The organism is Spirulina sp. LEGE 11439, assembly GCF_059821285.1.
Genome location: NZ_JCAMRX010000054.1, coordinates 1 through 42018, shown reverse-complemented (window position 1 = coordinate 42018; position 42018 = coordinate 1). Strand labels below are relative to the sequence as shown.

47 protein-coding genes are annotated in these 42018 nt (G+C 42.5%); 17 read left to right on the top strand and 30 right to left on the bottom strand.

Annotation, left to right across the window (positions count from 1 at the left end; translation table 11 throughout):
• Positions 1 to 61: 61 nt before the first annotated feature.
• From AC6RV6_RS24955 to rplC, 25 genes are all read right to left on the bottom strand, one after another.
• A complete protein-coding gene (locus AC6RV6_RS24955; RefSeq protein ID WP_500243593.1) occupies positions 62 to 1003 on the bottom strand; it encodes a DNA-directed RNA polymerase subunit alpha in 942 nt (313 codons plus the stop codon).
• A gap of 120 nt (positions 1004 to 1123) precedes the next feature.
• On the bottom strand, positions 1124 to 1516 hold the full coding sequence (gene rpsK / locus AC6RV6_RS24950; RefSeq protein WP_500243592.1) for a 30S ribosomal protein S11: 393 nt from the start codon (positions 1514 to 1516) through the stop codon (positions 1124 to 1126).
• A gap of 46 nt (positions 1517 to 1562) precedes the next feature.
• Positions 1563 to 1946, bottom strand: a complete 384-nt coding sequence (rpsM, locus tag AC6RV6_RS24945) for a 30S ribosomal protein S13 (protein WP_500243591.1) — start codon at positions 1944 to 1946, stop codon at positions 1563 to 1565.
• A 103-nt stretch (positions 1947 to 2049) separates the two neighbouring features.
• Positions 2050 to 2163, bottom strand: a complete 114-nt coding sequence (gene rpmJ, locus AC6RV6_RS24940; protein WP_006618079.1) for a 50S ribosomal protein L36 — start codon at positions 2161 to 2163, stop codon at positions 2050 to 2052.
• Between the two features lie 198 nt (positions 2164 to 2361).
• Positions 2362 to 2586, bottom strand: coding sequence for a translation initiation factor IF-1 (gene infA / locus AC6RV6_RS24935; RefSeq protein WP_008191178.1), 225 nt, complete (start codon positions 2584 to 2586; stop codon positions 2362 to 2364).
• Positions 2587 to 2650: 64 nt separating this feature from the next.
• A complete protein-coding gene (locus tag AC6RV6_RS24930; RefSeq protein WP_500243590.1) occupies positions 2651 to 3211 on the bottom strand; it encodes an adenylate kinase in 561 nt (186 codons plus the stop codon).
• Positions 3212 to 3292: 81 nt separating this feature from the next.
• A complete protein-coding gene (secY, locus tag AC6RV6_RS24925; RefSeq protein WP_500243589.1) occupies positions 3293 to 4627 on the bottom strand; it encodes a preprotein translocase subunit SecY in 1335 nt (444 codons plus the stop codon).
• 147 nt (positions 4628 to 4774) lie between these two features.
• Complete coding sequence (gene rplO, locus AC6RV6_RS24920) at positions 4775 to 5218, bottom strand: 50S ribosomal protein L15 (protein WP_500243588.1); 444 nt, start codon at positions 5216 to 5218, stop codon at positions 4775 to 4777.
• Positions 5219 to 5319: 101 nt separating this feature from the next.
• Positions 5320 to 5847 (bottom strand): 30S ribosomal protein S5, encoded by a 528-nt coding sequence (gene rpsE / locus AC6RV6_RS24915; RefSeq protein ID WP_500243587.1) that lies wholly within the window; start codon positions 5845 to 5847, stop codon positions 5320 to 5322.
• Between the two features lie 44 nt (positions 5848 to 5891).
• Positions 5892 to 6254, bottom strand: a complete 363-nt coding sequence (rplR, locus tag AC6RV6_RS24910) for a 50S ribosomal protein L18 (protein ID WP_500243586.1) — start codon at positions 6252 to 6254, stop codon at positions 5892 to 5894.
• 3 nt (positions 6255 to 6257) lie between these two features.
• The gene (gene rplF, locus AC6RV6_RS24905; protein ID WP_500243585.1) at positions 6258 to 6800 is read right to left on the bottom strand and encodes a 50S ribosomal protein L6; all 543 of its coding nucleotides are present in this window, start codon (positions 6798 to 6800) and stop codon (positions 6258 to 6260) included.
• Positions 6801 to 6879: 79 nt separating this feature from the next.
• On the bottom strand, positions 6880 to 7281 hold the full coding sequence (gene rpsH, locus AC6RV6_RS24900) for a 30S ribosomal protein S8 (protein ID WP_500243584.1): 402 nt from the start codon (positions 7279 to 7281) through the stop codon (positions 6880 to 6882).
• Positions 7282 to 7341: 60 nt separating this feature from the next.
• Positions 7342 to 7887, bottom strand: coding sequence for a 50S ribosomal protein L5 (rplE, locus tag AC6RV6_RS24895; RefSeq protein WP_500243583.1), 546 nt, complete (start codon positions 7885 to 7887; stop codon positions 7342 to 7344).
• A gap of 74 nt (positions 7888 to 7961) precedes the next feature.
• Positions 7962 to 8318: a 50S ribosomal protein L24 gene (gene rplX, locus AC6RV6_RS24890; RefSeq protein ID WP_500243582.1), complete on the bottom strand. Its 357-nt coding sequence runs from the start codon at positions 8316 to 8318 to the stop codon at positions 7962 to 7964.
• The gene (gene rplN / locus AC6RV6_RS24885; protein WP_500243581.1) at positions 8319 to 8687 is read right to left on the bottom strand and encodes a 50S ribosomal protein L14; all 369 of its coding nucleotides are present in this window, start codon (positions 8685 to 8687) and stop codon (positions 8319 to 8321) included.
• A gap of 43 nt (positions 8688 to 8730) precedes the next feature.
• Positions 8731 to 8979 (bottom strand): 30S ribosomal protein S17, encoded by a 249-nt coding sequence (rpsQ, locus tag AC6RV6_RS24880; RefSeq protein ID WP_500243580.1) that lies wholly within the window; start codon positions 8977 to 8979, stop codon positions 8731 to 8733.
• 7 nt (positions 8980 to 8986) lie between these two features.
• Positions 8987 to 9262, bottom strand: coding sequence for a 50S ribosomal protein L29 (rpmC, locus tag AC6RV6_RS24875; RefSeq protein WP_500243579.1), 276 nt, complete (start codon positions 9260 to 9262; stop codon positions 8987 to 8989).
• 44 nt (positions 9263 to 9306) lie between these two features.
• Positions 9307 to 9726: a 50S ribosomal protein L16 gene (gene rplP, locus AC6RV6_RS24870; RefSeq protein ID WP_500243578.1), complete on the bottom strand. Its 420-nt coding sequence runs from the start codon at positions 9724 to 9726 to the stop codon at positions 9307 to 9309.
• An 84-nt stretch (positions 9727 to 9810) separates the two neighbouring features.
• Positions 9811 to 10530 carry a 30S ribosomal protein S3 gene (rpsC, locus tag AC6RV6_RS24865; protein ID WP_500243577.1) on the bottom strand — a complete coding sequence of 240 codons (720 nt, stop codon included), beginning with the start codon at positions 10528 to 10530 and terminating at the stop codon, positions 9811 to 9813.
• Positions 10531 to 10542: 12 nt separating this feature from the next.
• Entirely contained in the window at positions 10543 to 10902 is a 360-nt protein-coding gene (gene rplV / locus AC6RV6_RS24860) for a 50S ribosomal protein L22 (RefSeq protein ID WP_500243576.1), read from the bottom strand.
• Between the two features lie 37 nt (positions 10903 to 10939).
• Positions 10940 to 11218 (bottom strand): 30S ribosomal protein S19, encoded by a 279-nt coding sequence (gene rpsS, locus AC6RV6_RS24855; protein ID WP_500243575.1) that lies wholly within the window; start codon positions 11216 to 11218, stop codon positions 10940 to 10942.
• A gap of 20 nt (positions 11219 to 11238) precedes the next feature.
• Positions 11239 to 12072, bottom strand: a complete 834-nt coding sequence (gene rplB / locus AC6RV6_RS24850; protein WP_500243574.1) for a 50S ribosomal protein L2 — start codon at positions 12070 to 12072, stop codon at positions 11239 to 11241.
• A 56-nt stretch (positions 12073 to 12128) separates the two neighbouring features.
• On the bottom strand, positions 12129 to 12452 hold the full coding sequence (locus AC6RV6_RS24845) for a 50S ribosomal protein L23 (RefSeq protein ID WP_500243573.1): 324 nt from the start codon (positions 12450 to 12452) through the stop codon (positions 12129 to 12131).
• Positions 12442 to 13077, bottom strand: coding sequence for a 50S ribosomal protein L4 (rplD, locus tag AC6RV6_RS24840; RefSeq protein WP_500243572.1), 636 nt, complete (start codon positions 13075 to 13077; stop codon positions 12442 to 12444). The genes AC6RV6_RS24845 and rplD overlap by 11 nt, the downstream gene beginning before the upstream one ends.
• An 89-nt stretch (positions 13078 to 13166) precedes the next feature.
• Complete coding sequence (rplC, locus tag AC6RV6_RS24835; protein ID WP_500243571.1) at positions 13167 to 13811, bottom strand: 50S ribosomal protein L3; 645 nt, start codon at positions 13809 to 13811, stop codon at positions 13167 to 13169.
• 584 nt (positions 13812 to 14395) lie between these two features.
• Between rplC and AC6RV6_RS24830 the strand changes: the two genes are divergently transcribed.
• Positions 14396 to 14917 carry a photosystem I assembly protein Ycf3 gene (locus AC6RV6_RS24830; RefSeq protein WP_500243570.1) on the top strand — a complete coding sequence of 174 codons (522 nt, stop codon included), beginning with the start codon at positions 14396 to 14398 and terminating at the stop codon, positions 14915 to 14917.
• A gap of 63 nt (positions 14918 to 14980) precedes the next feature.
• Entirely contained in the window at positions 14981 to 15268 is a 288-nt protein-coding gene (gene gatC, locus AC6RV6_RS24825) for an Asp-tRNA(Asn)/Glu-tRNA(Gln) amidotransferase subunit GatC (RefSeq protein ID WP_500243569.1), read from the top strand.
• Between the two features lie 72 nt (positions 15269 to 15340).
• Here gatC and AC6RV6_RS24820 read toward each other — a convergent pair whose 3' ends face one another.
• The 3 genes from AC6RV6_RS24820 to AC6RV6_RS24810 form a co-directional block, all read right to left on the bottom strand.
• Positions 15341 to 15670 carry a DUF4926 domain-containing protein gene (locus AC6RV6_RS24820; RefSeq protein WP_500243568.1) on the bottom strand — a complete coding sequence of 110 codons (330 nt, stop codon included), beginning with the start codon at positions 15668 to 15670 and terminating at the stop codon, positions 15341 to 15343.
• Positions 15667 to 16011, bottom strand: a complete 345-nt coding sequence (locus tag AC6RV6_RS24815) for a DUF6883 domain-containing protein (RefSeq protein WP_500243567.1) — start codon at positions 16009 to 16011, stop codon at positions 15667 to 15669. The genes AC6RV6_RS24820 and AC6RV6_RS24815 overlap by 4 nt, the downstream gene beginning before the upstream one ends.
• A gap of 397 nt (positions 16012 to 16408) precedes the next feature.
• The gene (locus AC6RV6_RS24810; RefSeq protein ID WP_500243566.1) at positions 16409 to 17272 is read right to left on the bottom strand and encodes an Rpn family recombination-promoting nuclease/putative transposase; all 864 of its coding nucleotides are present in this window, start codon (positions 17270 to 17272) and stop codon (positions 16409 to 16411) included.
• 71 nt (positions 17273 to 17343) lie between these two features.
• Here AC6RV6_RS24810 and AC6RV6_RS24805 point away from each other — a divergent pair, with 71 nt between their 5' ends.
• Positions 17344 to 18753: a DNA methyltransferase gene (locus AC6RV6_RS24805; RefSeq protein ID WP_500243565.1), complete on the top strand. Its 1410-nt coding sequence runs from the start codon at positions 17344 to 17346 to the stop codon at positions 18751 to 18753.
• Positions 18754 to 18931: 178 nt separating this feature from the next.
• Here AC6RV6_RS24805 and alr read toward each other — a convergent pair whose 3' ends face one another.
• A complete protein-coding gene (gene alr / locus AC6RV6_RS24800) occupies positions 18932 to 20119 on the bottom strand; it encodes an alanine racemase (protein WP_500243564.1) in 1188 nt (395 codons plus the stop codon).
• Between the two features lie 980 nt (positions 20120 to 21099).
• On the opposite strand from alr, the gene AC6RV6_RS24795 reads away from it, so the two are divergent.
• The 10 genes from AC6RV6_RS24795 (at position 21100) to guaD (ending at position 35245) form a co-directional block, all read left to right on the top strand.
• Positions 21100 to 24567, top strand: coding sequence for a hypothetical protein (locus tag AC6RV6_RS24795; protein ID WP_500243563.1), 3468 nt, complete (start codon positions 21100 to 21102; stop codon positions 24565 to 24567).
• Between the two features lie 255 nt (positions 24568 to 24822).
• Entirely contained in the window at positions 24823 to 25542 is a 720-nt protein-coding gene (locus tag AC6RV6_RS24790) for a PEP-CTERM sorting domain-containing protein (protein ID WP_500243562.1), read from the top strand.
• A gap of 130 nt (positions 25543 to 25672) precedes the next feature.
• The gene (gene gatA / locus AC6RV6_RS24785) at positions 25673 to 27166 is read left to right on the top strand and encodes an Asp-tRNA(Asn)/Glu-tRNA(Gln) amidotransferase subunit GatA (RefSeq protein ID WP_500243561.1); all 1494 of its coding nucleotides are present in this window, start codon (positions 25673 to 25675) and stop codon (positions 27164 to 27166) included.
• A gap of 110 nt (positions 27167 to 27276) precedes the next feature.
• Positions 27277 to 28191: a hypothetical protein gene (locus AC6RV6_RS24780; RefSeq protein WP_500243560.1), complete on the top strand. Its 915-nt coding sequence runs from the start codon at positions 27277 to 27279 to the stop codon at positions 28189 to 28191.
• A gap of 13 nt (positions 28192 to 28204) precedes the next feature.
• Positions 28205 to 28378 (top strand): hypothetical protein, encoded by a 174-nt coding sequence (locus tag AC6RV6_RS24775; protein WP_500243559.1) that lies wholly within the window; start codon positions 28205 to 28207, stop codon positions 28376 to 28378.
• A gap of 25 nt (positions 28379 to 28403) precedes the next feature.
• Positions 28404 to 29258, top strand: a complete 855-nt coding sequence (locus AC6RV6_RS24770) for a DNA adenine methylase (protein WP_500243595.1) — start codon at positions 28404 to 28406, stop codon at positions 29256 to 29258.
• 43 nt (positions 29259 to 29301) lie between these two features.
• Complete coding sequence (locus AC6RV6_RS24765) at positions 29302 to 30252, top strand: alpha/beta hydrolase (protein ID WP_500243558.1); 951 nt, start codon at positions 29302 to 29304, stop codon at positions 30250 to 30252.
• Between the two features lie 10 nt (positions 30253 to 30262).
• Complete coding sequence (locus AC6RV6_RS24760) at positions 30263 to 32923, top strand: DNA polymerase III subunit alpha (protein ID WP_500243594.1); 2661 nt, start codon at positions 30263 to 30265, stop codon at positions 32921 to 32923.
• A gap of 70 nt (positions 32924 to 32993) precedes the next feature.
• On the top strand, positions 32994 to 33866 hold the full coding sequence (locus tag AC6RV6_RS24755) for a Tab2/Atab2 family RNA-binding protein (protein WP_500243557.1): 873 nt from the start codon (positions 32994 to 32996) through the stop codon (positions 33864 to 33866).
• 44 nt (positions 33867 to 33910) lie between these two features.
• Entirely contained in the window at positions 33911 to 35245 is a 1335-nt protein-coding gene (guaD, locus tag AC6RV6_RS24750) for a guanine deaminase (protein WP_500243556.1), read from the top strand.
• A gap of 118 nt (positions 35246 to 35363) precedes the next feature.
• On the opposite strand, the gene AC6RV6_RS24745 is transcribed toward guaD, so the two are convergent.
• Positions 35364 to 38465: an ATP-binding response regulator gene (locus AC6RV6_RS24745; RefSeq protein WP_500243555.1), complete on the bottom strand. Its 3102-nt coding sequence runs from the start codon at positions 38463 to 38465 to the stop codon at positions 35364 to 35366.
• Positions 38466 to 38512: 47 nt separating this feature from the next.
• Between AC6RV6_RS24745 and AC6RV6_RS24740 the strand changes: the two genes are divergently transcribed.
• The 4 genes from AC6RV6_RS24740 (at position 38513) to kaiC (ending at position 41960) form a co-directional block, all read left to right on the top strand.
• On the top strand, positions 38513 to 38638 hold the full coding sequence (locus tag AC6RV6_RS24740) for a hypothetical protein (protein ID WP_500243554.1): 126 nt from the start codon (positions 38513 to 38515) through the stop codon (positions 38636 to 38638).
• Between the two features lie 324 nt (positions 38639 to 38962).
• Positions 38963 to 39931, top strand: coding sequence for a circadian clock protein KaiA (locus AC6RV6_RS24735; RefSeq protein ID WP_500243553.1), 969 nt, complete (start codon positions 38963 to 38965; stop codon positions 39929 to 39931).
• A gap of 66 nt (positions 39932 to 39997) precedes the next feature.
• Positions 39998 to 40300 (top strand): circadian clock protein KaiB, encoded by a 303-nt coding sequence (gene kaiB, locus AC6RV6_RS24730; protein ID WP_204103544.1) that lies wholly within the window; start codon positions 39998 to 40000, stop codon positions 40298 to 40300.
• Positions 40301 to 40394: 94 nt separating this feature from the next.
• Positions 40395 to 41960: a circadian clock protein KaiC gene (gene kaiC, locus AC6RV6_RS24725; RefSeq protein WP_500243552.1), complete on the top strand. Its 1566-nt coding sequence runs from the start codon at positions 40395 to 40397 to the stop codon at positions 41958 to 41960.
• Positions 41961 to 42018: the final 58 nt, after the last annotated feature.

Genomic DNA, 42018 nt, shown 5'->3' with positions numbered 1-42018 from the left:
ATTTTTATCAAACCCTCTTCCCATGCCTTTTTGCAAGTTTTGTCCTGTACTGAGCTCATCGCTAACTCTTGGCTTTTTCTGCGGGCAGGGTAATTCCCAATCGCTGTTGCAGTGCCTCAATGACTTCTTCGGCAGACTTTTGACCGAAATTTTTGATTTCCAAAAGGTCTTCTTGAGAGTAATCAAGGAGATCGGCAACAGAGTTAATTTGCGCCCGTTTGAGGCAGTTGTATGCCCGTACTGAGAGGTGTAACTCTTCAATAGGAATTTGGCTGGTGGGATCTTCGCTGTCTTGATCGTCTTCCTGGATCTGCTCGAGGGTTAAATCCTTGAGGGGATTAAACAGTTCCACTACAATCCCCGCCGCTTGAGAAAGAGCTTCTTCGGGTTTGATACTGCCATTCGTCCAAATGTCGAGAGTTAATCGATCTTTGGGAATTGCACCATCGATAATGGTATCTTCTACCGCATAATTCACTTTGCTGACAGGCATGAAAATCGCATCGATTTGTAGGAAATCCAGAGAAGAAACTTCATCCTTCGTGCGATCGACTGCTCGATAGCCTTTTCCTCGTTCAATGCGAAACTCCATTTCCAATCGCGCCCCTTCGGCCAACGTCGCGATATATTGATTGCGATCGACGATTTGAACTTCTGAGGGTAAATCGAAATGTGCTGCTGTCACCGTCCCCGAATCATTGGCCACCAATCTCCCGATTTGAGGAGTTGTGGCAAAACTTTGAAAGACGATTTCCTTCATATTGAGAAGGATTTCTAAGACATCTTCACGAACTCCCGGAATAGTATCGAATTCATGATTAGCCCCAGCAATGCGAACGGCAGTTGCGGCGGCTCCTTCTAAGTTAGCCAGCAAGACTCGCCGCAAGGCATTACCAACGGTTGTTCCTTGTCCTCTTTCTAAGGGTTCGAGGACAAATTTGCCATATTGGCTTTGATTTTTTTGCGTCTTGGACTCAACGCATTCAATTTGAAATTGCGCCACGGCCTGTTACCTCTCCTGTTTGTCGTTGTCCCTGGGACTCTACATTGAGATCGATGAATGGCAGGGTGTTTGTGCCTTATCCTTTCGACCTTTCAGTAATTGTCAATGCGATCGCGGACTCTAAACTCGACGACGTTTAGGGGGACGACAACCATTATGAGGAATGGGAGTCACATCGCGAATGAGGGTAATTTCCAACCCGGAAGCTTGTAAGGCACGAATGGCTGTTTCCCGTCCGGCCCCAGGACCGCTCACCATGACTTCGAGTTGGCGCATTCCTTGCTCCATCGCCCGCCGCGCAGCACTATCGGCGGCAGTTTGTGCGGCGAAAGGCGTTCCTTTTTTCGCGCCTTTAAAACCGCTCGATCCCGAAGAAGCCCAAGAAATTACATCGCCTTTGGTATCGGAAATCGTTACGATTGTATTGTTGAACGTAGAGGTAATGTGAGCGATTCCATTGGGAACATTCCGTTTTGTTTTTTTCGCTCCGCCTTTCTTTGTCGGTCTTGCCATGTTATTGGGGTATCGGTAATGGGTAATGGGGGTGGATTATAGGGAATTATTTTTTGGCGCTGGCCTTTTTCTTTCCAGCGATCGCCGTGCGCCTGCCGCGTCTGGTGCGAGCATTGGTACGAGTTCGCTGACCGCGCACGGGCAAGCCCTGGCGATGGCGGCGACCGCGATAGGTGCCGATATCGATCAGGCGCTTGATGTTCATGTTTTCCAGCCGTCTCAAATCCCCTTCGATTTGATAATTGGCCTCAATACACGACCGTAAGGCGGTCACATCTTCGTCGCCGAGATCTTTAACTCGAGTATCGGGGTTGACTCCTGTTTTCTTTAAGATTTCTTGAGAGCGCGACAAACCGATTCCATAGATATAGGTAAGTCCAATTTCGACGCGCTTGTTTCGAGGAAGATCTATTCCTGCTATCCGTGCCACGGTTTTTTCTATTACTCCGTAAAATGAGAATATTGAAGATGCCTACAAAAGTTAGGACGATAAATTGAGAGAATGAGTAATTCTAATGAGTAATTCTTAGGTTCTATCCCTGTCTTTGCTTGTGCTTGGGGTTAGAACAAATCACCATCACTCGACCGCGCCTACGAATGACGCGACATTTTTCACAAATTTTTTTGACTGATGCTCGAACTTTCATGCCTTTTTTTTTGCCACACTGCAAGCTCTTAATTATATCAATAATTGCTAACTTTAGCAAGTCTAAAAGCCAAGATTGGTAAATTGCGTCTCGATGGATTTGAGTTGGTTATTTTGGGCTGTAGGCAAAGGTTAGCCATTCGAGACATACCAGAAATACCAACGTCATCAGACTGAAGCTGCATTTGCATGAAATGCGCTATTTTTTTCGGAGGCGATAGGTAATGCGTCCTTTGGTTAAGTCGTAAGGGGTCAGTTCAACTTTGACGCGATCGCCGGGGAGAATTTTGATGTAGTTCCGACGGATTTTTCCGGAGATATGAGCTAAAACATTAAACCCATTATCCAAATCAACGCGGAACATGGCATTGGGAAGTGATTCCGTAACAGTTCCCTCCATTTCAATTAAATCTTGTTTAGCCAATTGACTTCGATCCTCAATGATGTTTTTCTTTAATTAATCTTAGCAAAAATTCACGAAAATCCCATTAAACACCGACGATCGCAATCAAGGATTGGCGAACTTCTTCGAGAGAGCGATCGCCATTTACAGAATGCAAATTCCCTTGTTTTTGATAGTAATCAATCAAAGGTGCGGTTTTTTGTTGATACACTTCCAAGCGATTGCGAATCGTTTCGGGATTGTCATCTTGAGAGCGACCTCGTGCCACCAAGCGATCGACCAAAATTTGTTCGGGGACTTCCAAATTGAGAACTTGCAAGGAATTGCCCTCGAGTTGGGACAGTAACTCGCCTAAAAACGAGGCTTGCTCGACCGTGCGGGGAAAGCCATCTAGAATCCAACCTTTCTTGGCATCGGATTCTTGTAAGCGTTCTCGTACCATATTGGCAACCAGAGTATCGGGAACGAGGTCTCCTTTATCCATGTAGGATTTGGCCTGCTGACCTAAAGGTGTATTGTTGGCGATCGCGGCACGTAAAATATCTCCTGTCGAAATATGGGGAATTTTTACCGTTTCCGCCAGCATTTTTGCTTGGGTTCCCTTTCCAGCCCCGGGAGGTCCTAAAAAAACTAATTGATAGTGCATTTTGTTATTAGGTAATGGGTAATGGGTAATAGGTAATAGGTAATTGATTATGAAGAAAATCGGTAATCAATTACCGAGCCATTACTGTTTCACCATGCCTTCATAGCGTTGAGAAATCACGTAGGTTTGAATTTGTTTTGCGGTATCGATCGCCACCCCCACAAGAATCAGTAAGGAAGTTGCCCCCAAACCTCTTAAAGTTTGAATGCCTAGCGCACTTTCTACTGCTGTCGGCACCGTCGCAACAATCCCCAAAAACATTGCCCCTAAGAAAGTTAAGCGATTGATCGTCCGTTCCAAATATTCGCTAGTGGCTTTACCCGGACGAATTCCCGGAATGCTAGATCCCATTTTTTTCAAGTTTTGGGACATATCCACGGGATTCACGATTAAGGAAGCGTAGAAATAGCTGAAAAAGACAATTAATGTAAAGAACACCAGCACGTAAGCCCAAGGTGTCGGACCATTAATACTGATGTAATTGGAGAATTGGTTGAGAACTTGATGCAAATCCCCAACAAACCCTTCCTTGCCTTGGGTAAATTGCGCCAAAGAAGCAGGTAAGAACAACATCGCCGATGCAAAAATAATCGGCATGACACCGCCTTGATTGAGGCGCAAGGGCAAATAATTTGAGCGTTCGCGATACAATCTACGTCCCACTTGCCGACGGGCGGAAATAATGGGAATGCGTCGGGTTCCTTCTTGAACGAAGACAATTCCCACAATCATCATTAAGAAGGCCAGCAACAGAATAATGACTTTGGCAATATCTTCTCGCCCGCCTTGTTGGGCAACATCAATGGTGTTACCCAAAATTGTTGGCAGAACGGCGACAATATTGACGAAGATGAGCAAAGAAGCACCATTGCCGATACCGCGTTCGGTAATGAGTTCCGAAACCCACATGACGAACATCGAACCCGCCGTAAATGCCAGAACGGTTTCTACAAAAAATGCCGGTCCCGGTTCGAGGGCAAAGGATTGAATCCAAGTTGCCAGCATGATACTTTGCAAGGTAGCCCAGCCCACTGCTACATAACGGGTGATTTGGGAAATTTTGCGCCGTCCCGCTTCCCCTTCATTTTTTTGTAAATTTTCTAGGGAGGGCAGGGCAGCTGTTAAAAGCTGCATGATAATCGAGGCATTGATAAAGGGTAAAATCCCTAATGCAAAAATCCCCAAGGCCGAGAGACCGCCTCCCGAGAACACATCTAAAAAGCCAATTAAGGGACTGTTGCCGATATCATTCAAAAAGCGTTCGCGATCGATGCCCGGAATGGGAATATAAACCCCCAAACGAACTAAAACCAACAGACCTAGAGTGACGAGTAATCGTCCTCTCAGGCCTGCTGCTTGTGCCATTTGAGCAAAAGTTTCTTGAGCCGTCGGTGTTTTATCTCGACTGACAACCATAAAGGTTTACCTCATTGAATTTGCAAATACAAATCATTAAATTGTTGTTCTGATGACATATATTTTTATCTTACCGGACGCGATCGCGACGGAGTTTCGCACTTCGTCGCGGAGTCCTCAACGTCAAAATATGGGCGGGCGATCGTCTCAAACAATTTCCCAAGTTCCCCCAGCCCCTTCTATTTTTTCCTTAGCACTCCCAGTCAAAGCAGCCGCTTTTACCGTGAGGGCAACCTTGAGTTCGCCATCCCCCAGAATTTTTAACGGCCCGTCATTTTGAGTCACGATGCCGACTTCCATGAGAGATTCGAGGGTGACTTCAGTATTGGCAGGAAGCGAGGCCAAGCTGCGAACATTGATAATCGTGTAATAGCGGCGATTGATAACCGTGAAGTGTTTTAATTTTGGCACTCGCCGATACAAGGGCATTTGACCCCCTTCAAAGCCCGGTTTCGTTCCCGTTCCCGATCGCGATTTTTGTCCGCGCATCCCAAACCCACAACTTGCACCCTGTCCGGCAGCAATTCCTCGTCCCACTCGACGAGGGCGTGTTTTGGAACCTTTTTTGGGTTTTATCTCGTGTAGTCTCATTGTTTTGGTTATTGGTTATTGGTTTATTGGTTATTAGTGATGGGTAATAGAGTTAACGTCTGAAAAAGCTAGAACTGTATTGCCAAACAACAAATAACAAATTATGCAAATAGTTGTTCGATAGAAATTTCGCGCTCCCGAGCCACTTCTTTAAAGGTTCGCAAGGTTTCTAAGGCATCGACAGCCGCCCGAGCGTTGTTGAGCGGGTTATTAGAACCGAGTTGCTTCGCCAGAATATTTTGGATGCCTGCTAATTCGAGGACAGTTCGCACGGCTCCCCCAGCAATTACCCCAGTACCGGGAGCCGCCGGACGGATCATGACTTTTGCACCGCCCGCAGAGCCTCGAGTGGGATGAACGATAGAATTAGCTTTGGTGAGAGAAACATCAATCAGTTTCTTTTTCCCATCGGCAACGCCCTTGCGAACTGCGCCAATGACATCAGCAGCTTTACCCACGCCGACACCGACTTTGCCTTTTTCATTCCCAACGACGACGATCGCTCGGAAACTGAGTTTTTTACCGCCTTTGACAACTTTAGAAACCCGACGGATTTGAATAACCCGTTCTTGGAAGGCTTCTTCTTTTTTCGTGCGGTTATTTTTCTTCTTTTTATTGGTCTTAGCCATACTTCATATAACGGGTAACGGGTGATTAATGGGTGAGTGACTGGTTAAAATTCTAGTCCGGCTTCTCTTGCTGCATCGGCAAGGGCTTTGACGCGACCGTGATAGAGGTTGCCGCCGCGATCGAAAACAACGGTTTTAATGCCTTTCGCTTGCAGGCGATCGGCGACTAATTTTCCCACGACTTCCGAGGCTTTACAGGTCGCTTGCGACTCGAGTTGCCCTTTTAGCTCTTTATCGAGAGTAGAAGCCGAGGCAATGGTATGTTGAGCCACATCATCGATCGCTTGGACGTAAATGTGACCATTAGAGCGAAAAACAGCTAAGCGAGGACAGTCTCCAGTACCGCTTAATTTTTTCCGCAACCGACGATGGCGGCGACGAACGGATTCTTTGCGAGTTTTTTTCATGGTTTATTTTTTCCCTGCTTTACCTGCTTTGCGTCTGATGTATTCGCCTTTGTAACGAATGCCTTTGCCTTTATAAACTTCAGGAGGGCGCACGGCTCGAATTTTAGCGGCAACGTTGCCAACAATTTCTTTATTGATACCGCTTATGATGACTTCGAGACCTTTTTCGACAACCTCGAATTTAATCCCGTCTGGGGCATCAATCTCAACGGGTTTGCTGTACCCTACGTTGAGAATCAGCTTGGTTCCCTGCACTTGCGATCGATAACCGACACCGATAATACTCAAGCGTTTTTCATAACCTTTTGAGACTCCTTCGACCATATTCGCTACTAAAGTTCGCGATAAACCGTGACACTGGCGGGCGACTCGCGAGTCATCTTGGCGGTTGACATTGATGATGCCGTTGTTTTGTTCGGCGATCGCAGTTTCGGGGAGGGTGCGTTCGAGCTGCCCTTTGGGACCTTTGACGCTAACGTGCCGCCCTTCAATGGTTACAGTTACGCCTTTAGGAAGTTCTATGGGGCGTCTGCCAATGCGAGACATAATTAATTACTCCTTTTTTGTTGTTTGTTATTTGTTATTTGTTGTTTGTGAAATAACCAATAACGAACTGACAGCATCTTTACCAGACGTAGCAAAGAATTTCACCGCCTAATCCTTGTTTTCGTGCTTCGCGATCGGTCATAATGCCGCGATCGGTGGAAATAATCGCAATGCCGATGCCACCTAAAACGCGAGGGAGTTCTTTGCGATTTTTATAAACTCGCAAACCGGGTTTGCTGATGCGTTTGAGCTTGGTAATGATAGGTTTGCGGTTCTTCCCTGTATATTTTAGGGATAAAACTAATTCTTTTTTGATTCCTTCCCCGACCTCTTCAATATCCCCAATAAATCCTTCTTGTTTCAGGACTCGGGCAATGCTGCGGGTCATTTTAGTGGCGGGAACGTGAGTGCTTGGATGCCGAACCGCACCGGAATTGCGGATGCGAGTGAGCATATCGGAAATCGTGTCGTTTGTTGCCATGCGTGGGTTTTTCCTCCTTGCTATTGAGCCTAGGGATATGCCCCTAGGTTGGGGGTGTCCCTATTGGGCGCGGAAGGGCATCCCCATTTCTTTAAGTAGGGCGCGTCCTTCTTCGTCTGTATTAGCCGTGGTAATGATGGCAATATCCATGCCCCGAATTTGATCGATACTGTCGTACTCGATTTCCGGGAAAATTAATTGTTCTCGCACGCCGATACTGTAATTTCCTCGACCGTCAAAACTTTTGGGACTCACGCCGCGAAAGTCGCGAATGCGAGGTAATGCCAAGCTGATAAGGCGATCGAGAAAAGCATACATTCGCTCTTGGCGCAAGGTCACCATGACCCCGACGGGCATTCCTTGGCGAATTTTAAAGCCAGCGATCGCTTTTTTGGCCCGGGTGACAACGGGTTTTTGTCCGGTAATCGTTGACAGTTCGCTCAGGGACGATTCGAGGGCTTTTGCATTTTGCGATGCCTCCCCTAAGCCTCGGTTAACGGTAACTTTGATGACTTTGGGGACTTGATGGATATTTCCGTAACTAAACTGTTCCATTAATTTAGGAACAATTTGTTCTTGGTAGACAGTTTTTAAGCGTTGAACCATGAGTTTGTTGTTTGTTGCTTGTTGTTTGTTGTTTGTTGTTTGGAACCCAATAACAAACAACGAATAACCAATAACTAATCAATAATTTCGCCTGTTTTTTTGAGCATTCTCACTTTACGTCCTTCTTCGGTAAAGGTATAAGAAATGCGACTGGCGACTTTTTCTTTCGTGGAATAGAGCATCACATTAGAACTGTGAATAGGTGCTTCAAAGGTTTCGATTCGACCTGATTCACCTTCTTGACGAGGTTTGACGTGTTTGGTTCTCACATTAACCCCTTGCACGACAATTTTGCTCGACTTGGGAATGGTTTTAGTGATTTCGCCAATTTTTCCTTTGTCGCGCCCGGAAATGACCTGTACGGTATCGCCAGTTTTGACGTGCATTTTGTAACGCTTGGGAGTTTTGGATTTGGCGCTTGTGACTGCCATTTAGAGAACCTCCGGTGCAAGAGAGACGATTTTGGTATAGTTTTTATCCCGTAGTTCTCGCGCGACGGGTCCGAAGACGCGGGTTCCTTTAGGATTGCCGTCGGCGTTGATAATCACGGCAGCATTATCGTCAAAGCGAATGGTCATGCCACTGGCTCGCCGGACGGCGTGACGGGTTCTCACAATGACGGCGGTGACGATATCGGATTTTTTCACCCCTTGGTTGGGAATGGCATCTTTGACGACGGCGACGATGCGATCGCCAATGCCGCCCGTGTCGCGATTTCCCGCCCCCAAGACTCGCAAGCACATGAGTTTGCGAGCGCCGCTATTATCGGCAACATTGAGATAGGTTTGTTGTTGAATCATGGCCTTTTTTCAATGAGCAGTCTCATTGCTCGTGAATAATCGATTATTTTTGAGTGCTTTCGAGAATTTCAGCAACTGTCCAACGCTTGGTGCGACTGAGAGGACGGGTTTCGCGAATGCGGACGCGATCGCCTTCTTGACATTTATTTTCCTCGTCGTGAACCTTATATCTTTTGGTTTTGGCGAGAATTTTGCCGTATTTGCGATGGGGGGAACGGCTTTCAATGGAAACCACGACGGTTTTTTCCATTTTGTTACTCACCACGACACCCACTCGTTCTTTTGTTGCCACGATTTGTTTACTCCTCTTCAGTTATGGATGTTGTAGAAGCCTCGACCGGAGATGATGTGTCTTCAGATCCAGAGCTTTCATCTTCTTCGAGTTCTCGTTCCCGTTCGACCGTAAGCAATTGGGCGATCCAACGTCGCGTATGTTTGAATTCGTGAGTTTTTTCTAACCGCCCGGTTGCTCTTTCCAAACGGAGTTGAAAGAGTTTTCGTTTGGCAGTAAGAATTTCTTCGGCCAGTGCTTCATCACTGAGATTTCTGGCATCTTCAACTTTAGATAAAGCCATTATTGAGAAGGATGAATTGAAATAAAAGAATCAGTTAACGCTTATCATTCGTCAATTTTGGGACGAACGAGAAATTTGGTTTTAATGGGTAGTTTTTGGGCAGCGAGGCGCATGGCTTCTCTGGCGATTTCTTCGCTCACGCCAGACATTTCAAACATGATCCGTCCGGGTTTAACGACAGCAACCCAATATTCGGGAGAACCTTTCCCCGAACCCATCCGAGTTTCGGCCGGGCGCATGGTTACGGGTTTATCTGGGAAAACGCGAATCCAAATTTTTCCACCCCGACGAATGTAACGGGTCATGGCACGCCGTGCGGCTTCAATCTGACGAGAGGTAATCCAACAAGGTTCGGTGGCTTGTAGGGCAAAATCGCCAAAGTTAAACGTCGTACCGCCTTTGGCTAATCCTCTCATTCGCCCGCGTTGTTGTTTGCGGAATTTTGTTCTTTTGGGACTGAGCATGATTTGTAATGGTTAATGGGTAATGGGTAACGGGTAATGGGTAACGGGTAATGAGCCGATTACCAATGACCGATTACCAATGACCTACTCGGAGCGATCTTCAAATTGTTGGCGGCGGCGCTGACGGCGAGAGGGAGTGACTTGGGGTTCTTGAGCAATGTCCTCTTGACCGGGGATAATTTCACCTTTGAAAACCCAAACTTTAATCCCTAAAATACCGTAGATCGTTTTAGCCGTGCGGTAAGCATAATCGACATCCGCTCTCAAGGTGTGTAGGGGAACTCGTCCTTCCCGCGTCCATTCTGTTCTGGCGATTTCTGCACCGTTGAGACGACCGCTCACTTGAATTTTGATGCCTTGAACTTCTGCTCGTTGCGCCCGTTGAATGGCTTGGCGCACGATGCGACGGAAGGAAACCCGCCGTTCGAGCTGTTGGGCAATGTATTCGCCAATGAGGACGGCATCTGCATCAACGCGAGACACTTCAATGACGTTGACGCGAATTTGACGATTGCCTCCGAGGAAGTTTTGCAGCCCTGTCCGCAAGGATTCGATGCCACTGCCGCCACGACCGACGACGACCCCCGGACGGGCGGTATGAATGGCTAAATCAATTTGATCGGCTTTGCGTTCGATTCTCACGTCAGAAATTCCCGCATTGCTGAGGTTATCCTGAACGTAGGTGCGAATTTTACGATCCTCTTGCAGGAGTTCCGGATATCGTTTCTCGTCGGCGTACCAGCGAGAGCGATGTTCTTTGGTAATCCCTAAGCGAAAACCGGTTGGATGAATCTTCTGTCCCACAAATTGTTCCTCTTATTCTTCTAGTTTCGATGCAACGGCAATGGTGATATGGCAGGTCGGCTTTTGGATTTGATAGGCGCGACCTTGCGCTCTCGGACGATACCGTTTGAGTTTGGGACCCATATCGGCGAAGGCGGTACTCACGACTAAACTCGTGCGATCGAAACCGTTATTGTGTTCGGCGTTAGCGGCGGCCGATCGCAGGGTTTTTAAAATCGGTTCGCAAGCGCGATAAGGCATGAATTCGAGAATAATTAAGGCTTCTCGATAGGAGCGCCCGCGAATTTGATCCAAGACGCGTCGCACTTTGCGAGGGGACATCCGGATATAGCGGGCGGTTGCTTTGATTTCTTCTGATAGATCGACTGCCATTGTTCTCTCTGTATCTTGTTGTTCCTATCGTTTTTGCCTATCGTCTGGCTTTTTTGTCGCTTTTGGCGTGACCTCGAAAGGTACGGGTGGGGGCAAATTCCCCGAGTTTGTGTCCGACCATTTGCTCGTTAATGAAAACGGGAACGTGCTGCCTGCCGTTATGAACGGCGATGGTATGACCGACCATCTGGGGTAAGACGGTAGAAGCGCGAGACCAAGTTTTAATCACTCGCTTTTCGCCTTTGGCATTCATTTTCTCGATTTTCGAGAGCAGGCTATCGGCTATGAATGGACCTTTTTTTAATGAACGACTCATAGTTTGCTATTGGCTATTTGTTATTTTTGGCTGCGTCGCCGGACAATTAAGCGATCGCTAGGTTTATTGCGTTTGCGAGTTTTACGACCCAAGGTGGGTTTTCCCCAAGGGGTGACCGGACCGCTACGACCGATGGGAGCGCGTCCTTCTCCACCGCCATGAGGGTGATCCACGGGGTTCATGGCACTGCCTCGCACTTGCGGGCGACGACCTCGGTGGCGCGATCGCCCAGCTTTTCCTAGGCTCAGATTTCGATCTTCGGCATTGCCCACGCGACCCATTGTGGCATAGCATTCTTTGCGAACCATCCGCACTTCTTTGGAAGGAAGGCGTAAGGTAACATAGTTCCCTTCTTTGGCAACTAATTGAGCGCCAGTTCCCGCAGATCGCACGATTTGACCGCCTCGACCAGGATAGAGTTCGATATTATGCAGGTCGCTTCCTAAAGGGATTTTGCTTAAAGGTAAAGCATTGCCAATTTCAAAAGGTGCATCTGGACCGGCGGTGATGGTCGTCCCTACGCTTAATTTGTCGGGGCATAAGATATAGCGCTTTTCTCCATCTTCGTATTGAACGAGGGCAATACGAGCGTTGCGGTTAGGATCGTATTCGATCGCAATGACTTCCGCGTTCATATTACGCTTGTCTCGACGAAAATCGATGACGCGATAAAGGCGCTTGTGACCACCTCCTCGACGGCGAGAGGTAATCACCCCGCGATTATTGCGTCCTTTTTTGCGGTGCTTGTATTTAGTTAGAGATTTCTCCGGTTTGCTCTTGGTAATCTCGGAAAAGTCAGACACGCTGGCTTGTCGAGTCCCGGGAGTCATCGGTCGAAAGATACGAATACCCATTTCAGTTATCAGTGAACAGTTATCAGTTATCGGTAGGGACGTTGCATTCAGCGTCTCTACACTTCAGGGAAGAGAACGATCTCATCGCCTTCAGCAAGGGTGACGATCGCGCGTTTGTAAAGGGCTTTATACCCAATAAATTTGCCAACTCTCTTTTTCTTGCGAGTGGGATTATGAGTATTTACTTTGACAACTTTGACATCAAAGAGACTTTCGATCGCGGCTCTGATTTCTGGTTTGGTGGCCTTGGGTTTGACATCAAAAACATATTTATTCTGTTCGAGTAACAGTGTTGCTTTTTCAGTCACGATCGGCTTGAGAATCAAATCTGCGAGATCTCTGGGATCGTATTGTCTGGTTTTATAAACTCTAGTCTTCACCGTACACCTCCTTGATTTTTGCGATCGCCGAACTTGTCGCTACGATTCTGTCAGCATTGAGTAGGTCGTAAACGTTTAAGTTGGTCGCCAAAATCATGCGTAATTTTTCGATATTGCGACCGGATAAATAAACATTGTCATTTTTTTCACCGACAATGAGCAGAACTTTTTCGTTTTCTGCAATTCCCCAACGTTGGAGAGCCGAGGTTAATTCTTTGGTTTTGGGGCGAGAAATTTGCTCGGCAAAATCTTCAACGATAATTAAATCTTCTGCACGGCTGGTTAAAGCCGTTCTTAGGGCCAATCTCCGCTCTTTACGGTTCATTTTTTGGCTGTAATCTCTCGGTTTGGGTCCGAAGATTACGCCGCCTCCTCGCCATAAGGGAGAACGAATGGAGCCAGCACGGGCGCGTCCCGTTCCTTTTTGCCGCCACGGTTTGCGACCGCCCCCTCTCACTTCGGCACGGGTTTTCGTCGAGGCCGTTCCTTGACGAGCGTTGGCCAATTGACGCACGACGGCACGATGAAGGATATGAGAAGCATTTTCTTCTTTAGCAACTTTGAGTTCTAAGGTCGCTTCTCCAACCTCTTCTCCTTGCCAATTTTTAACTGCGCGAGTAACCATTTTCGTTTGTTGTTCGTTGTTTGTTGTTTGTTATTTGGCGATCGCTAACTGGTTTGCCAATAACCGATAACCAATAACTAATAACCTATTTACTTTTTCTGTCCGACAATATTGGCAGGAGAAATATTGAGGAGATTTCCCGTTTTTCCGGGGATAGCGCCTTTAATGAGCAGTAAGTTTCTTTCTGCATCCACTTGGACGACTTCCAGTTTGCGGACGGTGATTTTTTTACCACCATAACGTCCTGCCATTTTCTTACCGGGATAAATCCGACCCGGTGTGGTACCGGCTCCGGTAGAACCGGGTAAACGGTGATTTTTAGACCCGTGAGACATGGGTCCTCGTCGGAAATTGTGACGCTTTTGATAGCCGGCAAATCCTCTGCCGATGGTCTTTCCAGAAACATCAACGAGTTGCCCTGCCGCAAAAATATCGGCTTTAAGGGTTTGTCCTAATTCGTAGGCGGAGGTATCTTCAAGGCGATACTCTTTCAAGTGACGCAGGGGAGATGCTCCGGATTTAGTTAAATGACCCAATTCCGGCTTGTTGATGGTTTTGGGTTTAACGTCGTCGTAACCGAGTTGAACAGCAATGTAGCCGTCCGTCTCTTTTGTTTTAATTTGAGTTATCGTACAAGGACCTGCTTGGATAACCGTCACGGGGATGGAAATTCCCGTTTCTTGGTTAAAAATTTGGGTCATGCCGAGTTTGGTACCAAGAATCCCCACAGACACGGGCTTACCTCTCTCTTGTTCTAAACAACGCTGAATTTAATGCACCTTGTGTGATACAAGAGCAATTTTGCTTTTGAGGTCTGTCCGATCGCGGTGTTAATCTCTAACACCTCTAAATCTCGCCAAACGAGTTTAGATGGTCGTGTTGTCCTCCCAAGACCATAAATTTCCCAATCCTTAAATCTGGTTTGGGAAACCGATGTGATTAAAACTTTTTTTAGTTGTTTCTTAGGTTAATAACATTAATTTGGGCGATCGCTTAACTTCATCTAAGACTTAGGAACTGGTAGCCCCAGTATCTCGCAATGAAACGATATCTTTGCCGTGGTGTTAAAAGTGTCTTTCGACTTGTTGCGAAATACACAGTTTTAACGTTTTAATGTCACAATCATTCACTATATCGAGTTAGTGCGATCGTGTCAAGCCTGCGAGGGAAATTTTATTTTTGGGGTCCAAGTCTTGGGTTTTGCAGGGGAAAGCCGCGATCGCGACCCCAAAATTCTAGAGATTCTCAAGGGGTGAGTAGCGGATGCAACCGATCGCCCTACAATAGGAAAGCAAAGATCGCCCATCATTGAAAAACGATGCCTCGGACACAGCGTAACGATAATTTTATCGATAAAAGTTTCACGGTTATGGCAGACCTCATTCTCAAGTTACTGCCGACCAACCAAAACGCCAAGAAGGCCTTTGCTTATTACCGCGATGGTATGGCTGCACAAGCGGATGGAGAATATGCCGAAGCCTTAGATAATTATAATGAAGCTTTAACTTTAGAAGACGATCCCAACGATCGCAGTTACATTCTCTACAATATTGGCTTAATTCATGCCAGCAACGGCGAACACGATCGAGCCTTAGAGTTTTATCACGAGGCGATCGATCTCAATCCTAAAATGCCCCAAGCCCTAAATAATGTTGCTGTAATTTACCATTATCAAGGGGAACACGCGAAAGATGATGGCAGGGAAGAGGAAGCCGAAGCGCTCTTCGATCGCGCCGCAGAATACTGGAAACAAGCCGTCCGCATTGCCCCCAATAATTACATTGAAGCGCAAAACTGGCTCAAAACCACCGGACGCTCTGAAATCGATGTTTTCTTCTAATTTCCCCACCGATAACTGATAACTGATAACTGATAACTGATAACTGATAACTGATAACTGAAAATGCTCGATCGCGAACAAGTCCAAAAAGTAGCCCATCTCGCTCGCTTGGAACTCACGGAAACTGAGGAAGAAGCGTTTACTCGTCAACTGAGTAGCATTCTCGAATCTTTCGAGCAACTCAGCGAACTCGATACGGATGAGATTAAGCCGACGACGAGGGCAATTGAAACCAGTAATATTACTCGTCCCGATCGCTTAGATCCATCTTTAGAACAAGACGAAATGTTGAATGCAGCCCCCGATCGCAGCGATCGCTTTTTCCAAGTTCCTCAGATATTAAGCGATTGATGGGAGGATGCGATCGAGTAGACGATTTTACCGAAAAACATTGGTTTTTACCTTGCAATCGCACAAATTTAATTATAGAGGAGAATGCTCTTTGTTGGCTGAAGTAACATTGGCAATCTCTTGGGTTTCTCGTGCAGATGCGATCGACTCCAATTGATGAGGATAAACTGTTTCTATTCCTAATGTTTCCATAAATGCCCCTGTTTCGTCTTGAGATGCAGAAATCCAGTTTCCGCGATCGTCGTATTTTACCCAGTTTCCAAAGAGTTCAACCATATACGCTTCACCATTTTTAAAGACTTCAACAATTGCACCTACTGTTCCTTTTTGTGCAATTTTTCCGTCGATTAAATGAATATCTTCAGTGAGTTTTACTTCGTCAAACAATTGAAATACAATCATGTTAAATCTCCTGTGCGATCGGGGACTGCGGTAACAAATCTAGCGACGTTTTCATCAAATAGAACGATCCAAACTGTTCTAATTCGCCTTGTGATTCCAGAAGCTCCAGAAAGTTCGATATATGCACGATATAATTGTCCAAAGTCGTTCTGATTTTGAGATTGCAACATATCGAGAGAAACAGTCGCTAAAATTGCCTCTCGAATTGCTTCGGGTGATTCAAAACCCATGATTTCTTGCCAAAATTTACGTTTGTCACCTCCTTGACCGGATTTACCGATATAGTTGAAAAGATATTGAGCTTTGGCTAAAGGAAACTCGAAGCGATCGGGTAATGTCATCGATTTATCTCCCAAAATCAGTCATTAGATATTTTGTCTTGGTTCTCCTGAATCCACAAATCAAAATTATTTTGCTGTACTTCCCATAACATAGAACTAAATTTTGGTTTGTCCGAAAAATATAGAATATGCCGAATTATTGTATATGGATTAAGTGGAAAAGGTGCATCTATCCTATATTTTTCGACCAATATTAAATAATTTTCTATAGCCTCTTTCAAGGCATCTTTTAAAAGATCTTTGTTCTGCTCATAATATTCTTCGAAACGTTTTTTTTCTTGAAAATCGAGAGAACTTATTCTGAAACTTCAAATAATTAAAATAAATCCAAGATATTTTTCTGATTATAACACCAATCACTCAAAAATACCAAAAGAGAATACAACATGAATTGCTCTCATTCCTCTTCTCGTTTCAATTGCCGCACTTCTTCAAGACTCAATCCCGTTTTCTGGCTAATCGTTTCCTCGTCCAACACATCCAATAATTCCTTAGCAATTTCAAGTGCTTTTTGTTGTTCTCCTTGCTGTATTCCTTGTTTCATTCCTTGATTTAAGGCTTTTTTAATAGCATTTCTTTGATCGTGAATAAATATTTCTCGTTTCTCTAAATCTTCTAATTCATCTCGGTTTAGATTGGCTTGATTAGCAATTTCAAATGCTCTTGAGATTTCAGGAACTTCCCCCATATTGGTTGGGATATCCTGTAATTTTCTCGCATTTTTAAGAAAATAAATCCACTTTTCTGTCAAATTTTCTAACTGTTCCAATTGCTTATTAAATTTCGGTAACTCTACAAAGACCAACTCAAAATCGTAAATCAGATAATCAACTAAGTAATCTCTTTCCTTGAGAATAAAACGCGAAATGACCTGCTCTAACTGCGGAAACATTTCAAAATCTGTAATTGTTAATGCAATTACCGGATTCAATAAGTTGTAACTTTCTCCTGTATCGAGTTGAATCGAATAGGCTTTCGCTGCATTATAGAGAATTCGTTTCTCAAATCCCTCGACATTTAACACCTGCATTTCAATAATGACGGTTTTATTGCCTGTAATCCTTGCTTTAACATCCAAATAAGTATCCTTAACACCTCGGATTCTCGGTACTTGATAAGGATTGAGAATTTCTAAATCTTCAATGGTGGGTTGACCTCTGTAGAGAATACCATTGAGAAAGCTGATTAAAATATCTTTGCTCTGTTCCGAACCAAAAATCTTTTTAAAAGCAAAGTCGGTTTTAGGGTTAATAAAAATCATAATAATCTGTTCTTGTTTGATGTATAATTTTATTCTAACATAATCTCACAGTTGGAGAGACGATCGCTATAATGTCATCTGAAAGCGTAAAATCTAAGCTAAAACAAGCCGATCGCAAACTACAGGAAAAATATAGCGATCGCTTAGTCGTCAATCCAGATTTAGATAGAGCATTAGTCAGCTTTCAAGGGAATAAGCACGAAAATGAAGCTCGTTGGTGTAAATATAGAGAAGGGTTTTCTAGGGCTTTAGTTCAGTATATCTTTGAAAATACAGGAATTCAATCGGGTCGAGTTCTCGATCCCTTTGCTGGCTCGGGAACGACCTTATTTACTGCTAGCGATCGCGGTATTGATAGCGTGGGAATTGAGCTTTTACCCAGTAGTGCAGAAATGATTGAAGTTCGCCAATTTCTACGAACATCCAACCGAGAAGAAATTGCCCAAAAATTACGAGATTTTAAAAATAGTCGCATTTGGAAACAGTCTGGCGATCGCATTGAGTTTAATTATTTGAGAATTACCCAAAATGCTTTCCCTTCAGAAACAAAACTAGCTCTAGAACGTTATTTGTATGAAATTGAAAAGTTAAGCGATCGCGATTTAAGTCGCGTTCTCAAATTTGTTCTACTTTGTATTTTAGAATCTATTAGTTATACTCGTAAAGATGGGCAATACTTGCGTTGGGATTGGCGATCGAGACGAAATGCTGGGAAAAATAAATTTGATAAAGGCAAAATTTTAGATTTTACAGAAGCGATCGATCGCAAAATTGAAGAGATTTGCAGCGATATCCTTGGGGGATTTTTGTTGCCACAAACCTCGATCGAGCAGCATAAGCCCGGAAAACTAGAACTTCTGAAAGGTTCTTGTTTGAATATATTACCTACACTTGAAGATTCTTCTTTTGATAGTTTAATAACCTCTCCTCCTTATTGCAATCGCTATGATTATACAAGAACCTATGCTCTCGAACTCAATTTATTAGGAGTCGGAGAAGAAGAAATAAAAAGTTTACGACAAGCAATGTTAAGTTGTACGGTAGAAAATCGAGAAAAAGATAATTTAAACAATAAAAATATGAGATATGAACGTGCAGTTTTATCATGGAAATCTCATACACTTCTCAATCTTATTATTGATTATCTAGAACAATGTCGAGAAGAGAAAGAACTTAATAATAATGGTATTCCACGAATGGTCAAAAATTATTTTAAGGAAATGGCAATGATGATTTTTGAAGCCTCTAGAATTCTGAAACCGAATGCTCCTTTTGTCATGGTTAATGATAACGTACGCTATCAAGGAATTCATATCCCTGTCGATCTGATTCTTTCTAATTTTGCTAAAGATGCGGGATTAGAAATTGAAAAAATTTGGGTTTTACCTCGAGGAAAAGGAAATAGTTCTCAACAAATGGGAATACATGGTCGAGAAGAAATCCGTAAAAGTGTTTATATTTGGAGAAAGTTAGCTAGATGAAGTTACGTTGGTAATTTTTTGGGTTTCTCGTGCAGATGCGATCGATTCCAATTGATGGGAATAAACTGTTTCTATGAGTTTCAATTCATCAAACAATTGAAATTGCAATCATTTTAAACCCCCTGTGCGATCGCATCCTCTCATCCTAAGCAAAGAAAACACGATCGCAATCGTTCAACTAACAATAAACCCGAGGCAAACGACGTTTAAACCCGCAAAGAATTTCCCAAGAAATCGTCCCGATGCGATCGCTCCATTCTTCTGCAAAAATGGCTTCATTGCCATCTTTACCAATGAGTGTCACCACTTCTCCGGGTTGCATATCGGGAAAACAGCTAATATCCAACATTAATTGATCCATTGTAATCGAGCCAATTTGTGAGACTCGTTGTCCTCGTAATAAGACTTCCATGTTATTACTTAGTAAACGCGGCACCCCATCCGCATAACCGATCGCAACGATAGCTATCTGAGTTTCGCGATCGCTAACATAACGATGTCCATAGCTGACTCCGGTATGCGGAGAAATCGTTTTCACCTGCGTCACTCGTGCTTTCACTTGTAGCACGGGTTTGAGAGCAAGGATATCTTGCAAATGAGGGGAAGGGTATAAACCGTAGAGCGCTAATCCCACCCGTGCGATATCGTAATGCAGGGTGCGATCGCTCAACGTTGCCGCAGAGTTGGCAATATGAAGGAGAGGAGGAATAATATCCTGTTGTTTTAACTGTGCGATCGCTTCTTGATAGCGTTGGTGTTGTACATCCATGAAAGTGCGATCGGGGTCGTCAGCAGTGGCAAAATGAGAATAGACGCTTGCGAGTTGGAGTTGGGGCAATTGTTGCACGAATTGAGCAAATTCCACCGCTTCCGTCCAAGGAGTCCCCAAACGGGACATTCCCGTGTCGATATTGAGATGCACTGGGAGAGTTTCCTCTAAGCGTGCCAACGTTTCGGAAAAAATAAGTGCTTGTCGGGGAGTGCAGAGAGTGGGTTGCAAGCGATAATCAACAACGGCTGCAATTTCTGCTGGATCGTTGATTGCCCCTAAAATTAAAATAGGTGCGTTAATACCTGCTTTTCGCAGTTCGATCCCTTCTGGGGAGGTCGCCACCGCACACCATTTTGCCCCTGCTTCTAAAGCCGTTTTTGCCACTGTAACGGCCCCATGACCGTAAGCATCGGCTTTAACTACCGCCATTAATTGAGAAGGTGATATCTCTGAAGCCACGCTTTGCGAACGCAACATTTGCTTAATTTCTCCCACATTATGTCTCAATGCTCCCAGATCGATCTCGAGCCAAGCTCGTTGATATTCTGTGTGGGAAATATTGAGAAATTTCAGATTTTCGTAACTCAGTACCATTATTCACTCCTTAACACCAATTCGAGAGAGAGTTAGCGGTTAATATCTAACGATTGCGGTTTGCCATTAACTCAACCCGCTAAATTCCATTTATTCTACTAAAATTGGTTGGAGGTTAAACTCACGACAATTTCTCTGTCGATACGATTGACTGCGATAATACGCTGCCCTCATCCCAGTTTTCAGAACAAAATCGAGAATGGGTGCGATCGCCCTTGTTGTCACAGTAACAAAGTTTAATTTTATCCTGCCCCTCTTTCTCTCAAAATTTTGTCAGTTATCGAGGGAACTCAACAGATCCGCGATCGCCTTATTCTACGTAGCGATCGCTCAATTCTCGCTGTTGTAGATCCATAACTTCCCGATTTCGGATCGAGAAAAGAGTGAAGTTTGGAACGATCGTTCTTAGAGGAGGAGGGATCTAGAAGTGTGACAAGAGGTCAAAAATAAGAATCTTCTTAAAGAGCTTAGAAACAGATAGTCCGAATAATACGTTGCTTAGATCTGTTAAAGGAGCAGGGAGATTATAGAAGCTGAGCGCAAATGCTGCAATGGCAACACTTTTGTTGTTTTATACCTTATTGGTTACGCCGATAGATATACAACTTTCGGCACCAGATTTGAGTTATTCCGTAAAGTTTTCTATCTCAGTGCTGTTATCCAGAGTCTTTCCAAAATTTGTGAGGAAATTTGCATTTAGGGCTTTCCATATTTGAATAAAGATGGTATTATAAAAATGGCTAATGTGCCAATACAAGATAGCAGTATGGAGATCTTTTCGGGGCAGCACTTGAGTGTCTGCCTTTTTTATTGCTGTGATTGGGTCTTGGCGATTGCATTGATACAGAGTAAGGAAGTGGAGTGATGCGATCGGAGACTTTCTACCCATGACACTTGCGAGACTGTGAGTTAATCTAAGAAATATAGTGCGATCGTGTAACTGAATCGATCGGTCGCCAGCATCGGAGCAAGGAAAGATAATGCCAGCTAACCTTTCTAACATTGACACGGGATTAAATATTGATCCGCAACTTTCATTCATTTCTGATGCGGGACTTCTCGATCCCTTAGTTGCAAACGACACCTCTCAAAATGGTACAGCTTCTTCTTCCGATCCCCTTCCTCCTCCTCCTAATACGCGACCTCATCTGCGATCGCTCTCTTTTCCAACAATACAAATAGACTATCGAGAAAATGAAATTGTCAGTGTTAGCGGAGAAGCTACCGATCCCGATGGGTTTGCAGATTTAGCAGGGATTGATTTTAAAATTCGCTTGCAAAATGGTTCTTATCTCGATATTGCAGATGCTACAATTTTTCAACAGGTTGATAGTACGACAGGTTCTTTTAATTATGAATTAGATTTCAGCACTCTCAACTTAACACAGGGTCATTATTTGCGTTTATTTGCAACTGCTTACGATCGATCGGGATTAAATAGTCATACTTATGCCGAACTGAGTTTTCGGATTATTAATACTGCACCAGATTCTTTTGATTTTGTTCTTCAAGATCGTCATACTCAAAATCAAGATAATGCCCCAATTTCCGGTTCTTCTTTCTTACAAAGCGATACATTACATATAGACTATGGTCGTGTCACAGAATATGACGGGATTAATGACCTCGAAAAAATAGATTTTGTGGTTTACAATCATCTGGATGGAACCACGATTGATGTCGCCGATGTGACGCAATTTGAAGTCGATCCGCTTTTACCTTATGGTAGTAATTTAACGTTTAATTATGCGCTGAATTTAAGCAGTCTAGGACTCTCTCCTCAACCTCAATATCATTTGGAATTGCAAGCAATTGCTTATGATAAAGCAGGAAATAGTTCAGACATGCGATCGCAATATTTCGAGATTGTTAATCTAACTCCCGATATTGTTGATTTTAGAATTCAAGATCGTCATATTAAAAATCAGGATAACACCCCAATTCCCGGTTCTTTTTTCTTACAAAGCGACACATTACATATAGAATACGGTAACGTTATAGAATATGACGGGATTAATGACCTCGAAAAAATAGATTTTGTGGTTTACAATCATCTGGATGGAACCACGATTGATGTCGCCGATGTGACGCAATTTGAAGTCGATCCGCTTTTACCTTATGGTAGTAATTTAACGTTTAATTATGCGCTGAATTTAAGCAGTCTAGGACTCTCTCCTCAACCTCAATATCATTTGGAATTGCAAGCAATTGCTTATGATAAAGCAGGAAATAGTTCAGACATGCGATCGCAATATTTCGAGATTGTTAATCTAACTCCCGATATTGTTGATTTTAGAATTCAAGATCGTCATATTAAAAATCAGGATAACACCCCAATTCCCGGTTCTTTTTTCTTACAAAGCGACACATTACATATAGAATACGGTAACGTTATAGAATATGACGGGATTAATGACCTCGAAAAAATAGATTTTGTGGTTTACAATCATCTGGATGGAACCACGATTGATGTCGCCGATGTGACGCAATTTGAAGTCGATCCGCTTTTACCTTATGGTAGTAATTTAACGTTTAATTATGCGCTGAATTTAAGCAGTCTAGGACTCTCTCCTCAACCTCAATATCATTTGGAATTGCAAGCAATTGCTTATGATAAAGCAGGAAATAGTTCAGACATGCGATCGCAATATTTCGAGATTGTTAATCTAACTCCCGATATTGTTGATTTTAGAATTCAAGATCGTCATATTAAAAATCAGGATAACACCCCAATTCCCGGTTCTTTTTTCTTACAAAGCGACACATTACATATAGAATACGGTAACGTTATAGAATATGACGGGATTAATGACCTCGAAAAAATAGATTTTGTGGTTTACAATCATCTGGATGGAACCACGATTGATGTCGCCGATGTGACGCAATTTGAAGTCGATCCGCTTTTACCTTATGGTAGTAATTTAACGTTTAATTATGCGCTGAATTTAAGCAGTCTAGGACTCTCTCCTCAACCTCAATATCATTTGGAATTGCAAGGAATTGCTTATGATAAAGCAGGAAATAGTTCAGACATGCGATCGCAATTCTTTGAAATTGTTAATTTAGCTCCAATTAACTTAGGTTTTGCTTTATCTAAATCCGAATATTCTTCTAGCGAAACTTTAACGCTTGATTTCGGACATTTAGAAGAATATAACGGGATAACCGATCTCGATCGCATTGATTTCCAACTCCGACAAGAAAACGGCACAATGATTGATGTTAATGATGTCACCAATTTCTTTGTCGATCCCACCCATGCTTCTAGTTTTTCCTTCAACTACAACTTAGATTTAGAAGCATTCAATTTAACTGCTGGAAATTATACCCTTGAAGCGATCGCCCACGATAAAGCCGGAAATGAAAGCAATCCTTACCAACAAAACTTTACTCTCGTCGTCCCCCAAGGAAATTCCCCAGAATCTTTGCGTTTTTCTCTTGACAAAACGACTTATTTACCCAATGAATCTCTCAATATTACTAATGGTTGGGTAGAAGATAAAGATGGCGCGATCGATATTACGCGCATTGAACTTAAACTCTTAACAGAAACAGGAGGCGCGATCGCAGACTTGGGCAGTATCTCCAATTTAACCCCCGCCACTTGGGATGTAAATTGGGCGAGCTTTACGCAAAGTTTAAATTTGAGCAATTACAATTTAAGCGACGGGACTTATTCGATCGCCGCGATCGCTTACGACAGCAGCAACAATGCGAGTAATACCTTTGAACGCGCTTTCCAAGTTGCTCCCCTCAATACTGCCCCCAGTAACTTAACATTTAGCCTCAACAAGAATAGTTACACCGTGGGAGAAACTCTCAATCTTCGCAATGGTTGGATTGCCGATCTCGATGGTATCGAAGATGTGAGCAAAATTGAATTTCATCTCCGCAAAGCCAATGGCAGCATCATTGAAATGGCCGATGCCGTAGGTATTAATGCCGCCTCTTGGAGTCCGAAATGGGGCAGCTTTAACCATAGTATTGTCTTAGACGGCCTCGAAAGTGATACCTATACCCTTGTAGGAGTTGCCCGCGATCGCACTGGCTCTACCAGCAATACCTTCGAGCGTGCTTTCACTTTAACCGCACCCGTCACCAATACCGCCCCAACTAATCTACGCTTTAGCTTAGATCTCACGAGCTACAGCAAGACCGATACCCTTACCCTCAATAATGGCTGGGTCGCCGATCTCGACGGGAGAGATGACCTCTCTCGCATTGACTTAGAAATTATTGATGTGAATGGGAGCATCACCCCTCTGAATGAGATTACCAACTTTATTCAACCCACATGGGATTGGACGCGACAATGGCTGGGATTCAATTACAGCTTTAGTTTGGGTAGTTTGAGATTGGGATCTGGATCCTACCGTCTGCGATCGCGTGCTTACGATCGCGCCGGAAATACCAGCAATAGTTTTGAGAGAGCGTTTCTCATTGTTTGAGGCAAAATTTAGTAACTTAACGTAACAATGTGAATTCTCTATTGAGAGAATAATGTTTTCTGTAAAGAGTTGATAAAGTTCCCTGAAAAGTATAGACAAAATTCAGCCAATTGGCTTAGATGTATTAAGTAGGCAATCTAAAGCATTCTTAAGTTAAAGAAATATAACCTCTGTCAAGAGTAGGACAAAAGCATTTGCTCGAATATTGCCAGAACAAAAGATTAAAAGACTACAACATCGAGGAAGAGGAAAGCAATGAAAGCTAAATTTTTGACAAGTCTTGTTGCCACAACTGCTGCGATCGCGACTGCCTTCATCGGAGGTGCAGCCGAGGCAAGTAATCTCAAATCCAGCGACCCTGCTTTTTACGATTTTCTGGTTGATAACTACTTGTTAGCTACACCTGAGCGTCAAGCATTACCTAATTATGAGTCGTTTATGCTTACCGGTGACATTGTCGCGCTTGAAGATAATGTAGAAGTATTCTTAGTGGATGTCGATCCTTATGCACAAGCGAGAGCATTATTTGACAACACCTTAACTTATACGATTAATGATGGTGCAACACAGGATTTGTTTGGGGGAGACCGCGTTGATGATTATCCAGTTAAAACCACTGGTGTGCGAGAAGTTGACTTGGGTGAAGGCGACATCCTCGGTAATGACTTAGGAGATATCTTAGATTTTAAACTGGTCAGTAAGCCCATCCCTAACAAGACTAATATCTTTGGTGCTGGTCTCTCAAATCCCGATGATACACAGCACATTGTTGCTTACGAACTCCAACATGGTGGATATAACTGGGTGTATCTCGGTTGGGAAGATACTTTCAAAGGAGACGATTTCGATTTTAATGATGCGGCGATCGTTATCAAAAATGCTAAGATTGACGTTCCTGAACCCGGGGTTACCTTAGCTTTATTGGGTGCAGTAGCCGGGGCAATGGGTCTGCGCCGTCGCAAAGATGCAGCCTAGTTCACAATAGAATTGAAAACATTTGCAGGGGGTGTCGATATCGACACCCCCTTTGTTGTTGCGATCGAGGCTGAAAACCTCCCCGAACCTGTAAACTGTAAAATGATTCCTTCCTACAAGATTACTCCGCATGGCATCGATCCGCGAACTGCACAAACAATTAATCCGTAAAGAACGCTCTGCCGTCGAGATTGCGACTGAGGCATTAGATCGAATTCAAAATCTCGAACCCCAACTTCACAGTTTTCTGCACGTGATGAGCGATCGCGCTCTAGAACAAGCAAAAGCCGTCGATGATAAAATTGCAGCCGGGGAAGCGATCGGTTTATTAGCAGGAATTCCCATTGGTATTAAAGATAATATGTGCGTGCGCGGGATTCCCACCACCTGCGCGTCGCGAATTCTAGAAAATTTTGTCCCCCCTTACGAGTCCACCGTCACCCAAAAACTGCAAGATGCCGGGGCAATTTTAGTCGGGAAAACCAACCTCGATGAGTTTGCGATGGGGAGTTCCACGGAAAATTCCGGCTATGGCAGAACCTGTAACCCTTGGGATATCGATCGCGTTCCGGGAGGATCTTCCGGAGGATCGGCGGCAGCCGTAGCCGCAGGAGAATGCACCGTAGCCTTAGGGTCCGATACAGGAGGCTCCATTCGCCAACCCGCTTCGTTATGCGGTGTCGTGGGGATGAAACCCACCTACGGACTGGTTTCTCGCTTTGGTTTGGTTGCTTATGCGTCATCTTTGGATCAGATCGGTCCTTTTGGTCGCTGTGTCGAGGATGCAGCAATTTTATTGGGAGCGATCGCGGGACACGATGCCAAAGATTCCACCAGTTTAAAAGTAGATATTCCCAATTATGCCCAACTATTGCGCCCGAATTTTCGCCCGAGAACTCGTTTGAGAATTGGCGTAATTAAAGAAACTTTTGGCAGTGGTTTAGATTCCGTGGTCGAAAGTCGCGTGAAAACCGCGATCGAACAATTGCAAGTTTTAGGGGCAGAAATTCAGGTCATTTCTTGTCCTCGATTTGAATACGGTTTGCCCGCTTATTACATTATTGCGCCTTCAGAAGCCTCTGCTAACCTCGCGCGTTACGATGCAGTAAAATACGGCATTCGCGCCGAAGATGCCGAGAATCTCCTCGATATGTATAAAAAGACCCGCGCTAAAGGATTTGGTACGGAAGTAAAACGCCGCATCATGTTAGGAACCTATGCTCTTTCTGCAGGCTATTACGATGCTTATTATCTCAAAGCACAAAAGGTTCGCACGCTGATTAAACAAGATTTTGATTCGGCTTTTGAAAAAGTTGATATTTTAGTTTGTCCAACTTCTCCCACGACCGCTTTTAAAGCAGGAGAAAAAACAGACGATCCTTTAAGCATGTATTTGTCCGATCTCATGACCATTCCCGTTAACTTAGCAGGATTACCCGCTTTAAGCATTCCTTGCGGCTTTGACGAACAAGGTTTACCTGTAGGAATGCAGTTAATTGGTAAAGTCTTGCGAGAAGATTTGTTATTACAAGTTGCCTATGCTTACGAACAATCAACAGATTGGCATTTAAACAAACCGCCTTTGAAAATCGAGAAAAAAACGCAAAACAAAAAGAAAAAATAGAGTTATCATCCTCTATTTTGTTTGTCTTGGTTTCACAAGTAAAATAGTGTGATCACCACTCATGTTGCAGTTGTTTTGTTTTAGATCATCTAAATCACTCTAATAGTCTTATGGAAATCACAGGAATGATTGAAGGTATTCAATATCAGGTAATGACTACACAAAAAATAAGAACATTAGAGTTTAATAGTTTTAATATTAATAATGCACCATCAAGCTGTATTATTCGAGATGATGTAAACGAAATTGCAATAAGTAAGTGGGTATCTCCTAAAAGAACTCGTTCTTATCCATATGCCAGAGTTTACGATACGATTAAAAAAAATAAAAGAGCAACTGTAATTCCTGTTATTAAAGATGAAGGTATTGATGGAGATCGTGATTTTCTTCAATGGGATACGATTTCCTTAATGAGTTTGTTAGAAGTTCCTATTATTTTTTCTTATTATGATAGTGCAACGAAAAATATGAGTTATAAAAATAAAGTAACAAATTTAAAATTTAACCAAGAGTCTGTAAATACAAAAATACGCGAATTGTCCAATTATCAAAGTTCAGCATTACATTGGAATTTAAAAGAAATTCGTGAAACATTTTCTCAAGTGGTTGACTACCAAATACAAGGGTATACCAAGATAAATGCAGAAACAGGAGTTGAATTTCATTCAGATGCTGGACTTAAACGGTTTCAGCGAGATTTGACGAATAACTTAGAAAATTTCATGAAATCTTCTAGGGAAAGAGCAAAACAGGCACAATCAAGTGAAATTGCAACAGTTCATATTGGAGAACGATTAGATTCTTTAACAAAATCACCAATTACAATCAGCAATTATTTAGGAGGAAAATATTTTTTTACTGTTGACGAAGTTTCTTTAGAAGATAAAACACTCAAATTAATAGAATCAAAACATACAAAATCCAGTTTAATTCCTTCAAAGGGAGATATTAAAGATGGATTATTAAAAATGATTCTTTATAGCAATTTAAGTTCTGTTTCTATGTATAGAACAAGAAGAAGTTAAAGCAAAACCTATTTTGAAATTAACTTCTCCATATATAAAAGAAATAATAAATTCAAATCATCTAGATCGACTAGATGATTGGCTGAAAATTCATGAAGCAAAGAAATCAATTAAAATATTTGTTACTGAATTATTTAACGAAGCAAAAGTCAATGAGTTTTTGGTAGAATTAAAGTCTCAAGATTAGTTAGTTTATAAAAATTATGCAGAAATTGATAAAAAGTCCTCTACGCTATCCGGGAGGCAAATCTAAAGCAATACAAAAAATTGTTCAGTATATGCCGCCTTCTTTTTCCGAATATAGAGAACCTTTTATTGGAGGAGGTTCTGTCTTTATTTACTTGAAACAAAAATTCCCAAAATCAAAATTTTGGATTAACGATTTAAATACAGAATTATATTATTTCTGGCAAACGCTAAAATTCGATCCAGAAATACTAATAGAAGAATCAAATTTTGTGAAAGATATTTATATAGATGGAAAAGCTCTATTTCAAGAGTTAGCAACAATTAATACAGAAGATTTAACAAGTGATGAAAGAGCCATTCGATTCTTTATCTTAAATCGAATTAGTTTTTCTGGGACAATTGAATCAGGTGGATTTTCTAAAGAATCCTTTCAGGATCGCTTTACTTATTCATCGATAGAAAGATTAAAACCTTTACAAGCAATTTTAAGGAGTACGAAAGTTACAAATTTAGACTATAGCGAAGTGCTAAAAGAACCCGGTAAAAATGTCTTTGTTTTTTTAGATCCTCCCTATTTAAAGGCAACAAATTCGAGACTTTATGGAAAACGAGGAAACTTGCATACCTCTTTCGATCATCAACGGTTTGCAAATTTGTTAAAAGACTGTCCTCACCAATGGCTCATTACCTACGATGACTCCCCAGAAATTCGCGAAAACTTTAAATTTGCCCATATCTATGAATGGGAGCTACAATATGGGATGAATAACTACAAACAGAAAACTGCGGGGAAAGGTCGAGAGTTGATGATCGCGAACTATGAAGTAAAAAGAGATAATACTGAACCCATGCAGTTAAGTTTGAACTTGAAAATGTGACACTTTTTCGATTGTCCTTGTTTTGATCGGGTCTAATTATCCAATGTTGCTTAATTTTTTATTTCCTGTTGCTGGCGTTGGCGTTATTTACGTTTTCATTTGTCTTGCCTTATTGAAATGGCAAAATCGTTTTATCTTTTTGCCATCTTCACAACTCAAAAAAACACCTCGCGATTTCGATTTAAACTATGAAGAAGTTTGGCTTACCGTGCGAAAAGATAATAGCAAGATATCTGGCGATCGGGTAAGCAAACGAGAAAAAGAGTTCACAGACAACCAAGGGAAAATACATGGGTGGTGGATTCCTAAATCTGTCGATAATCAGGAAAACTGCGATCGAAGAACAGTCTTGTTTTTTCATGGTAATTCCTTTAATATTGGTGCAAATTTAAAACAAGCTGAAGTATTTCATCGTTTGGGGTTATCTGTTTTTATTGTTGACTATCGAGGTTATGGCAATAGTAAAGGTCAATTTCCCACTGAATCTCAAGTGTATGAAGATGCAGAGATTGCTTTAGACTATTTAGCCAAACATAAAAATATTTCCTCGCAGGAAGTAATTGTCTATGGACATTCACTCGGAGGTGCGATCGCGATCGAACTGGCGACTAAAAATCCCAATCTTGCTGCCTTAATTATTCAAGGATCTTTTACTTCGATGCGAGATATGATCGATTACGATAAGATTTTTACGATCTTTCCCGTTGACTGGTTATTGACGCATTATTTTGATTCTATGAATAAAATTGCTGCTTTACAAATGCCAATTTTATTCATTCATGGCGATCGCGATCGCCGCGTTCCAGAATGGATGAGTCATACCCTCTACAAAACTGCTAAAACACCCCTTAAAGACCTTTATATCGTTGCAGAAGGCGATCACGACCATATGGTAGAGATTGGAGGAGAAGCCTATTATTGTAAACTTGAAGAATTTCTGCAAAAAATGCGAGGACAAGCAACAGAAGAATTATCCATTACAAACAACCAATAACTAATCAAAAATCATGTTTGTCGGTTTACATATTCATAGCGATTATAGTCTTCTTGATGGCGCATCTCAATTACCTGCCTTAATCGATCGCGCTGTAGAATTGAAAATGCCCGCGATCGCATTAACAGATCATGGGGTCATGTACGGTGCAATTCAACTCTTAAAAACTTGCCGAAGTAAAGGTATTAAACCTATTATTGGCAATGAAATGTATGTCATTAATGGCGATATTACCTCTAAAAAAAGAAACAAGCGCTATCATCAAGTTGTCCTTGCTAAAAATACGCAAGGCTATAAAAATCTGACCAAACTGACCACTATTTCCCATCTAGAAGGAATGCCAAAGAAAGGACTTTTTGATCGTCCTTGCATCAACAAAGAAATTCTAGAACAATATCATGAAGATTTAATTGTGACCAGTGCCTGTTTAGGTGGAGAAGTTCCTCAGTGTATTCTCAAAAACGAATTAAAAAAAGCCCGAGAAGTTGCTCAATGGTATAAAAATTTATTTGGGGATGATTACTATTTAGAAATTCAAGATCACGGTTCGGCAGAAGATCGAATTGTTAATATCGAAATTGTTAAAATTGCCCGCGAATTAAATATTAAAATTATTGCGACGAATGACTCTCATTTTATTTCCTGTAATGATGTCGAGGCACACGATGCTTTATTGTGCATTCAAACACAGAAACTTATTGAAGAAGATAAACGCTTGCGTTATAGCGGTACCGAATATCTCAAATCAGCAGAAGAGATGAGATTATTGTTTCGCGATCACCTCTCTGATGAAATTATTGAAGAAGCGATCGCGAATACGCTTGAAGTTGCTGAAAAAGTGCAACCTTATAAAATTTTAGGCGAACCTCGCATTCCCGACTATCCCATTCCCTCCGGTCATACTGCTGATACTTACCTCGAACAAGTCACATGGGACGGCCTCTTAGATCGCCTCAAATGTCGTTCTCGTGCTGAAGTTAATACCACCTACAAAGATCGATTGGAACGAGAACTCAAAATGATGCAAAAAATGGGTTTTTCGACTTATTTTTTAGTGGTATGGGACTATATCAAATTTGCACGGGATAATCATATTCCTGTCGGTCCCGGACGCGGTTCTGCAGCGGGTTCTTTAGTTGCTTATTCTCTAAAAATTACCAATATTGACCCAGTACGTCACGGACTTTTATTCGAGCGTTTCTTGAATCCCGAACGAAAATCAATGCCCGATATTGATACGGATTTTTGTATTGATAAACGAGAAAAAGTGATTGAATATGTCACCGAAAAATACGGTAAAAATAACGTTGCTCAAATCATTACATTTAACCGCATGACCTCAAAAGCGGTATTGCGAGATGTAGCAAGAGTATTAGATATCCCGCTTTCCGATGCCGATCGCATGGCCAAATTAATTCCCGTTTCTCGAGGCAAACCCACTAAATTAAAAGTGATGGTTTCTAGTGATACCCCTTGTAATGAATTTAAGGCAAAATACGAAAGCGATCCCCAAGTTAAACGCTGGATCGATATGGCTATGCGAATTGAAGGAACCAACAAAACTTTTGGCGTTCATGCCGCAGGGGTTGTCATTTCTTCTCAACCTTTAGACGAAGCAATTCCCTTACAGCGTAATAATGAAGGCTCGACTATCGTTCAATATTCAATGGAAGATGTAGAATCAATGGGACTCTTAAAAATGGACTTTTTAGGACTCAAAAATCTGACGATTCTACAAAAAGCCGCCGATTTAGTTAAAGAAAATCAACAAGTCGATCTGGATTTAGATCAGTTGCCCTTAGATGAAAGACGAGCATTAGAAATAAAAGAGAAAGGAAAGTTAAATAAATTACCGGGCGATATCGATACGACTTATAAATTATTTAAAGCAGGGAACTTAGAAGGAATATTTCAGTTAGAATCTGATGGAATGCGCCAAATTGTTAAAGATTTAAAACCCTCAGAATTAGAAGATATTTCTTCAATTCTTGCCCTTTATCGTCCGGGACCGTTAGATGCAGGCTTGATTCCTATGTACATCGAGCGCAAACATGGTCGTGAAGATGTGAAATACGATCATCCTATCCTGCAACCCATCCTGAAAGAAACTTATGGGATTATGGTTTATCAGGAACAAATTATGAAAATTGCTCAAGATTTAGCAGGATACTCATTAGGAGAAGCAGATTTACTGAGAAGGGCAATGGGGAAAAAGAAAACCTCAGAAATGAAGAAACATCGCACTAAATTTATTGATGGGGCAACTAAAAATGGTGTTAAACAAAATGTTGCCAATCATCTTTTCGATCAGATGGTTAAGTTTGCCGAATATTGCCTCAGTTACGATACGCAAATTTTAACGGTAGAGTATGGTGCAATGCAGATTGGAAAAATTGTTGAAGAACAAATAAAATGTAATGTGTATAGCTGCGATCGCAATGGTTTTATCTACACTCAACCGATTCTTCAATGGCACGATCGCGGACAGCAAGAGGTGTTTGAATACGAATTAGAAGATGGATCTACGATCCGTGCAACAAAAGATCATAAATTTATGACGGAAGACGGAAAAATGCTTCCCATTGATATAATTTTCGAGAAAGGACTCGAATTAAAACAAGAAAACTTATCTTCTCCATTCGTTCAAAAACCGATTTTGAGTCGAGTTTGAAAATTTATTGAGCGATCGCGCACCGAAAACTCTATGATAAAGAAAGCGATTTAAAACAACACAAACAGGCATGGGAACGACAATTTGGGAACTCGATTTTTACTCGCGTCCGGTTTTTGATGAAAATAAGAAAAAACTCTGGGAAGTGCTGATCTGCGAAAGTCCTCTCGATATGACGCGATCGCCAAATTCCTTGTTTAAGTTCTCAAAATTTACTAACAATAAAAGCGTGAATTCAATTTGGTTGCGAGAAGCGATCGAAGAAGCGATTGCAAAAGCACCTCACTCTCCCAATCGCATTCGCTTTTTTCGTCGTGCCATGAATAACATGATCCTGAAAGCCTGTGAAGATGCAGATATTCCCGCTATTCCCAGTCGCCGCACTTATGCGCTCAATCAATGGATTGCCGATCGCTTAGCCAATTTTTATCCCATTCAAGAAGGATACGATGAAGAATCTGCTAAAGCAGCCTCGATAAAGTATCCCCTTTTAAATGCTGTCCCGCTTCCCGATGCCGTCAAAGGCGATCGCACGGATCGCTGGGCATTTGTGTCTTTAGAAGCGGAAGCCTTTACAGAAATGAAAGATTGGGATATTGGCTTTAGCGAAGCATTTCCTCTAGAAATGATGGAAGTGACCTCAGAAATGAAAATACCGGGTTTAATTATCTTTTCTCCTCGTGCGACTCCTTTAGCAGCTTGGATGTCGGGGCTAGAATTAGGCTTTTTACAGCTTGAAACAGGACAATTTCCGCGCTTGCGTTTGGAAACAGGAGCTAGCGATAGTTGGATTTTAGCCGATATTAAAGATGAAAAAACCTTAGCAGAAGCAAAAGGGTTTGAATCCGCCAAGCAAAAAGCAAATAATGTTCATTTTCTGGCAATTCAATCGAATCCCGAATCAGAATCATTTACAGGATTTTGGCTCTTAAAAGAAGACTAAGCCAATGCAATATTTTCTGACCTTACTTTAATTCTTTTAAATCAATGGCAGCATCTTCAACGAAAGGCTTTCGTGGTGCATTTCTTGACTTTATAGACGATCCTTTTTATGCCTCCGAACCAGAAAGCGTCCGTTACTTTCCCGATGGCTTATTGGTAACAGAGAATGGCATCATTCAAGAATTGGGAAATCATGCAGATATTGGCTCGCGATATCCTAATCTTCCTGTCACTCATTATCGCGATCGCTTAATTCTTCCCGGTTTTATCGACACTCACGTTCACTTCCCACAAACAGAAATGATTTCTGCTTATGGGGAACAATTGTTAGAATGGTTAAATAAATATACTTTTCCGACAGAACGAAAATTCAAAGAAAAAGCTTATGCTCAGAAAATTGCTGATTTCTTCTTAGATGAATTACTAAAAAATGGTACGACAACGGCTTTAGTTTTTACCACAATCTTTCCCGAATCTGTTGACGCATTTTTTGAAGCGGCACGCGATCGCAATCTGAGAATGATTGCCGGAAAAGTCATGATGGATCGCAATGCCCCAGCATATCTCAAAGATACGGCGAAATCGTCCTACGAAGAAACAAAAAAACTAATTCAAAAATGGCATAAACATGAGCGTTTACTCTATGCTATCACCCCTCGTTTTGCTGCAACTTCCACAGAAGAACAATTACAGCTTGCAGGCAAATTACTAGAAGAATTTCCCGATGTTTATCTTCACACACATCTTTCGGAAAATGTCAAGGAAGTTGAATGGATCGAAGAATTATTTCCTCATTGTCAGAATTATTTAGATGTCTACGATCGCGCTGGTTTAGTTGGCGATCGCTCGATTTTTGCCCACGGGGTACAACTATCTCCAGAAGAGTTTAAACGCTTATCGGAGGCGAATTCTGCAATTTCTTTTTGTCCGACTTCTAATCTATTCCTCGGTAGTGGACTCTTTAAACTTCAGCAAGCAAAGTCTCGAGAAACTCCTATTAAAGTTGGGCTAGGGACAGATGTGGGTGCGGGAACAAGTTTTTCGCTTCTGCAAACCGCCAATGAAGGTTATAAAATTTCTCAATTACAAGGACAAAAATTATCTTCTTTTCAAGCACTATTTTTAGCCACCTTAGGAGGAGCAAAATCTCTCAATTTAGAAAATAGAATCGGCAATTTTGACACTGGAAAAGAAGCCGATTTTATTGTGGCAAACTTACAAGCAACTCCTTTAATGGCTTTACGAAATGCAGGGAAGTTTCCTCAGACTTTAGAAGAAATCGGCGATCGCGCTTTTTCCTTGATCATGTTGGGAGGCGATCGGGCTATTGTAGAGACTTATATTTTGGGCGATCGGTTTGTTAGGAAAAATTCTGATTGAAATTAATGCGATCGTGCAATAAATTCAACTTCTGAAAATTAGAAAGCATGGTCTTGTTAACTAAGCATACTAATCAATAACAACAAATAACAAACAACCAATGACCAATAACCAATAACTAAATCAACATTTGATTGATTTGTGTTAAAAGCTCCGGCATCAGTTGAGCATCATCGACAATTGTTTTAGTCGCCAAGCGATCTAATAATTCATCTAACTCCCGATTGCCCGTACTTGCGAGAGAATCGTGTTCGAGAACTAAAATCGGCGGGCGATCGCTCAGATCGGCTAATTTTTTCAATCCATCCAACCAACATTCTAAATCGCCAATCTCTCCCAAATTGACAATTAATAGATCGACACTGTAATGGCGAATTTGACTGTACACTTCAGCCCAAGATTTGGCGAGCAAACTTCGCAATCCTGCTGTTTGCAAATATTGTGTTAAAGCATGAGCAAAATCAATCCCTGCATGAGGTTGAGTCTCTAGTATTTCTTCTAAATATTTGCTGGACTGACATCGTTCATTTCCCGCTTCAATAATGAGAATATTCGCTTGATGACTGACTCCTGCAGCAACTTGAATGACCTGCAACAATGCGACGATACTTTGCTCGGTAATCGGAATTAAACAAGGAAAAACCGATAATCCCGTAATTTTATTGGCAGATTCGGTAATGGCAGCATCTAAAGAAACTAAAGGCAAGCGAGCCAGAGGTTCGATCTCGCCGATCTCCTGCAAATATCCATCAGAATCCTCGATGTTGCAACCATTCAGTAACAAAACATCGGGTTTCCAAACCTTCGCTAAAATTTCTGCTTGCTCGAGATCGTTCGCTTCCAAAATCCGATAGTTTAAGGTTAAAACGCGATCGCGAAAAATTTGTGTTGTGGAATTGCCCGCTATTCCTCCCCATTCTGCAACAGATGCCGAATTGTCGTCCTCTAGAAAAGGCCCGGCGTGTAAGTGTAAAATTGTGAGATTTTTCCGCGTTGGCGGAGATTCAGTTTTCAATTGCGATAAACTGTCTTGTAAGTCTTTAGGGTGGACGGGTAAACTGAGGAAACCATCCGCTTCATTTTGTTGTGCCTGACGTTTTTCCGCTCGCGTAGCGGTGATAATGACGGGAATATTCTTGGTTTTTTCATCAGCCTTGAGTAAAGTCAGCACATCCCAACCCGACAGTAACGGCAAAAGAGGATTGAGAAAAATCGCCCGAGGTTGAATTTGCCGCGTTTGTTCGAGGGCTTCGGTTCCAGAGCGAGCAACGATCGCTCGATAGCCCAACTTTTGCAATTGTCCGGTTAACCGTTCGATATATTGGGGAACTGCTTCTACGATCAAAATGAGGCGATTGGGTTCTGGGGTCGATTTTTCCCGCTCGCGTCGCGCTTCCTGTTCGGGTGGGGCAGGTGGCAAAAGTAAGGTAAATTTACTGCCCCGCCCTACCTTGGATGTAAAGGAAATATCTCCACCGTGAGCGCGAGCGAGGCGTTGAGTGAGTACCAATCCCAACCCCGTTCCTTCAAATTGACGTGTGAGGGGACTTTCTAACTGCTGAAATTTTTGAAAGATGAGATGTTGGGCGGATTCAGGAATTCCGATCCCTGTATCCCAGACTGTAAAATCGATCCATCCTTGCCAGCGATCGATTTGCAAGCCAATTTTTCCGCCACTGGGGGTAAATTTGAGGGCATTTTCCAATAGGTGAACGAGCATTTGGCGCAAGCGCAGTTCGTCAGCTACGATCGCCTCTAATTCCGGCGCGATCGTCAGAGAAAATTCAATGTGAGGAACGATGGGCGAGTCTTTCCCTCGAGCGGCAAACAATTGTTGTCGGGCCTGTTGATAAGCACGTTCGCAGACTTCTTTTAATTTTACGGGTTCGGGATTGAGTTTTAACTGTCCCGTTTCAATGCGCGTCAAGTCGAGAATATCATTAACAACGCTCATCAGTTGCTGCCCGCTTTGATAAATTAATTGAGCGTAGCGAGACTGACGCTTGTTGAGATCTCCAAGCTTGTTATCTTTAAGCAAACTAGATAAACCCAATACTGCTGTGAGTGGAGTTTTTAATTCGTGAGAGATGCAGGCTAAAAACTCATCTTTGAGGCGATTGAGTTGGACGAGATCGGCATTTTTTGCCGTGAGTTCCTTGCACAGTTGTCGCTGTTCAGTCACATCCGTGGCGAGAACGAGCCAGAGAGAAGTGAGAGGGTTGGGATTTAAGGTTTGAGGGTTGGAAATTCTCCTCACTTTTAAAGGAAGCTTGACAAATTGCCAGACACGATTGGCTCTTTTTGCATTTGTGAGGGAATCCTCCCGATCGCCTTCAAAATTGGGATCGCTATCTTCTTCCTCGTCCTTGCGTTCTGCAATAAAATTACACCAGCGATCGAGAACGATCTCTTGATTTAAGCCGAGTTTCAAGTTTTGAGGAAAGGTTTGCCGCAAAATTTCTCGAGGCTCTCCATCCTCATTTTGAGAAAGTTGCTCTAATTCTTTGGGGGTAAGATCGCTTACTCCTACCATGCCCGCACCGATTTGTTTCTGCCAAGTCGAGTTTTGTTGAATGACTTGCCCTCGTTCTCCTTGCAACATTAACGGGATGGGCAATTGTTCTAATAGATTGAGGAGAGATTCTAGGGTTTGGGAGTCGAGGGTCGAGGGTTCGGGCAACACGGCGTTTAAAAGTTGCCAAACATCCAGAATTCCTTGAAACTTCCCTGCTTCATCCACGAGAGCGCAATATTGTCGGTCTCCTCCCAATCCTTCTTCTTGAAGGTGCGATCGCGCTTCCTCAATGTGCAAGGAAGCCGGGAGAACGGTAATCGGTTCGAGGAGAGCCGGAAAATGCTTCTGTCCCGAATTGTTGATTTTCTTTTCTTCGGGAAGGATGAGAGGGAGAAGAGACTGTCGCCACTGTTCCCATGAGGTGGGTTGAGGAGAACTTGCCACCATGCTCGTAGCTTCTACTTTTCTGGTTTTAAGAAAAATGTCTCCCTTGGCCGGAAGATAGCCTTCTTGAACAAGACTTTCATGGGCGAGCAGACAAGATAAGCGAATGACTCCGAGGGGATAGTCTCGATCCCCGAGAACAATAACAATCTCAGTTTTGTTGTCTTTAAAGATTTGCCTGAGCGCGTTCAAGCTAGCGGTCTGCTCGCAAACCGGCACGGAACGAATAAATTGTTGCAAGGTGCGAGATAAACTGGGCATGGGTTGCAACGTCGCGAAGGGGGCGCGAGCGGTGTTGAGGGCGGGAAATGGGTAAAACTTGGGGATTTCGCGTTCTCGATCCCAGAAGGAGTCCCAATTGTATTATTGCTTCCCCAGCCGGCTTTTCTGGCAGAAGAACACAATTAATTACATTTCTTAGTCTGACTCAATAACGTTTGCGATCGCCAAAATTGCAGAAAATTTTCACCATTTTAAATCTTTTCATCATTTTAACGAAGTTTTATATTATTTTAAGATTAGGTCTACAACAGTAAAAGAACCGAGTATCTTTCTTGATTCGGTTTTCCTTGGAGTTCGCGTAGCATCTCCGATGAGTTATACGATTCGCTAGGATCGCATCGTCATGTCGGGCAATTGCTCTTGAACTAAAGCGTCCCTCTAATGGGAGTTTCACCTTTCTTGTGAGGTTATCGCGTCTTCTTGATTCTAACGTAAAGCCGTCTGTAAAGGGCGGGGTTTCGGACTCAATTTTTCTGATGACAAGCGAGACATCTCCTCTTTCTCTACCTTCAAATCCTCAATTGTTTATTTGTGTTTACGCGAAAACTCGGGGTTTGTGTCAATCCTTGGAGAATTTATTAAGCAGCGATCGCTACTTCTACGAACAATGTGACACCCAAGACGATTTTCTCGCTTTGGTCGAACGCGATAAGGAGCGTATTGATTGTTTGATCCTACAAAATATTGCCTCCGAGTTAGCCGTACTCGATCGCCTCTACGATCGCGGGATTTTGCTCCCTATTGTTATTATCGAGCCGACCAACTCGCAAAACACAAACTCAACGGTCGATCCGTCTCCCCAAATATTTCGCCATACTGCTCCAGAAGCCGCTAGTTATTTCTATCATACGGGAGAAGTTTTGTTATTGGGAACGCATCTCGACCAAGTTCCCACCGCCATCGATCGCGCGATCGCCAACTTTCTCAAACTCGCCCCCACGAGCAATCTCTCCGCCTCATCCAATCTTTCTGAACCCACTAGCGAACAAGGCAAGCAAAATTTTCTCCTCTTGCAGCAACGCCGTCTGGCAGAAAAGCTCAAAGAACGCCTCGGTTACTTGGGAATTTATTATAAGCGCAACTCCCAAGACTTTTTGCGAAACTTGTCACCTCAAAACAAAAAAGTCTTATTACAGGAACTCAAAGGAGACTATCGCGAGATATTCTTAAATTACTTTATTCCCAACTATCCTCTCAACCCTCTTTTGGATCAATTTGTCAATCGTGCCTTTTTTGCCGATCTCTCTGTTTCCCAAATTTTAGAAATTCATATGGAACTCATAGACGAATTTGCTCAACAATTAAAACTCGAGGGGCGCAGCGAAGAAATTTTACTAGATTATCGCCTCGTCTTGATTGACATTATCGCCCATCTATGCGAAATGTATCGGCGATCGATTCCGCGAGAGGATATTCCCTTTGAAGTCTTTGCAACAAGGGAATAAAATCTCAATGTACGTTACACTGCTAATTTATTCTCTCTCGATCTCTCGTTCTTCATCGATCTGCCCATGAGTCCCTCGAAAAAAACCTATGTTCTCAAGCTCTATGTTGCAGGAAATACCCCGAACTCTGCTAGAGCGTTAAAAACCCTAAAAACAATTCTCGAACAAGATTTTCAAGGTGTTTATGCCTTGAAAGTTATTGATGTTCTTAAAAATCCGCAACTTGCTGAAGAAGATAAAATTTTAGCTACCCCAACATTATCTAAAGTTTTACCTCCTCCCGTGCGTAAAATTATTGGAGATTTATCCGATCGCGAAAAAGTTCTCATTGGTTTAGATCTTCTCTATGAGGAAATCTCAGAAGCCTAAAAACAGTTCAATGCAAAAATCTTTTGTCAATCTTTTCTTTTTTATACATCTTTAAAGCTGCATTTAGTAAATTTATTTTTGGAAAAATTAGGTAATGAATCAAACAAATTCTAACGAAAACCCCAATACTCAGACTGTTTTGCAAGGTGTCCGCAAAATTCGGACCATGATCGAAGGCTTTGACGAAATCAGTCACGGTGGGATGCCTGTAGGTAGAACGACATTGGCAAGCGGAACATCTGGAACGGGTAAAACTTTACTGGCAACTCAGTTTCTCTACAACGGGATCAAGCAATTTGGAGAAGCAGGAATTTTTGTAACATTTGAAGAGTCACCGCAAGATATTATTACGAATGCTTGTAGTTTTGGCTGGGAGTTACAAGAACTCGTCGATCGCGGCAAACTTTTCATCCTTGATGCCTCTCCCGATCCTGAAGGTCAAGAAGTGGTAGGAAATTTCGATCTTTCAGCATTAATCGAACGCATCCATTATGCGATAAAAAAATACAAAGCAAAACGGGTTTCCATTGATTCGGTCACGGCAGTTTTTCAACAGTATGAAGGTGCCTCGGTCGTGCGACGAGAAATTTTTCGCCTCGTAGCGCGGCTCAAACAAATTGGCGTTACCTCAATTATGACAACGGAACGAATCGATGAATACGGTCCGGTAGCGCGTTTTGGGGTGGAAGAATTTGTCTCTGATAATGTCATTATTTTACGCAATGTCATTGAAGGAGAACGGCGAAGGCGTACCATGGAAATTTTAAAATTACGGGGTACGACTCACATGAAAGGAGAATATCCTTTTACAATTACCAATAATGGCATTAATATTTTCCCCTTGGGAGCAATGCGATTAACACAACGCTCTTCTAATGTTCGGATTTCTTCAGGGGTGAAAACATTGGATGAGATGTGTGGTGGAGGCTTCTTTAAAGATTCAATTATTTTAGCAACAGGGGCGACAGGAACGGGGAAAACATTATTGGTGAGTAAATTTTTACAAGAAGGATGCCGACAGGGAGAACGTGCCATCTTATTTGCTTATGAAGAGTCCCGCGCGCAGTTATCCCGTAATGCGAATTCTTGGGGAGTTAATTTTGAAGAAATGGAGCAAAAAGGGTTACTAAAATTGCTCTGTACTTATCCCGAATCGGCAGGTTTAGAAGATCATTTACAGATGATTAAATCAGAAATTGAAGAGTTTAAACCCGCCCGCATTGCGATCGATTCGCTTTCGGCTATGGCACGAGGTGTGACGAATAATGCGTTTCGACAGTTTGTAATTGGGGTAACGGGATACGCCAAACAGGAAGAAATTACGGGATTTTTCACCAATACAACGGATCAATTTATGGGATCGAATTCGATTACCGAGTCTCATATTTCCACGATTACCGATACGATCATCATGTTACAATATGTAGAAATTCGTGGAGAAATGTCGCGGGCAATCAATGTTTTTAAAATGCGCGGTTCTTGGCATGATAAGGGCATTCGCGAATACACGATCAGTTCGGAAGGTCCCGATATTAAGGACTCTTTTCGTAATTATGAGGGAATTATTAGTGGTTCTCCGACGCGTATTAGCGTTGATGAGAAAACTGAACTTTCTCGTATTATTCGCGGGGTACAAGGAAAAACTTCTGATGATTCATAAATTTGGGTCTACCGAACTTAGTATGTAAAACTAAGTTGAGAAAAGGGCATCCAACCCA

Coding starts and splice junctions, on each gene's coding strand:
- rpsK (WP_500243592.1), bottom strand. CDS start 1,516: ATGGCAAGACCGACAAAGAAAGGCGGAGCGAAAAAAACAAAACGGAAT.
- rpmJ (WP_006618079.1), bottom strand. CDS start 2,163: ATGAAAGTTCGAGCATCAGTCAAAAAAATTTGTGAAAAATGTCGCGTC.
- AC6RV6_RS24930 (WP_500243590.1), bottom strand. CDS start 3,211: ATGCACTATCAATTAGTTTTTTTAGGACCTCCCGGGGCTGGAAAGGGA.
- secY (WP_500243589.1), bottom strand. CDS start 4,627: ATGGTTGTCAGTCGAGATAAAACACCGACGGCTCAAGAAACTTTTGCT.
- rplO (WP_500243588.1), bottom strand. CDS start 5,218: ATGAGACTACACGAGATAAAACCCAAAAAAGGTTCCAAAACACGCCCT.
- rpsE (WP_500243587.1), bottom strand. CDS start 5,847: ATGGCTAAGACCAATAAAAAGAAGAAAAATAACCGCACGAAAAAAGAA.
- rplR (WP_500243586.1), bottom strand. CDS start 6,254: ATGAAAAAAACTCGCAAAGAATCCGTTCGTCGCCGCCATCGTCGGTTG.
- rplF (WP_500243585.1), bottom strand. CDS start 6,800: ATGTCTCGCATTGGCAGACGCCCCATAGAACTTCCTAAAGGCGTAACT.
- rpsH (WP_500243584.1), bottom strand. CDS start 7,281: ATGGCAACAAACGACACGATTTCCGATATGCTCACTCGCATCCGCAAT.
- rplE (WP_500243583.1), bottom strand. CDS start 7,887: ATGGTTCAACGCTTAAAAACTGTCTACCAAGAACAAATTGTTCCTAAA.
- rplX (WP_500243582.1), bottom strand. CDS start 8,318: ATGGCAGTCACAAGCGCCAAATCCAAAACTCCCAAGCGTTACAAAATG.
- rplN (WP_500243581.1), bottom strand. CDS start 8,687: ATGATTCAACAACAAACCTATCTCAATGTTGCCGATAATAGCGGCGCT.
- rpmC (WP_500243579.1), bottom strand. CDS start 9,262: ATGGCTTTATCTAAAGTTGAAGATGCCAGAAATCTCAGTGATGAAGCA.
- rplP (WP_500243578.1), bottom strand. CDS start 9,726: ATGCTCAGTCCCAAAAGAACAAAATTCCGCAAACAACAACGCGGGCGA.
- rplV (WP_500243576.1), bottom strand. CDS start 10,902: ATGGCAGTCGATCTATCAGAAGAAATCAAAGCAACCGCCCGCTATATC.
- rpsS (WP_500243575.1), bottom strand. CDS start 11,218: ATGAGTCGTTCATTAAAAAAAGGTCCATTCATAGCCGATAGCCTGCTC.
- rplB (WP_500243574.1), bottom strand. CDS start 12,072: ATGGGTATTCGTATCTTTCGACCGATGACTCCCGGGACTCGACAAGCC.
- rplD (WP_500243572.1), bottom strand. CDS start 13,077: ATGGTTACTCGCGCAGTTAAAAATTGGCAAGGAGAAGAGGTTGGAGAA.
- AC6RV6_RS24830 (WP_500243570.1), top strand. CDS start 14,396: ATGCCTCGGACACAGCGTAACGATAATTTTATCGATAAAAGTTTCACG.
- gatC (WP_500243569.1), top strand. CDS start 14,981: ATGCTCGATCGCGAACAAGTCCAAAAAGTAGCCCATCTCGCTCGCTTG.
- AC6RV6_RS24820 (WP_500243568.1), bottom strand. CDS start 15,670: ATGATTGTATTTCAATTGTTTGACGAAGTAAAACTCACTGAAGATATT.
- AC6RV6_RS24815 (WP_500243567.1), bottom strand. CDS start 16,011: ATGACATTACCCGATCGCTTCGAGTTTCCTTTAGCCAAAGCTCAATAT.
- AC6RV6_RS24810 (WP_500243566.1), bottom strand. CDS start 17,272: ATGATTTTTATTAACCCTAAAACCGACTTTGCTTTTAAAAAGATTTTT.
- AC6RV6_RS24805 (WP_500243565.1), top strand. CDS start 17,344: ATGTCATCTGAAAGCGTAAAATCTAAGCTAAAACAAGCCGATCGCAAA.
- alr (WP_500243564.1), bottom strand. CDS start 20,119: ATGGTACTGAGTTACGAAAATCTGAAATTTCTCAATATTTCCCACACA.
- AC6RV6_RS24795 (WP_500243563.1), top strand. CDS start 21,100: ATGCCAGCTAACCTTTCTAACATTGACACGGGATTAAATATTGATCCG.
- AC6RV6_RS24790 (WP_500243562.1), top strand. CDS start 24,823: ATGAAAGCTAAATTTTTGACAAGTCTTGTTGCCACAACTGCTGCGATC.
- gatA (WP_500243561.1), top strand. CDS start 25,673: ATGGCATCGATCCGCGAACTGCACAAACAATTAATCCGTAAAGAACGC.
- AC6RV6_RS24780 (WP_500243560.1), top strand. CDS start 27,277: ATGGAAATCACAGGAATGATTGAAGGTATTCAATATCAGGTAATGACT.
- AC6RV6_RS24765 (WP_500243558.1), top strand. CDS start 29,302: ATGTTGCTTAATTTTTTATTTCCTGTTGCTGGCGTTGGCGTTATTTAC.
- AC6RV6_RS24755 (WP_500243557.1), top strand. CDS start 32,994: ATGGGAACGACAATTTGGGAACTCGATTTTTACTCGCGTCCGGTTTTT.
- guaD (WP_500243556.1), top strand. CDS start 33,911: ATGGCAGCATCTTCAACGAAAGGCTTTCGTGGTGCATTTCTTGACTTT.
- AC6RV6_RS24745 (WP_500243555.1), bottom strand. CDS start 38,465: ATGCCCAGTTTATCTCGCACCTTGCAACAATTTATTCGTTCCGTGCCG.
- AC6RV6_RS24740 (WP_500243554.1), top strand. CDS start 38,513: ATGGGTAAAACTTGGGGATTTCGCGTTCTCGATCCCAGAAGGAGTCCC.
- AC6RV6_RS24735 (WP_500243553.1), top strand. CDS start 38,963: ATGACAAGCGAGACATCTCCTCTTTCTCTACCTTCAAATCCTCAATTG.
- kaiB (WP_204103544.1), top strand. CDS start 39,998: ATGAGTCCCTCGAAAAAAACCTATGTTCTCAAGCTCTATGTTGCAGGA.
- kaiC (WP_500243552.1), top strand. CDS start 40,395: ATGAATCAAACAAATTCTAACGAAAACCCCAATACTCAGACTGTTTTG.